This is a genomic window from Actinosynnema sp. CA-299493 (genome assembly GCF_050946825.1).
GTDB lineage: Bacteria > Actinomycetota > Actinomycetes > Mycobacteriales > Pseudonocardiaceae > Actinosynnema.
Genome location: NZ_CP191993.1, coordinates 112,490 through 168,472 on the forward strand (window position 1 = coordinate 112,490; position 55,983 = coordinate 168,472).

Annotated in this window: 56 protein-coding genes (2 of these 56 only partly in view); 27 read left to right on the forward strand and 29 right to left on the reverse strand. The window is 72.0% G+C overall.

Annotated elements, in window-relative coordinates:
• The 3 genes from ACQPYE_RS00570 to ACQPYE_RS00580 all read right to left on the reverse strand — a co-directional run.
• On the reverse strand, window positions 1–397 hold the 5' end (the start) of the coding sequence (locus ACQPYE_RS00570; RefSeq protein WP_498718537.1) for a DUF5691 domain-containing protein. 1,031 nt of this gene lie to the left of the window's left edge; only the first 397 of its 1,428 coding nucleotides appear in the window; the start codon lies at window positions 395–397; its stop codon lies off the left edge, out of view.
• A gap of 331 nt (window positions 398–728) precedes the next feature.
• Entirely contained in the window at window positions 729–2,027 is a 1,299-nt protein-coding gene (locus ACQPYE_RS00575) for an SWIM zinc finger family protein (protein WP_498718538.1), read from the reverse strand.
• 38 nt (window positions 2,028–2,065) lie between these two features.
• Window positions 2,066–3,244, reverse strand: a complete 1,179-nt coding sequence (locus tag ACQPYE_RS00580) for a homogentisate 1,2-dioxygenase (RefSeq protein WP_498718539.1) — start codon at window positions 3,242–3,244, stop codon at window positions 2,066–2,068.
• Window positions 3,245–3,313: 69 nt separating this feature from the next.
• Between ACQPYE_RS00580 and ACQPYE_RS00585 the strand changes: the two genes are divergently transcribed.
• From ACQPYE_RS00585 to ACQPYE_RS00595, 3 genes are read left to right on the forward strand one after another with little or no spacing between them, the layout of a single operon-like run.
• Complete coding sequence (locus ACQPYE_RS00585; protein ID WP_498718540.1) at window positions 3,314–4,180, forward strand: hypothetical protein; 867 nt, start codon at window positions 3,314–3,316, stop codon at window positions 4,178–4,180.
• Window positions 4,177–5,349, forward strand: coding sequence for a fumarylacetoacetate hydrolase family protein (locus tag ACQPYE_RS00590; RefSeq protein WP_498718541.1), 1,173 nt, complete (start codon window positions 4,177–4,179; stop codon window positions 5,347–5,349). Before ACQPYE_RS00585 ends, ACQPYE_RS00590 begins: the two co-directional genes overlap by 4 nt.
• A gap of 3 nt (window positions 5,350–5,352) precedes the next feature.
• Window positions 5,353–6,021 carry an IclR family transcriptional regulator gene (locus tag ACQPYE_RS00595; protein WP_123744731.1) on the forward strand — a complete coding sequence of 223 codons (669 nt, stop codon included), beginning with the start codon at window positions 5,353–5,355 and terminating at the stop codon, window positions 6,019–6,021.
• Window positions 6,022–6,137: 116 nt separating this feature from the next.
• On the opposite strand, the gene ACQPYE_RS00600 is transcribed toward ACQPYE_RS00595, so the two are convergent.
• A complete protein-coding gene (locus ACQPYE_RS00600; RefSeq protein ID WP_498718543.1) occupies window positions 6,138–6,737 on the reverse strand; it encodes a TMEM165/GDT1 family protein in 600 nt (199 codons plus the stop codon).
• Window positions 6,738–7,065: 328 nt separating this feature from the next.
• Between ACQPYE_RS00600 and ACQPYE_RS00605 the strand changes: the two genes are divergently transcribed.
• Genes ACQPYE_RS00605 through ACQPYE_RS00620 form a run of 4 tightly spaced genes read left to right on the forward strand, consistent with a single transcriptional unit; the run spans window position 7,066 to window position 13,803 of the window.
• On the forward strand, window positions 7,066–8,544 hold the full coding sequence (locus tag ACQPYE_RS00605; RefSeq protein ID WP_498718544.1) for a cytochrome ubiquinol oxidase subunit I: 1,479 nt from the start codon (window positions 7,066–7,068) through the stop codon (window positions 8,542–8,544).
• An 11-nt stretch (window positions 8,545–8,555) separates the two neighbouring features.
• Entirely contained in the window at window positions 8,556–9,557 is a 1,002-nt protein-coding gene (cydB, locus tag ACQPYE_RS00610; RefSeq protein WP_498718545.1) for a cytochrome d ubiquinol oxidase subunit II, read from the forward strand.
• On the forward strand, window positions 9,554–12,685 hold the full coding sequence (gene cydD, locus ACQPYE_RS00615; RefSeq protein WP_498718546.1) for a thiol reductant ABC exporter subunit CydD: 3,132 nt from the start codon (window positions 9,554–9,556) through the stop codon (window positions 12,683–12,685). Before cydB ends, cydD begins: the two co-directional genes overlap by 4 nt.
• Window positions 12,682–13,803 (forward strand): GAF domain-containing sensor histidine kinase, encoded by a 1,122-nt coding sequence (locus ACQPYE_RS00620; RefSeq protein ID WP_498718548.1) that lies wholly within the window; start codon window positions 12,682–12,684, stop codon window positions 13,801–13,803. The genes cydD and ACQPYE_RS00620 overlap by 4 nt, the downstream gene beginning before the upstream one ends.
• Here ACQPYE_RS00620 and ACQPYE_RS00625 read toward each other — a convergent pair.
• The 3 genes from ACQPYE_RS00625 to ACQPYE_RS00635 all read right to left on the reverse strand — a co-directional run bounded on the left by ACQPYE_RS00625 (window position 13,775) and on the right by ACQPYE_RS00635 (window position 16,601).
• The gene (locus tag ACQPYE_RS00625; RefSeq protein WP_498718549.1) at window positions 13,775–14,620 is read right to left on the reverse strand and encodes a tetratricopeptide repeat protein; all 846 of its coding nucleotides are present in this window, start codon (window positions 14,618–14,620) and stop codon (window positions 13,775–13,777) included. The two genes, ACQPYE_RS00620 and ACQPYE_RS00625, sit on opposite strands and share 29 nt — an antisense overlap.
• A 62-nt stretch (window positions 14,621–14,682) precedes the next feature.
• Complete coding sequence (locus ACQPYE_RS00630; RefSeq protein WP_498718550.1) at window positions 14,683–15,876, reverse strand: helix-turn-helix domain-containing protein; 1,194 nt, start codon at window positions 15,874–15,876, stop codon at window positions 14,683–14,685.
• A 95-nt stretch (window positions 15,877–15,971) separates the two neighbouring features.
• A complete protein-coding gene (locus ACQPYE_RS00635) occupies window positions 15,972–16,601 on the reverse strand; it encodes a response regulator (protein WP_498718551.1) in 630 nt (209 codons plus the stop codon).
• A 60-nt stretch (window positions 16,602–16,661) separates the two neighbouring features.
• On the opposite strand from ACQPYE_RS00635, the gene ACQPYE_RS00640 reads away from it, so the two are divergent.
• A complete protein-coding gene (locus ACQPYE_RS00640; RefSeq protein WP_498718552.1) occupies window positions 16,662–17,144 on the forward strand; it encodes a GNAT family N-acetyltransferase in 483 nt (160 codons plus the stop codon).
• Window positions 17,145–17,197: 53 nt separating this feature from the next.
• On the opposite strand, the gene ACQPYE_RS00645 is transcribed toward ACQPYE_RS00640, so the two are convergent.
• Complete coding sequence (locus ACQPYE_RS00645; RefSeq protein WP_498718553.1) at window positions 17,198–17,800, reverse strand: macro domain-containing protein; 603 nt, start codon at window positions 17,798–17,800, stop codon at window positions 17,198–17,200.
• A gap of 114 nt (window positions 17,801–17,914) precedes the next feature.
• Here ACQPYE_RS00645 and pheA point away from each other — a divergent pair, with 114 nt between their 5' ends.
• Together pheA and ACQPYE_RS00655 are read left to right on the forward strand one after the other, a co-directional pair.
• Complete coding sequence (pheA, locus tag ACQPYE_RS00650; RefSeq protein ID WP_498718554.1) at window positions 17,915–18,808, forward strand: prephenate dehydratase; 894 nt, start codon at window positions 17,915–17,917, stop codon at window positions 18,806–18,808.
• Window positions 18,805–19,470: a histidine phosphatase family protein gene (locus ACQPYE_RS00655; RefSeq protein ID WP_498718555.1), complete on the forward strand. Its 666-nt coding sequence runs from the start codon at window positions 18,805–18,807 to the stop codon at window positions 19,468–19,470. Before pheA ends, ACQPYE_RS00655 begins: the two co-directional genes overlap by 4 nt.
• A gap of 19 nt (window positions 19,471–19,489) precedes the next feature.
• Here the strand turns inward: ACQPYE_RS00655 and ACQPYE_RS00660 are convergent, their stop codons facing one another.
• Entirely contained in the window at window positions 19,490–19,840 is a 351-nt protein-coding gene (locus ACQPYE_RS00660) for a metallopeptidase family protein (RefSeq protein ID WP_498718556.1), read from the reverse strand.
• A gap of 4 nt (window positions 19,841–19,844) precedes the next feature.
• Window positions 19,845–20,912, reverse strand: coding sequence for a septum formation family protein (locus ACQPYE_RS00665; protein WP_498718557.1), 1,068 nt, complete (start codon window positions 20,910–20,912; stop codon window positions 19,845–19,847).
• Window positions 20,913–21,032: 120 nt separating this feature from the next.
• Between ACQPYE_RS00665 and ACQPYE_RS00670 the strand changes: the two genes are divergently transcribed.
• The 3 genes from ACQPYE_RS00670 to ACQPYE_RS00680 all read left to right on the forward strand — a co-directional run bounded on the left by ACQPYE_RS00670 (window position 21,033) and on the right by ACQPYE_RS00680 (window position 23,421).
• Entirely contained in the window at window positions 21,033–21,710 is a 678-nt protein-coding gene (locus ACQPYE_RS00670) for a hypothetical protein (protein ID WP_498718558.1), read from the forward strand.
• Window positions 21,711–22,874, forward strand: coding sequence for a glutathionylspermidine synthase family protein (locus tag ACQPYE_RS00675; RefSeq protein WP_498718559.1), 1,164 nt, complete (start codon window positions 21,711–21,713; stop codon window positions 22,872–22,874).
• A gap of 94 nt (window positions 22,875–22,968) precedes the next feature.
• Window positions 22,969–23,421 (forward strand): DUF350 domain-containing protein, encoded by a 453-nt coding sequence (locus ACQPYE_RS00680; RefSeq protein ID WP_498718561.1) that lies wholly within the window; start codon window positions 22,969–22,971, stop codon window positions 23,419–23,421.
• Between the two features lie 52 nt (window positions 23,422–23,473).
• Here ACQPYE_RS00680 and ACQPYE_RS00685 read toward each other — a convergent pair whose 3' ends face one another.
• A complete protein-coding gene (locus ACQPYE_RS00685) occupies window positions 23,474–24,091 on the reverse strand; it encodes a DUF6891 domain-containing protein (protein ID WP_498718562.1) in 618 nt (205 codons plus the stop codon).
• Between the two features lie 83 nt (window positions 24,092–24,174).
• On the opposite strand from ACQPYE_RS00685, the gene serS reads away from it, so the two are divergent.
• On the forward strand, window positions 24,175–25,425 hold the full coding sequence (serS, locus tag ACQPYE_RS00690) for a serine--tRNA ligase (protein WP_498718563.1): 1,251 nt from the start codon (window positions 24,175–24,177) through the stop codon (window positions 25,423–25,425).
• Here serS and ACQPYE_RS00695 read toward each other — a convergent pair.
• A complete protein-coding gene (locus tag ACQPYE_RS00695) occupies window positions 25,412–26,176 on the reverse strand; it encodes a hypothetical protein (RefSeq protein ID WP_498718564.1) in 765 nt (254 codons plus the stop codon). The genes serS and ACQPYE_RS00695 overlap by 14 nt on opposite strands.
• A 95-nt stretch (window positions 26,177–26,271) precedes the next feature.
• Here ACQPYE_RS00695 and ACQPYE_RS00700 point away from each other — a divergent pair, with 95 nt between their 5' ends.
• Window positions 26,272–27,117 (forward strand): DUF5753 domain-containing protein, encoded by an 846-nt coding sequence (locus ACQPYE_RS00700; RefSeq protein ID WP_498718565.1) that lies wholly within the window; start codon window positions 26,272–26,274, stop codon window positions 27,115–27,117.
• Window positions 27,114–27,308, forward strand: coding sequence for a DUF397 domain-containing protein (locus ACQPYE_RS00705; protein WP_498718566.1), 195 nt, complete (start codon window positions 27,114–27,116; stop codon window positions 27,306–27,308). Before ACQPYE_RS00700 ends, ACQPYE_RS00705 begins: the two co-directional genes overlap by 4 nt.
• Here ACQPYE_RS00705 and lhgO read toward each other — a convergent pair.
• Together lhgO and ACQPYE_RS00715 are read right to left on the reverse strand one after the other, a co-directional pair.
• Window positions 27,295–28,482, reverse strand: coding sequence for an L-2-hydroxyglutarate oxidase (gene lhgO, locus ACQPYE_RS00710; protein ID WP_498718567.1), 1,188 nt, complete (start codon window positions 28,480–28,482; stop codon window positions 27,295–27,297). The two genes, ACQPYE_RS00705 and lhgO, sit on opposite strands and share 14 nt — an antisense overlap.
• A gap of 11 nt (window positions 28,483–28,493) precedes the next feature.
• On the reverse strand, window positions 28,494–29,384 hold the full coding sequence (locus ACQPYE_RS00715) for an LLM class flavin-dependent oxidoreductase (RefSeq protein ID WP_498718568.1): 891 nt from the start codon (window positions 29,382–29,384) through the stop codon (window positions 28,494–28,496).
• A 66-nt stretch (window positions 29,385–29,450) separates the two neighbouring features.
• On the opposite strand from ACQPYE_RS00715, the gene ACQPYE_RS00720 reads away from it, so the two are divergent.
• Entirely contained in the window at window positions 29,451–30,269 is an 819-nt protein-coding gene (locus ACQPYE_RS00720; RefSeq protein ID WP_498718569.1) for an HAD family hydrolase, read from the forward strand.
• Window positions 30,270–30,311: 42 nt separating this feature from the next.
• Entirely contained in the window at window positions 30,312–31,247 is a 936-nt protein-coding gene (locus ACQPYE_RS00725) for an NAD-dependent epimerase/dehydratase family protein (protein WP_498718570.1), read from the forward strand.
• A gap of 79 nt (window positions 31,248–31,326) precedes the next feature.
• Here ACQPYE_RS00725 and ACQPYE_RS00730 read toward each other — a convergent pair whose 3' ends face one another.
• From ACQPYE_RS00730 to ACQPYE_RS00755, 6 genes are read right to left on the reverse strand one after another with little or no spacing between them, the layout of a single operon-like run.
• On the reverse strand, window positions 31,327–31,881 hold the full coding sequence (locus ACQPYE_RS00730; protein WP_498723095.1) for an acyltransferase: 555 nt from the start codon (window positions 31,879–31,881) through the stop codon (window positions 31,327–31,329).
• A gap of 5 nt (window positions 31,882–31,886) precedes the next feature.
• Window positions 31,887–33,002, reverse strand: a complete 1,116-nt coding sequence (locus ACQPYE_RS00735; RefSeq protein WP_498718571.1) for a DegT/DnrJ/EryC1/StrS family aminotransferase — start codon at window positions 33,000–33,002, stop codon at window positions 31,887–31,889.
• Window positions 33,003–33,006: 4 nt separating this feature from the next.
• On the reverse strand, window positions 33,007–33,714 hold the full coding sequence (locus ACQPYE_RS00740) for a NeuD/PglB/VioB family sugar acetyltransferase (protein ID WP_498718572.1): 708 nt from the start codon (window positions 33,712–33,714) through the stop codon (window positions 33,007–33,009).
• Window positions 33,711–34,844 carry a DegT/DnrJ/EryC1/StrS family aminotransferase gene (locus ACQPYE_RS00745; protein WP_498718573.1) on the reverse strand — a complete coding sequence of 378 codons (1,134 nt, stop codon included), beginning with the start codon at window positions 34,842–34,844 and terminating at the stop codon, window positions 33,711–33,713. Before ACQPYE_RS00745 ends, ACQPYE_RS00740 begins: the two co-directional genes overlap by 4 nt.
• A complete protein-coding gene (locus ACQPYE_RS00750; protein ID WP_498718574.1) occupies window positions 34,841–35,803 on the reverse strand; it encodes an SDR family NAD(P)-dependent oxidoreductase in 963 nt (320 codons plus the stop codon). Before ACQPYE_RS00750 ends, ACQPYE_RS00745 begins: the two co-directional genes overlap by 4 nt.
• Window positions 35,803–36,828 carry a Gfo/Idh/MocA family protein gene (locus ACQPYE_RS00755; RefSeq protein WP_498718576.1) on the reverse strand — a complete coding sequence of 342 codons (1,026 nt, stop codon included), beginning with the start codon at window positions 36,826–36,828 and terminating at the stop codon, window positions 35,803–35,805. The genes ACQPYE_RS00750 and ACQPYE_RS00755 overlap by 1 nt, the downstream gene beginning before the upstream one ends.
• A gap of 168 nt (window positions 36,829–36,996) precedes the next feature.
• Between ACQPYE_RS00755 and ppgS the strand changes: the two genes are divergently transcribed.
• The 3 genes from ppgS to ACQPYE_RS00770 are packed head-to-tail and all read left to right on the forward strand — an operon-like array spanning window position 36,997 to window position 38,932.
• A complete protein-coding gene (gene ppgS, locus ACQPYE_RS00760; RefSeq protein WP_498718577.1) occupies window positions 36,997–37,683 on the forward strand; it encodes a polyprenyl-phospho-N-acetylgalactosaminyl synthase PpgS in 687 nt (228 codons plus the stop codon).
• A gap of 2 nt (window positions 37,684–37,685) precedes the next feature.
• The gene (locus tag ACQPYE_RS00765; protein ID WP_498718578.1) at window positions 37,686–38,048 is read left to right on the forward strand and encodes a DUF2304 domain-containing protein; all 363 of its coding nucleotides are present in this window, start codon (window positions 37,686–37,688) and stop codon (window positions 38,046–38,048) included.
• The gene (locus tag ACQPYE_RS00770; RefSeq protein WP_498718579.1) at window positions 38,045–38,932 is read left to right on the forward strand and encodes a glycosyltransferase; all 888 of its coding nucleotides are present in this window, start codon (window positions 38,045–38,047) and stop codon (window positions 38,930–38,932) included. The genes ACQPYE_RS00765 and ACQPYE_RS00770 overlap by 4 nt, the downstream gene beginning before the upstream one ends.
• A 118-nt stretch (window positions 38,933–39,050) precedes the next feature.
• On the opposite strand, the gene ACQPYE_RS00775 is transcribed toward ACQPYE_RS00770, so the two are convergent.
• Together ACQPYE_RS00775 and ACQPYE_RS00780 are read right to left on the reverse strand one after the other, a co-directional pair.
• Entirely contained in the window at window positions 39,051–40,331 is a 1,281-nt protein-coding gene (locus ACQPYE_RS00775; RefSeq protein ID WP_498718580.1) for a lipopolysaccharide biosynthesis protein, read from the reverse strand.
• 82 nt (window positions 40,332–40,413) lie between these two features.
• Window positions 40,414–42,483, reverse strand: a complete 2,070-nt coding sequence (locus tag ACQPYE_RS00780) for a DUF6541 family protein (RefSeq protein WP_498718581.1) — start codon at window positions 42,481–42,483, stop codon at window positions 40,414–40,416.
• A 238-nt stretch (window positions 42,484–42,721) separates the two neighbouring features.
• On the opposite strand from ACQPYE_RS00780, the gene glf reads away from it, so the two are divergent.
• The 3 genes from glf (at window position 42,722) to ACQPYE_RS00795 (ending at window position 47,734) form a co-directional block, all read left to right on the forward strand.
• Window positions 42,722–43,909, forward strand: a complete 1,188-nt coding sequence (gene glf, locus ACQPYE_RS00785; protein ID WP_498718582.1) for a UDP-galactopyranose mutase — start codon at window positions 42,722–42,724, stop codon at window positions 43,907–43,909.
• A 7-nt stretch (window positions 43,910–43,916) separates the two neighbouring features.
• Window positions 43,917–45,788: a glycosyltransferase gene (locus ACQPYE_RS00790; RefSeq protein ID WP_498718583.1), complete on the forward strand. Its 1,872-nt coding sequence runs from the start codon at window positions 43,917–43,919 to the stop codon at window positions 45,786–45,788.
• Between the two features lie 89 nt (window positions 45,789–45,877).
• A complete protein-coding gene (locus ACQPYE_RS00795; RefSeq protein ID WP_498718585.1) occupies window positions 45,878–47,734 on the forward strand; it encodes a glycosyltransferase in 1,857 nt (618 codons plus the stop codon).
• A gap of 648 nt (window positions 47,735–48,382) precedes the next feature.
• Here ACQPYE_RS00795 and ACQPYE_RS00800 read toward each other — a convergent pair.
• The 6 genes from ACQPYE_RS00800 to ACQPYE_RS00825 form a co-directional block, all read right to left on the reverse strand.
• On the reverse strand, window positions 48,383–48,595 hold the full coding sequence (locus ACQPYE_RS00800) for a hypothetical protein (RefSeq protein WP_498718586.1): 213 nt from the start codon (window positions 48,593–48,595) through the stop codon (window positions 48,383–48,385).
• Between the two features lie 96 nt (window positions 48,596–48,691).
• Window positions 48,692–49,588 (reverse strand): galactofuranosyltransferase GlfT1, encoded by an 897-nt coding sequence (gene glfT1 / locus ACQPYE_RS00805; protein WP_498718587.1) that lies wholly within the window; start codon window positions 49,586–49,588, stop codon window positions 48,692–48,694.
• 9 nt (window positions 49,589–49,597) lie between these two features.
• Window positions 49,598–50,413 carry a galactan export ABC transporter ATP-binding subunit Wzt/RfbE gene (gene wzt, locus ACQPYE_RS00810; protein WP_498718588.1) on the reverse strand — a complete coding sequence of 272 codons (816 nt, stop codon included), beginning with the start codon at window positions 50,411–50,413 and terminating at the stop codon, window positions 49,598–49,600.
• Window positions 50,414–50,431: 18 nt separating this feature from the next.
• The gene (gene wzm / locus ACQPYE_RS00815; protein WP_498718589.1) at window positions 50,432–51,358 is read right to left on the reverse strand and encodes a galactan export ABC transporter permease subunit Wzm/RfbD; all 927 of its coding nucleotides are present in this window, start codon (window positions 51,356–51,358) and stop codon (window positions 50,432–50,434) included.
• A 59-nt stretch (window positions 51,359–51,417) separates the two neighbouring features.
• Window positions 51,418–52,269: a class I SAM-dependent methyltransferase gene (locus ACQPYE_RS00820; RefSeq protein WP_498718590.1), complete on the reverse strand. Its 852-nt coding sequence runs from the start codon at window positions 52,267–52,269 to the stop codon at window positions 51,418–51,420.
• Between the two features lie 93 nt (window positions 52,270–52,362).
• Window positions 52,363–52,914 (reverse strand): bacterial proteasome activator family protein, encoded by a 552-nt coding sequence (locus ACQPYE_RS00825; RefSeq protein WP_498718591.1) that lies wholly within the window; start codon window positions 52,912–52,914, stop codon window positions 52,363–52,365.
• 113 nt (window positions 52,915–53,027) lie between these two features.
• Between ACQPYE_RS00825 and ACQPYE_RS00830 the strand changes: the two genes are divergently transcribed.
• Complete coding sequence (locus ACQPYE_RS00830) at window positions 53,028–54,227, forward strand: cysteine desulfurase-like protein (RefSeq protein ID WP_498718593.1); 1,200 nt, start codon at window positions 53,028–53,030, stop codon at window positions 54,225–54,227.
• A gap of 30 nt (window positions 54,228–54,257) precedes the next feature.
• The gene (locus tag ACQPYE_RS00835) at window positions 54,258–54,899 is read left to right on the forward strand and encodes a class I SAM-dependent methyltransferase (protein WP_498718594.1); all 642 of its coding nucleotides are present in this window, start codon (window positions 54,258–54,260) and stop codon (window positions 54,897–54,899) included.
• A gap of 5 nt (window positions 54,900–54,904) precedes the next feature.
• Here ACQPYE_RS00835 and ACQPYE_RS00840 read toward each other — a convergent pair whose 3' ends face one another.
• Window positions 54,905–55,873, reverse strand: coding sequence for an NAD(P)H-quinone oxidoreductase (locus tag ACQPYE_RS00840; RefSeq protein ID WP_498718595.1), 969 nt, complete (start codon window positions 55,871–55,873; stop codon window positions 54,905–54,907).
• 56 nt (window positions 55,874–55,929) lie between these two features.
• Here ACQPYE_RS00840 and ACQPYE_RS00845 point away from each other — a divergent pair, with 56 nt between their 5' ends.
• Window positions 55,930–55,983 carry the 5' end (the start) of a GNAT family N-acetyltransferase gene (locus tag ACQPYE_RS00845; RefSeq protein ID WP_498718596.1) on the forward strand. It continues 594 nt past the right edge of the window, so the window shows 54 of its 648 coding nt (coding positions 1–54); its start codon is at window positions 55,930–55,932; its stop codon lies beyond the right edge, outside the window.

The window sequence follows — 55,983 nt, forward strand, 5'->3', positions numbered from 1 at the left end:
TCGCCAGCCACCGACCGCGGGCGCCGAGGACGGCGGACACGGCGGGGCGCAGGCCGGGGTGCGCGGTGCCCAGTCCCAGCAACGCGGGCAGCTCGCGGTGGTCGGCGACGACGCGTGCCGACTTGGCCATGCCACACCACTCCGTGAGCAGCACCTGGTCGTCCAGGGCCAGGATCTGGACCAGCACGGACCTGGCCGGCGGGTGGGCGCGTACGTCGTCGGACGCGGGGGCGGCGGGCAGTGGCGGGGTGTCGACGGGCGGCGGGAGTTGGGCGCCGTGCGCGGCTACGCCCAGGGCGGCGACGCGGTCCAGCAGGGCGGTCGGCGTCGTGCCCGCGCGGTGGGCGCCGATCAGGGCCGCTTGGACGGCCTCGTCCCATTCGGCTTGGAGGGTCATGGCCGGCCGCCCGTCGTGGGTGGTGCGGTCGAGGCGGTGGCCGGTCGGAGGGTGCCGAATCGGAGGGTGCCGAATCGGAGGGTGCTGGGTCGGAGGGGGCGGAGGGTGCTGGGTCGGAGGGGGCGGAGGGTGCTGGGTCGGAGGGGTCGGAAAGTGGTGGGTCGGAGGGGGCGGAGGGTGGTGGGTTGGAAGGGACGGTGGGCGGCGGGGTGGGGTTGGTGGGTCGCGGTTCCTCGTATGCAACCGAGGGGTGGTAACGGTGTTTCCGTACATTTTCGGGCGATGATCACCCGATCGTGTTGGGGGAGGTGCCGTGTTGCCTGCGTGATCATCATCCCACCACCTCCGGTGCTCCGCCTGGTGTGGCGACGGCGCCCAGGCGCAGTTCGCGGCCGTTCCACAGGCCCCACGCGTCGAAGTGGTCGCCGCCCGTCAGGGCCAACGCCTGGTCCAGCGCCAGGTCGTTCCGGACCTGGACACCGCGGCCCTCCGCGTCGACCAGTTGCCCGCTGTCCTCGGTGACCCGCACCGACGCGCACCCCAGCGGGTGGAGGCGTTGCCACGGGTCGGCTCTCAGGTGCTCTTCGAGGCCGGCCAGCGCGGCACGCCACGAGGCCGGCGCGGGCACCGGCTCCGGTGGCCGCTCCGCCAGCGGCTCACCCACCGCGACCCGGTGCGGCGGGACGCCGGGGTACGGGTGCAACACCCCTTGCACCTGCACCCCGTGCGTCAACGGCGGCGCGGGGCGGCCCCCGCCACCGACGTGCCGCACCGCCACCACCCAGCCGTGCGAACGCCCCCACGCCCACTGCCGCACGGTCCGCACCAGGCCGTCGTCGCTCTCCACCTTCAGCAACGGCGCCCACTGGTCCGACCAGCCCGGACCGGCGCGCACCTCCTCCTCGGTCACGGAGAACCCCAACCGGCGGCGGATCACTGGATCAGGTGATGACGACAGTCGCGCCAACAGGTGCAGCCCACCCAACCGGTCCGCCGCGTCGTGCGCCCACCGCGGCCCGCCCGCCGCCACGATCCCGCGCACCTCGTCCACCGCCGACGCCAGCCCCTTGGCCTGCGCGTCCACCATCCGCGCCTGGATCGAGTGCCACCACGCCGCGTCCCGCGCGGGCAGCCCCGCCAGGCCCGCGCCGGCCACGTCGCCCAGCCAGTCGACCAGGCCCGCGACCCCGGCGCGCACCGCGTCCTGCCTGGCCAGGGCCGTCTTCTCCTTGGCCTTGGCCCGCCGCTCGACCGCCTCGGGCGACGGCGACTGCGACGACGACGACCTCGAGTCGTCCGGAGCAGCGGCAGCGGAGGAGCGGCGACGGGCCAGCCACTCCGCCACCCAGTCCGGCGTCTCCGCCACGGGGAACGGCTCGCGCACGTCCCGCAGCTGCAACGCCAACGCGTGCTTGCACGGGAACTTGCGCGACGGGCACGAGCACTTCGTCGCCCGGTCACCCAGGTCGACGCACACCTGGTACGGGTTCTTGCCGCTGCCCTTGCACAGACCCCACAGGGCGGTGTCACCGCGACCCGTCCCCTGCCACCCGGAGGACCCCGCCAGCCGGGTGGCGCTGCTCGCCACCTGGCCGTCCGGGGCCTGCTCCAGAAGCGCTCGTGCGTCCATGCCGGCAGACGGTAGAGGTCGGCACCGACAAGGGTCGATCAACCCAGGTCAGGACCCCGGCGTGCCCACGACCAGGCGTACTTCGGGTCCTCGGTCGCCAGCGCGGCCTCGCCGAGGTCCAGCGGCCGGAAGGTGTCGACCATGACCGCGGTCTCGTCGAAGTGGTCCAGGCCGAGCGACGCCTCGACCGCGCCCGGCTGCGGCCCGTGCGTGCAGCCCGCCGGGTGCAGCGACAGCGACCCGATGCCGATCCCCGAGCCCTTGCGCGCCTCGTAGTTCCCGCCGACGTAGAACATCAGCTCGTCCGAGTCCACGTTGGCGTGGTTGTAGGGCACCGGGATGGCCAACGGGTGGTAGTCGACCTTGCGCGGCACGAACGAGCACACCACGAAGTTCGGCCCCTCGAACGTCTGGTGCACCGGCGGCGGCTGGTGCACGCGGCCCGTGATCGGCTCGAAGTCGCGGATGTTGAACACCCACGGGTACAGGCAGCCGTCCCAGCCGACGACGTCGAACGGGTGGTTGGCGTAGGTGAACCGGGTGAGGCCCGCGCGGTGCCGGACGAGCACCTCCACGTCCTCGCCGTCCACCAGCAACGGCTCCGCGGGCCCCCGGACGTCGCGCTCGCAGTACGGCGAGTGCTCCAGGAACTGGCCCTTGGCCGACAGGTACCGCTTCGGCGGTCCGATGTGTCCCGAGGCCTCCAGGACCAGGACGTCCATGGGTCCGGACGGCACCACGCGGTACGTGCACGACGTCGGCAGCACCACGTAATCGCCCTCGGCGACCGGCAACGCGCCGTAGATCGTCTCCACCACGCCCTCGCCCGACCGCACGTACAGCAGCTCGTCGCCGGCCGCGTTGCGGTACAGCGGACTGGGCGCGGTGGCGGTTACGAAACCGATGACCACGTCGGCGTTGCCGAACAGCGTGCGCCGGCCGGTGACCGCGTCGACGTCGGAGGAGTCCCAGGTCAACGCCGGTGTCTTGAAGTGCCGCGGCTTGAGCGGGAGGTTCGGCGTCAACGCGCCGCGCGCCTCTTCGACGGTGACCGCGTCGACGATCGCGGTCGGCAGGTGGCGGTGGTAGAGCAGCGCCGAATCGGCCGAGAAGCCCTCGACCCCCATGAGCTCTTCCGCGTACAGACCGCCCTCCGGTGTGCGGAACTGCGTGTGGCGCTTTCGGGGGATCTCACCCACCTGGCGGTAGTACGCCATGGTTCACTCCGGGCGTTCGATAGTCGGACATCTTTGTTCATTGACCGGTACGCCACTAGCGTGTCAGCCGTGTCAAGCGCCTTCGAACTCCGTGCGCCCGGTCCACGCGGCACTCCGCCCCTGCTCGCGAGGCTTGTCGACGACGCCGCACTGTTCCCGCCGGGCAGCGCATCAATGCCCGACGCGGTCCGCGGCCACCTCGACGCACGTGCCGGGGAATGGGCCGGTGCGGTCGGTCTCTTCCTGTGCCCCGCCTCGCGACTCGCCGAGCTCATCACCGAGCTGATCAAGGTCAAGCCGGTGAAGCCGGTGGCCCTGTCGCTGGTCATCGACACGGGTCTGGGAGGTGTGCCCAAGGCCGTGTCGATCGTCGAGTCCCGCAGTGAGCTCTTGGCGCTGCGGATGGTCGAGATGCCGGCCCCGTCCGATGTGGACGAGGTGTGGCTCGAACGCGTCTCGGAGTTCGTGCCCGAGGACGTCATCCGCGTCGTCGAGCCCCGCCGGGGCGGCGCCGAGTGGCTGGACGGCGTGCGCCGCGTCATCGAGCACGGCAGCTGGCCCAAGCTGCGCTGCGGCGGGGTCAGCAAGGAGAACTTCCCGAGCGTCGACGAGGTCGCCGACTTCCTGGCCGTGGTGAGCGGCGGCGGTGTGGCCTTCAAGGCGACCGCGGGCCTGCACCACGCCGTGCGGCGCACGGACGCCGATACCGGGTTCACCCACCACGGGTTCCTCAACCTGCTGGTGGCGACCGCGCGTTCGCTGTCCGGCGGTGACGTGCGCGAGGCGTTGGCCAGCACGGACGCGGTCGCGTTGGGCGAAGAGGCCAACGGGCTGTCCGACCAGGCCGCGCACGCGGTGCGCGGCGTGTTCGCCTCCTACGGGTCGTGCTCGCTGGACGAGCCGATCGCCGACCTGGAGGAGCTGGGTCTGCTGTGAGCTGGATCGAGGACCCCGCGTTCACCGCCGACGAGCCGTTCGGGCCGCAGACGCTGCCCTACGGCGTCGTGCCCGGCGGTGTCGCGGTGCGGGTGGGCGACCGGGCGTTGCCGCTGCGGGGACTGTCCCTGGGCGAGCGGCTGGAGCCCCTGGTGGCGACGGGCACGCTGGACGCCCTGCTGGCGGCCGGCCGGCCCACGTGGAGCGAGCTGCGGGCGCGGCTGGTCGAGATCGTCTCGGCCACGTCCGCGCCGCGCGGTGCGGAGCTGGTCGGGCTGGACGGCGCCGTGCTGCCGTTCACCGTGGCCGACTACGTGGACTTCTACTCCTCGCGCCACCACGCGGAGAACGTCGGCCGGATCTTCCGGCCCGACGGCGAGGCCCTGCTGCCGAACTGGACGCACCTGCCCGTCGGCTACCACGGCCGGGCCGGGACGGTGGTCGTGTCCGGCACGCCGGTCGTCCGGCCGCACGGGCAGCGGCGGTCGTCGGCCGGTCCGGTGTTCGGGCCGACGGGGCGGTTGGACATCGAGGCCGAGGTCGGGTTCGTCTGCGGCGGGCCGGTCGCGTCGCGGCTGACGCCCGACCAGGCGGTCGACCACGTCTTCGGCGTGGCGCTGGTCAACGACTGGTCCGCGCGGGACGTCCAGGCGTGGGAGTACCAGCCGCTGGGCCCGTTCCTGGGCAAGTCGTTCGCCACGTCGGTCTCGGCGTGGATCACGCCGCTGGAGGCGTTCGCGGTGGCCCGCGTGTCGCCGCCGCCGTTGGGCAACGACGTGCTGCCGTACCTGGTCGAGGACCGGGCGTGGGGCCTGGACATCGACCTGGAGGTCGAGTGGAACGGCACCGTGGTGTCCCGGCCGCCGTTCCGCGAGATGTCGTGGACGTTCGCGCAACAACTCGCGCACCTGTCGGTGAACGGCGCTACCGTTCGGCCGGGCGACCTGATCGCGTCGGGCACCGTGTCCGGCCCGGCCCGCGACGAGCGCGGCTCCTTCCTGGAGCTGAGCTGGGGCGGGACGGAGCCGGTGGTGCTCGACGACGGCGAGCGGACGTTCCTGGAGGACGGCGACACGGTGCGGATCACCGCGACGGCTCCGGGTGAGGGCGGCTCGGTCGTCGGGCTGGCCGAGGTGGTCGGCACGGTCGTGCCCGCCGACGAGAGGTAGAGCGTGGTCAGACCCGATCCCCGCGGCCGGCTCCCGGCGCCCGCGTCGAAGGAGAGCTCGCTGACCCTGGAGCGGGGTCTGGCCCTGCTCCAGGCGGTGGCCGACGCCGAGTCGGAGGCGCCGTCGATCAGCGAGCTGGCGGCGGCCATCGGCGCGTCGCGGGCGGCGGTGTACCGGCTGCTGGTGCCGTTGCAGTCGCGGGGGCTGGTGCGGCGCGAGGGGTCGAAGGTGCGGCTCGGGCTCGGCGTGCTGCGGCTGGCGTCGAACGTGCTGCCGCAGCTGCGCCTGGCCGCTCAGCCCGCGTTGCGGACGTTGGCGGAGACGGTGGGCGCGACGTCGCACCTGACGGTGGCCGACGGGAGCGAGGCGCAAGCGGTGGCCGTGGTCGAGCCGTCGTGGACGGCGTACCACGTGGCGTACCGGGTCGGGTCGCGCCACCCCGTGCACCGGGGCGCGGCGGGCAAGGCGATCGGGCTGTCGCCGGAGGGGCGGCAGTGGGTCAACTCGACGGGCGAGTTGCAGCCGGGCGCGTTCGGGGTGGCGGCGCCGGTGCGCGGCGTGCCCGGATTGCGGGCCAGCGTGGGCGTGGTGGCCCTGGAGAAGCTGGACGGTGACGTGGTGGGGCCCCACGTCGTGCGGGCGGCCCAGGAGGTCGCTGACGCGTTGCGCTGACCGTCATCGTTCAGCCGGACTGGCGGGGCGTCGAGTCGGATTCGGCCGGATGGACTTCGAGGTGGCCCTCCTCGGTGAGGACGATGCGGCGGCCATGGCTGGTCAGGGACCTGTGGTCAACCCGAGATCGCCTGCCACAGGGCGACCAGGGCGAACGCGGCGAACACGAAGCCGCTCACCCGCTGGATCAGGTGGGTCGGGATGCGGGTGGCGATCTTGCGGCCCAGCAGGACCGCGATGGCGGCGACGGTGACCAGGGCCAGGAACGCGCCCAGGCCGACGAACACCGGGCTGGCGTAGCGGGCGGACAGGGCGGCGGTGGCCAGTTGCGAGGCGTCGCCCCACTCGGCGGCGAACAGGACGCCGAACGACGTGAGCGCGGCGCGCCAGAACGTCACCTGGCCAGGGCCGTCGGCGGACGCGCCGCCCTCGTCGCCGTCCTTCGAGAAACCCTCTTTGAGCAGCAGGAACGACCCGACGCCGAACAGCACCGCGACCACGGCCGCGACCACCCGGTCGGGCAGCAGGGTGAGCACGCCGCCGAACGTCGCGGCCACCACGCACTGGATCGCGAACGCCGCCGTGACCCCGGCGAACACCGGCCACGCGCGGTACCGGGTGGTGAGGACCAGCGTGGCGACCATGGTCTTGTCCGGCAGCTCGGCCAGGAAGACGATGGCGAAAGCCGTCGCCAGCGCGATGAGTTCAGGTGCCACGGGAACCTCCGACGTCCGAAACGGTCCCGGACGGAGGCAGCACGACCCCGACCGGGCGTGGTGCACTGCCCGGCCGGAGGTCTCGTTCGCCCGTCCCCGGAAATCCGGAGCACGGGTGAGGGACCGGGTCCGCGCAAGGCGGACCAGTATGTCGATCCTCTCGCCCCGGTCGTGGTGACCCGGGGGAACTACTCCCCTCTGGCGTCCACATAGTACCCCGTGCGCCCGTCCGGGCCGGACGTGACGACGCACACCGGGACCTTGGTCCCGGGTCCTGGGGGACCGTCGTACCTGAGGCCGACCCCCGGTCCGGACCTACGGTCGATCCGTGGACGTCCTCGACCTGGCACGGTGGCAGTTCGGCATCACCACCGTCTACCACTTCCTGATGGTGCCGCTGACCATCGGGCTCTCGCTGCTGGTGGCGGTGATGCAGACCGCGTGGGTGCGCACGGGTGATCGCAAGTACCTGGCGATGACCAAGTTCTGGGGCAAGCTGCTGCTGATCAACTTCGCGATGGGCGTGGTCACCGGCATCGTGCAGGAGTTCCAGTTCGGCATGACGTGGAGCGCCTACTCGCGCTTCGTCGGGGACGTGTTCGGCGCGCCGCTGGCGATGGAGGGCCTGGTCGCGTTCTTCGTCGAGTCGACGTTCCTCGGGTTGTGGATCTTCGGCTGGGACCGCCTGCCGAAGAAGGTCCACCTGGCCTGCGTGTGGGCGTTCTCGCTGGCCACGATCGCGTCGGCGTACTTCATCCTGGCCGCGAACTCGTGGATGCAGCACCCGGTCGGCGTGGAGCTGGTCGACGGCCGGCCGCGGCTGACGTCGATCTGGGCCGTGCTGGGCAACAACACCACGCTGGCCGCGTTCCCGCACACGGTGTTCGGCGCGTTCGCCGTCGCCGGGACGTTCCTGGTGGGCGTCGCCGCGTGGCACCTGTGGCGGCGTGGTGACGACGGCCCGGTGTGGCGCGCGTCGGTCAAGTTCGGCACGTGGGTGGGCGTCGCCGCGTTCACCGGGCTCGCGATCACCGGTGACGTGCAGGGCAAGCTGATGTTCGAGCAGCAGCCGATGAAGATGGCGGCGGCCGAGGCGCTGTGCCACACCGAGCAGCCCGCCGCGTTCTCGGTGTTCGCGATCGGCGACGTGTCGCGGCCCGACTGCGAGAACGTCAAGAGCGTCACGGTGCCCGCGCTGCTGTCGTTCCTGGCGCACAACGACTTCACCACCGAGGTCAAGGGCATCGAGGAGCTGGTGCCGCTCTACCAGGAGAAGTACGGGACGAACTACCCGGTCGACCCGAAGCTGGGCGAGCTGTCGGGCAAGCCGATCGACTACGTGCCGAACCTGCCGGTCACCTACTGGGGCTTCCGGCTGATGATCGGGTTCGGCGGGATCGCGGTCGGGGCGGGGCTGCTGATCCTGTGGCTGACGCGCGGTGGTCGGACGCCGCGCGGCCGGTGGTTCGCGTGGCTGGCGCTGGGCAGCATCGCGACGCCGTTCCTGGCCAACAGCTTCGGCTGGATCTTCACCGAGATGGGCCGGCAGCCGTTCGTGGTGGTGCCGAACCCGAGCGGGGTGGACGGGGTGTGGATGTTCACCGCGCGCGCCGTGTCGTCGTCGACACCGGGGGAGGTGTTGACGTCGTTGGTCGCCTTGACGCTGGTCTACGGGGTGTTGGCCTGCGTCGAGGTGTTCCTGATCCGGCGGTACGTCCGCGCTGGGGTCGCGGGCGTGCTGCCGGCTCGAAAACCGGATGACGACGCCGAGTCGCGTGACGACGACGTCCTGACGTTCGCTTACTGAGAGGGGGAGCCGTGGAGACGTTCTGGTTCTGCGTGATCGCCCTGCTGTGGCTGGGCTACCTGTTCCTGGAGGGGTTCGACTTCGGCGTCGGCATGCTGCTGCCCGTGCTCGGGCGGTCGGACGCCGAACGGCGGGTGCTGGTCAACACCATCGGGCCGGTGTGGGACGGCAACGAGGTGTGGCTGCTGGTCGCGGTCGGCGCCACGTTCGCCGCGTTCCCCGCCTGGTACGCGGCGCTGCTCAGCTCGGTGTACCTGCCGCTGGTGCTGTTCCTGCTGGCGCTGATCGGGCGCGGGGTCGCGTTCGAGTACCGGGGGAAGGTGGACTCGGCGCGGTGGCGGCGGACGTGGGACGCGGTGATCGTGGCCGGGTCGTGGACGGCCGCGCTGGGCGTGGGGCTGCTGCTGTCGGCGACGGTGTTCGGGATGCCGCTGGACGCCGCCGGCGACCGCGTCGGCTCGCCGTTCGCCTCGATCCGGTGGGAGACGCTGCTCGGCGCGGTGGCGGTGGCCGGGTACGCGTTCGTGCACGGCGCGGTGTTCGTGTCGCTGAAGACCGAGGGAGAGGTGCGGGAACGGGCGCGCGCGCTGGCGTTGAAGGTCGCGCCGGTGGCGTTGCTGCCGTTGCTGGTGCTGCTGCTGACCGTGCAGCTGCGGTTCGGGTCGGCGTGGACGTGGGGCGCGTCGACGGTGGTGGCGCTGGCCGCGCTCGGCGCGTACGGGCGGCTGGTGCTGCGGCGCGAGGGGCAGGCGTTCGCGCTGATGGGTGTCGCGGTGGCGGCGACGGTGGCGGCGCTGTTCGGCGCGCTGTACCCGAACGTGCTGCCGTCCACCCTGGACCCGGCCTGGTCGCTGACGGTGGCGGGCGCGGCGTCGAGCCCGTACACGCTGACCGTGATGACGTGGGTGGCCGCGTTCGGCACGCCCGCGGTGCTCGTGTACCAGGGGTGGACGTACTGGGTGTTCCGCAAGCGGATCGGCACCCGGCACATCCCGCGGGTGCACGTGCCGTGAACTTCCCCGGAGCCCCTTCCGCCACGAAGCCGGGGAAAGGCCCGCTCGGCGCGCTGCCCGCGCTCTCGCGCTCGGCGCGCCGGGCGTTGGCCTGGTGCGCGGTGCTGGCCGCGCTGACGTCGGTCGCGCTGGTGTGGCAGGCGGTGGCGCTGGCGTCGGCGCTGGTGACCGGCGGGTCGTTGTGGGTGGTGGCGTGCGCGGTGGTGGCGCGGGCGGTGCTGGCGTGGGCGACCGAGTCGGTGGCGGCGCGTGCGGCGGCGGGCGCGAAGGAGGAGCTGCGGGCGGCGGTGCTGGACCGGGCGCTGGGGCTCGGGCCGTCGTGGATCGTGGCGCGGGGGCCGGCGTCGCTGGCGGTGCTGGCGACCAAGGGGCTGGACGCGCTGGACGCGTACTTCACCCGCTACCTGCCGGCGTTGGTGACGACGGCCGTGGTGCCGGTGGCGGTGGGCGGTTGGATCTTCCTCACCGACCCGACGTCGGCCGTGCTGATCGCGGTGACGCTGCCGCTGATCCCGGTGTTCGCGATCCTGATCGGCCGGTTCACCTCCGACCGGGTGGCCGCGGCGGCGTCGGCGCTGGAGCGGTTGTCGGGTCGGCTGGCGGAGCTGGTGCGGGCGCTGCCGGTGCTGACCGCGTTCGGGCGCGCGGCGGCCCAGGCGTCGGCCGTGCGGGAGGTGGGCGAGCGGTACCGGCGGGCGACCATGGGGACGTTGCGGGTGGCGTTCCTGTCGGCGCTGGTGCTGGAGGTCGTGGCGTCGCTGTCGGTGGCGCTGATCGCGGTGGGGATCGGGCTGCGGTTGGTGTCGGGGGAGATGGCGCTGGTCACGGGCCTGGTGGTGCTGATCCTCGCGCCGGAGTGCTACCTGCCGCTGCGGGCGGCGGGTGCGGCCCACCACGCTTCGGAGGACGGGGTGGAGGCCGTGCGGCGGGTCGCGGAGATCCCCGCGCCCGCGCCGCGGCCGGCCTCGGCGGACCCGGTCGAGGGCGTGGAGGTGCGTGACCTCCGCGTCCGGCGGCGGGGTCGGTTCGCGCCGGACGGGGTCGGGTTCCGGGTGCGGCCCGGTGAGGTCCACCGGCTCGACTCGCCCAGCGGGGCGGGCAAGTCGACGGTGTTCGGGGTGCTGCTGGGGTTCGTGGAGGCGGATGGCGGGTCGGTCGCGGTCGACCGGTCGGCCATCGCCTGGGTGCCGCAGCGGCCCGCGTTCGCCGGGCGGACGGTGGCCGACGAGCTGGAGCTGACCACGGGACAGGTCGATCACGACGTCCTGGCGTCGGTGGCGGCGGACCACCTGGTGGCGCGGCCCATCGCGGAGCTGTCGACCGGTGAGCGGCAGCGGGTCGCGGTGGCGCGCGCGCTGACGCGGGTGCGGGACGGCGCGAAGGTGCTGCTGCTGGACGAGCCCACCGCGCACCTCGACCCGGCGACGGCGACGAAGGTGATGGCCGCCGTGCACCGGGCCGCCGCCGACGGGGCGGCGGTCGTGCTGGCCACCCACCGGCTGGTGGGCGAGCAGGTCGAGGAGGTCGCGGCGGCTCGTGAGGTCGGTGTCGTGGCCGACCGGTCGACCGCCGCGCGGACGCCCCGGCCGACCCGGCGGCTGCTGGCGGGGGCGGCGCTGGGCGCGGCGGCTTCGTCGAGCGGTGTGGCGCTGACGGCGTTCGCGGCCTACCTGATCGCGAAGGCGGCCACCCAGCCGCCGATCCTGACGCTGTCGGTGCTGGTGGTGGGCGTGCGGACGTTCGCGCTGGCCAAGGGCGCGTTCCGGTACCTGGAGCGGCTGGTGTCGCACGACGCCGCGTTCCGGCACGCCGAGTCCTTGCGGGTCCGGTTGTGGCGCGGCCTCCGGCCCGGTCGGGCCGAGCTCACCCGACTGGTGGACGACGTCGACACGGTCCGCGACCTGGTGCCGCGCGTCCTCCAGCCGCCGCTGATCGCGGTGGGCGTGTCGGTCGCGGCGGTCACGTTGTTCGCGGTGATCGAGCCGGTGGCGGGCCTGGCGCTGGCGGTGGCGCTGGTCGTCGGCGGCACGCTGGCGCCGGTCGTCGCGGTGCTCACCGAACGCCGTGCCACGGCGGTGCTGGCCAGGGGGCGGCGGCACGTGTCGGAGCAGGTGCTGACCCTGCTCACCGCCGCGCCGGACCTGATCGCGTTCGGGGCCGACCGCGAGGTGCGCGCCGAACTGGCGCGGCAGGACGCCGAACTCGCCCGGCAGGCCCGTCGGCAGGCCCTCGGCGCGGGCGCGGCCATCGGGATCGTGCACCTGACGACCGGGCTGGCGTCGACGGTGTGCATCGGCCTGGCCGGTGGCGTCGACCCGCTGCTCGTGCCCGTCCTCGGCCTGGTGCCGCTGGCGTTGGCCGAGGTGTTGAGCGCGCTGCCCACCGCCGCGCAGCACCGCGGGGCGTTGCGCGAGTCGTACGGCCGGATCGTCGGTCAAGCGACCCCGACGCCCGCGCACGTCTCGCAGGGCTTGCAGGACTCACACGTTTCGCACATCTCGCAGGTCGAGCGGGTCGCGGTCGGCGGGGCGGTCGGGCTCGAAGGCGTCACGGTGACGTGGCCGGGCAGCGCGGAACCGGTGCTGGAGCGGGTGTCGTTCGACCTGCCGGCCGGCGCGAAGGTGGCCGTGGTGGGTCCGTCCGGCGCGGGCAAGTCGAGCCTGTTCGCGCTGCTGCTGAGGTTCGTCGAGCCCGAGCTCGGGCTGGTCTGGCGGCCCGACCGGGTGGCCTGGTGCCCGCAGGAGCCGATGCTGGTCTCGACCACGGTCCGCGAGAACCTGCGGCTGGGTGACCCCCGGGCGGATGACGAGCGGCTGCGGTGGGCACTGGACGTGGCGGGGGTCCGGCTCGACCTCGACACCGTGATCGGGCCGACGCTGCTGTCGGGCGGTGAGGCGCAGCGGGTCGCGCTGGCCCGCGCCCTGCTCCACGACGCCGACCTCGTGCTCCTGGACGAGCCGACCGCCCACCTGGACGAGCCGACCGCCGCCGCGCTGCTGGCGCGACTGGACGACGTGCTGCGGGACAAGACCGTCATCCACATCACCCACCGGCCGGGTGAAGCCGACCGCGCCGACCTGGTGCTGCACGTCGCCGAGGGGCGGCTGCGGTCCAAGGCCTACCGTTGACCACCGTGGACCCCGCCCGCGTGCTCGCCGCGTCGACCGAGATCACCTCGGCCGCCCTGGCCGGCGACGACCCGGACGCCGTGCTGCCGCTCGTGGTGCGCAGCGCCGTCGAGCTCGCCGGCGCGGACCTCGGGCTCGCCATGGTGACGGCCGACGACGGCACGCTGACCGTCGAGGCGTCCTCGGGCGACGACGACCCGGTGGGCGTCGTGCTGTCGAGCCGTTCGTCGGCGGCGCGGGCGGCGCGGACCGGCGTGCCCGTGGTCGCGGCCGACTTCACCACCGACCCGCGCACCGCGCCGTTCGTGCCCAAGGCGCTGCGCGGGTACGGGCCGTTCGCGGTCGCGCCGTTCGGCACCAAGGAGCGCAGGATCGGCGCGCTGGCGGTGTACCGGCGCAAGGGCGCGCAACCGTTCAGCCCGGACACCGTCGAGGTGCTGGCCGCGTTCGCCGCGCAGGCCGGGCTGGCGGTCGTGCTGGCCGAGGGGTCGACCGCGCGCCAGCGGATAGCGGTCTACCAGGAGCGCGAGCGCATCGCCCGCGACCTGCACGACGTGATCATCCAGCGGCTGTACGCGACCGGCGTGCAGCTCGACCTGCTCGACCGGCGGCTCAAGCTCGAAGGGCGGGAGGCGCGGCGGCTGGCCGACTGCGTGGACCAGCTCGACCAGACCATGGCGGAGGTCCGCGCCACCGTGCGGGCGTTGCGCAGCGCGGACCCCGGCCAGCCCGCCGACGTCGACCTGAAGGGCTCGGTGCTGGCGGAGGCCCGCACGGCGGGCGAGCTGCTGGGGTTCGAGCCGGAGGTGCGCGTCGAGGGGGAAGTCGCGGACGTGCCCGCCGACCTCGCCGACCACGCCCGCGCGGCGCTGCGCGAGGCGCTGTCGAACGTGGTGCGGCACTCGGGGGCCCGGCACGTCGGCATCGCACTGCGCCGCACCCCCGACCGGCTGGACCTGGAGGTCGCCGACGACGGCTGCGGCATCCCGCGCGGCGTCGCCAAGCGCGGCCTGCGGCACCTGGAGGAACGCGCCCTGGCCGCCGGCGGCGGCTGCGAGATCACCTCGTCCCCCCGCACCGGCACCACGATCACCTGGCACGTCCCACTGGGTGGCTGACCGGCGAGGTCTCCACGGGCTTCCAGGCCGGGACGCCGAATTCGCCGACCACCAGCACCACGGGTTCCGGCAGTTCCCCGCCGGCCCGGACCGCGTCGAGCAGCAACCGCGCCTCTGCCGCCGCGTCACCGGTCAGGAAAGCCACCGCCCGGTCGAGCCACTGCCGCGCCGAATCGTCCTCGCCTCGGGCGATCAGCACCCGCGCCAGCAACACGTGGCATTCGGCCCGCTCTTCGGCGATCGACGGTTCATCGGCGTCTTCGCCGTAGATCTCGTCGGCCCGGGTGAGCTTCGCGACGGCGTTGTCCAAGTCTCCGGACAAGAACGCCAACGCGCCCAATTCGCGCAGTGCCCAGGCCACACCGACCGAATTCCCGAAATTGAAGTGCCACTCGATCAGTTCCACCAGGCACCCACCGATCGCGCCGGTCATCCCTCGTGCCCGGAATACGCCCGCGAGCGTGTCGAGCGCGTGGAGGTGCCCTTTCAGGGCCTCGGCGGTCGCATCGGCCTGACACCGCGCACGCCAGACCCCGACCATTCGCGTCGCCATCACGGTCGCGGTGTGGAAGTCTTCCGCCTGCGCATGGGCGAACGTCGCGTGGTAGAGGACCGAGGACACCGACTCCGACAACGGGAAGCGGTCAGCCAGTTCCAAGGTCACGCTGTGCAAGCCGAAGATTTGTTCGGGACGGCCGTCCACCGGCAGCGTGGACCACAAGTGGACGAGCGTCTGAGCCGCTTCATCCACCTCCCCTTGTGTCATCAAGAACCGAACGGTCGACAGGGTGTTGTCGGGAGAGGTCGAAGTGCTCATGGCAATTGACGCTAGTGCCCTTTCAGGCACTTGTTTCACAAGCTGTTAAGCACGGGCCTGGTTCACCCGGTCGGGGCCACACCCATTCGCCAGGCCAAGCCTCGGAGTTCACGGCCGCCCGCCTCACGTCGTGACCGGCGGAGGAGGTCGGCCACCGATTCCCGGACGAACGCGTTGTTGCGCACCTTCTGCGGAGCCAACGTCTCGGCGTGCAGCAGGGCGGCCAGTCCACGTTCACGGTGCTTGCGATCGGTCAGCAAGCCGCGCCCGTAGTCGATCCAGAACGCCGCCTGCCTGGACCGAGATACTCCCGCTGGGCGCAGGTCGGCCGCGATCTCGGCGACTTTCGCTCCTTGTCCCAACTCCAGCCCGATCGACACCCGCCAGATCTTGACGTTGGTACGGCCGAAGTTGGTCTGCATCCAGGGACTCACGTCGTCTTCGATCCGGTCGGCCAAGGCGGCGGCCTCGGCCAGGTGATCTTGAGCGGTGTCCTGGTGGCCCTGCGCCGCCGACGACAGTGCGGCCGTCAGGTGAGCGAGCCCTCGAACCTCCACGCGTGATCCGGGCATGTCGGCGACCGAGACCGCGAGGTCATACTGCCGGGGGCGGTTCGTGCCGCTCATGAGCTGGGACCGCTGGTACGCGGCGTACGCCACCCACGTCGGGTCTTCCAGGTCCTCTGCCGTCCTGTGCATCCGCTCGACGGCGAGCGTCGAGAGCCCCGGCACTCCCAGGTCGTGCGCGAGGTAGGCAACCGCCTTGTACGCGGCCAGCAGACCGACCAACGCGTCGGAGCGGTGCCGAAGATCGCTTGCCGCGACGAGCAGGTCGCGGATCAACGTCGGCAGCAGCGACGCCTGCGCGGCGTAGTCCGCGTTGGGGCGAAGCTCGCGGTTCAACCGGTCCAGATCGACCTGAACCGCTTCCCACGGACGAGGAGGTCCGTCAGGACGCTCGCCGGGCCGCCAGCCGATCAGCGCATCCTCGACCGCGCGAGTGTGGGCGTGTGCTTCGCGGGACTCGGCGTCCGATGGCACGTAGGGCTTGCCGGTCAGCTCGGCGGGCGACACGCGGAGCGCGCCGGCCAGCGCTTCCAGCGTGGCGCGGGTCCGGACCGGCCGCTTCCCGGTCTCGATCATGCTCAGGTAGCCGGCCGTCATCCCGGCGAGCCCCGCCACGGCGTCTTGCTTCATCCCCCGCCAGGCGCGGATCTCGCGAGCACGCCTGCCGATGTGGGTGTCGTCGAAGTCCATCTGCACCGTCCCAGTCGTCACGGAGGCCGAACTCGAGGCAGGACCCCGAGGCTATCGGCACCGTCCCGGATCACGATCGACCACGCGTCCGGGGATCAGCGCGAGCGGCGGGCTACCCAGGCGGCGGCTTGGGTGCGGCGTTCCATGCCCAGTTTCGACAGCACGGCGGTGACGTAGTTCTTGACCGTCTTCTCGGCCAGGAACAGGCGTTCGGCGATCTGGCGGTTGGTCAGGCCCTCCCCGATCAGGTCGAGCACCCGCCGTTCCTGCTCGGTCAGCGCGTCCAGCACGTCCACCTCGACCGGGCGGCGCATGCGGGCCAGGACGCGGGCGGTGGTCTGCGGGTCCAGCAGCGAGCGGCCGGCGGCCACCTCGCGCACGGCGGTCACCAGGTCCTGGCCGCGCACCTGCTTGAGCAGGTAGCCCGACGCGCCCGCCATGATCGCTCCGACCAGCGCCTCCTCGTCGTCGAACGCGGTCAGCACCAGGCACCTCGGCCCGCCCTCCGCCGCGCGCAGCCGACGGCACAGCTCCACGCCGCCGCCGTCGGGCAGCCGGACGTCCACCACGGCCACGTCGGGCCGGGTCGCCGAAGCCCGGACCAGGGCCTCGTCCACCCCGCCCGCCTCGGCGACCACCGAGATGTCGTCCTCGTCCTCCAGCAACTCGCGCAGACCCCTGCGCACCACCTCGTGGTCGTCTACGAGCAACACTCGCACCGGCACGAACCAACCATAGGTCGAATGCCGGTACCCACCGCGCCCGCCCGCCAAGACAGTGCAGGGATGCTCGTACGCGCGATCGAGGAAGCCGACCGGATCGTCGTCGGCAGGCTGGTGCTTGAGCTGTGGGGCGCGCACACCGCGGTCGCCCACGGCCAGGTGTTCTTCCCGGCGAGCCTGCCCGGGTTCCTGGTCGAACAGCAGGACACCGTCGTCGGGTTGCTCACCTACGCCGCCACCGACGGCCACTTGGAGATCGTCACCATCGACGCGCTGCGAAGAGGCAGGGGTGTCGGCAGCTCGCTGGTCGACGCCGCCGTGCACCGGGCGCGCCAGCTCGGCTGCTCACGGGTCCGGATCACCACGACCAACGACAACCTCGACGCCCTGCGCTTCTACCAGCGCCGCGGCTTCCGGCTCGCGGCGCTGCGCCCCGACGCGGTGCGCGAAGCCCGTCGCCTCAAGCCGGAGATCCGCAGCGTCGGCGACTACGGCATCCCCATCACCGACGAGCTGGACCTGGAGCGCTGGGTCGCGCCACGCTAGTTGTCCACAGGTTCCGGGCCGGTTGTCCACAGGTTGTGCACAGCCAGGCCGCGTCACCTGCTGGGCAGTGGGCTGAACACCTCGTCCCACGCGGCCGCGACCTGCCGCGCGCAGGTGGCGGGCGCGACGCCGCCGACGCCCGTGCCGAGACCGGGCATGGCGATCGTGCGCACGACCGCGCGCAACGGGCGGCCGTCGTCCAACCGGCCGCCCAGCCACAGCCGCAGCACGGCGCGCGCGGCCAGGTACGGGTGCACGGTGTCCTCGGGCAGCAGCTCACCGGGCTGCCGCATGGTCGGCGCGCTGATCAGCCACTCGGGCTCGGGCTCGCCGGTCGGCACGACCAGCGCCTCGCCCACCGGCAGCTCGCCGCCATGCAAGCCGAGCACGGCACTGCGCACGTTGCCCTCCACCAGCGGGAACGCACGCGCGTAGACCGCGTCGATGCCTCCGCGCATCCAGCCGGAGGAGTTGGCCGGGCTCACCACGGCCTCGGCGACGATGTCGAGCACCGAGCCCCGGTGCACCTCGACGCCACTGCGGCCCCGGGCCACCGCGAGCCAGGCGCGGGCCAGCGGTTCGTCGACGGCGCACAACACCAGACGGGGAACTGCTACCGGAGCGTTGATCTCACCCTCCGTATCGGCGGCGGACACATCACCAGCATTCCAGGACAACCCGTTGCTGCGGAACGGGGGCGGGCACCCACCAGGCAGGTGATCCTCGCCTCAACAACAGCTACTGGACGTGGTCCTCGTATCGTTGCGGCCGTGCTCGCCTACTTCGGACCGCAGGGAACCTTCACCGAGCAGGCCGCACGCGGCTTCGCCTCTCCGCAGCAGGAGCTGGTGCCGTTCGAGACGGTGCCCGCCGCCCTGGCCGCCACCCGGCGCGGGGAAACCCGGTCGGCGTGCGTGCCGGTGGAGAACTCCGTCGAGGGCGCGGTGCCCGCGACGATGGACGCGCTGACCGAGGGCGAGCCGCTGGTCGCGGTCGCCGAGGCGGTGCTGCCGGTGCGGTTCAGCGTGCTGGTGCGGCCCGGCGGCGAGCCCGTGCGCACGGTCGCCAGCCACCCGCACGCGCTGGCCCAGGTCCGGCACTGGCTCGCCGAGCACCTGCCGGGCGCCCAGGCGGTCGCCACGACGTCCACCGCCGCCGCGGCGCGCGCCGTGCTCAACCGCGAGTTCGACGCCGCCGTGAGCGCCCCGGTGGCCGTGCGGCACTACCCGCTGGAGGTGCTGGCCACCGACGTGGCCGACGTGCGGGACGCGAAGACCCGGTTCCTGCTCCTCCGCCCGCCCGGCGAGCTGCCGGAGCCGACCGGCCACGACCGCACGTCGGTCGTCTGCACGGCGGCGGACCGGATCGGCGCGCTGTCGGAGCTGCTGGCCGAGCTGGCGCTGCGCGGCATCAACCTGACCCGCATCGAGTCCCGGCCGACCAAGGGCCGGCTGGGCGAGTACCGGTTCTACATCGACTTCGACGGCCACGTGGCCGAGCCGAGGGTGGGCGACGCGCTGGCCGCGCTGCACCGGCACTGCCCGAGCACCCGGTTCCTCGGCTCGTACCCGAAGGCCGAGCCGGGCGGCGCGGTGGCGGGCAACGAGGAGTTCGTGGCGGCGGCCGACTGGGTCGACGCGGTCCGGAGGGGGCAGGGCGCGTGAGGTTGATCCTGGTCAGGCACGGCGAGACGGCGTCGAACGTGAAGATGGCGCTGGACTCGCTGCCACCCGGTCCGCCGCTGACCGAGGCGGGACGGGCCCAGGCCGCCGCGTTGGCCGAGCAGTTGGCCGCCGAGCCCGTGACGGCCGTGTACGCGAGCACGGCGGTGCGCGCGCAGGAGACCGCGGCGCCCGTGGCGGCGGCGTTCGGCCTGGACGTCGAGGTCGTGGACGGCGTGCAGGAGATCTTCTGCGGCGACCTCGAAGGGCGGCACGACCGCGAGGCGTTCGAGACGTTCATCGCCACGGTGAAGCAGTGGGCCGAGGGCGACCTGGACGTGCCGCTGCCCGGCGGCGAGAGCGGTCGCCAGGCCATCGACCGCTACCTGGCCGCGGTGGACGGGATCACCGCCAAGCACCGCGACGACGACACGGTGGTGCTGGTCAGCCACGGCGCGGTGCTGCGGATGGGCGTGCTCGCGCTGGCCCGCAACGTGGGCCCCGCGCTGGTCGAGGCGGGCCTGCTGCCCAACACCGGCCGGGTCGTGCTGGAACGCGACCACGACGGCGACGGCTGGCGCTGCACGTCGTGGACCGGCGTGGACGTGGACGAGGACCGGCCGGTCGAGGGCCGGCCGGTCGAGGGCCGACCCGCTGAGAGCTGACCGGCCGAGAGCCCTCGGATCAGCCCCAGCCCAGCTCGTGCAGCTTGGCGTCGTCGATGCCGAAGTGGTGCGCGATCTCGTGGACCACGGTGACGACGACCTGTTCCACCACGTCGTCCTCGGTGCGGCAGATGTCCAGGATCGCCTCGCGGTAGATGTAGATCCGGTCGGGCAGGACGCCGCCGTAGTCGCTGGTCCGCCTGGTCAGCGCGATGCCGTGGTAGAGCCCGAGCAGGCTCGGCACGTCCGGGCTGCGGTCCTCGACCAGCACCACGACGTTGTTCATCGCCGCCGCGAAGTCCGGCGGGATGAGGTCGAGGGCTTCACCGACTAACTCCTCGAACCGCTGACGGGTCATCTCCACCGGCATGTCGTCACCTCGACGTCGTAGTGGTCGTGGCTGTCGCGCTCGTCTCGTCCGACTTCGGCGGCTTGGAACCCGACGAGGGCGGCGCGGCGGAGCTGGAGTTGGACTGGGAGTGCAGCGGCGCGCCGGTCGGCTCGTCCTGCTGCACGGCGGTCGTCTGCGGCGGGTTGGACGTGGTCAGCGGCGGTGCGTCCGGGTTGCGGACGCTGCCCTCCCACGCGATCAGGGCGTTGTCCGCGGGCGTCGCGCCGACCTTGCAGTTCACCAGCCGGGAACCGGCCGCCCAGCTCTCCGGCCGCCGGTTGTCCCAGGTGACGATCAGACCGCGGGCCTTGAGGTCGGCGCCCCCGGTGTACTCGGCGGTGAGCTCGTTGCACTTGCCGAACAGCAGGTCGTCCTGCTGTCCGGGCGGCGGGAACTCGCCGGGCGGCATGGTCACCACACCGGTGATCTCGAACGTGTGCGGCTTCGCGCAGTCGATCGGGTCGGCGACGGACCCGGTCTCGGTGATGCCCAGGCAGACACCCGGGTCGTAGACGTCGGACTGGTCCTGGGCGCGCGCCGTGCCGTAGGACGGGAGCAGCCCGCCCGCCGGACCGGCCACCTGGAGGCCGCAGCGCAGCGTCCGCTGCCCCTCGGCCCACAGCCGCTCGCCGGGGTTGAGGGGGCCGACCGTGTACTTGCCGAACGGGTCGAACTTGCCGCCGAGGTAGTCCAGCGACGTCTTCGCGCACTGCTCCTGGCTGATCTGCTGCCACTGCGCGTCGTCCGGGAACACCGCCTGCGGCCCGTGAGCGGCGGAGATGTCCGCCACACCGGTAACCTCGAACAGGTGCTGGGCGGCGCAGTCGACCTTCTCGACGTCGGACAGGTCCTGCTTGGTCCAGTTCAGGCAGTCACCAGCCTGAGCTGCCATGACGGGGTTCACCTTGGTCGTGGTCGGGCTGCCGGGCCCGTCCGCGCCCACGGGCCACCCGGTCAGCGTGCTCGACGCCAGCAGCACGAACGCGCCCGCCGACGCGCCGAGCATGACCAAGTGGTCACCTCGACGAAACCAGCGCGTGGTGGCGGACATCTACTCCATGATGCCTGTGTAGGCCGTGCAACCGTTCGGGCGGGTGGGGAGTGTTGCTTTTGGGACACTCGTCACCCATTCGGCGGCCGATCTCTGTACCGTCCCCGCCGGGAGTGGCTGATGACTGAGAACGAGAACACCGGTAGCGCCGCGACGCCCGGCCAGGGTGGGCCGAGCGGAGCGGACCGACCGAGCGGACCGGCGACGCCGGGGCCGGGTAGCGGTGGCGCGTCGCCGCCGCCCTACGTGCCCCCGACGCCGCAAGGACCGCCGCAGGGTGGCCGCGGCCAGATCCGCAGCCAGGAGGCGGGCCAGACCAAGCCACGGCCGCCGACACTGGCCGAGCAGCGCGCCCGCGCCGCGGCGATCGAGCAGCAGCGTGAGCAGCAGCTCGCCGTCGAGGCCGAGGGCGCGCGCCGCAAGAAGCTGCGCAAGCGCCTGCTCATCGGCGGCGGCGTGGCCGTCGGCGTGGCCGGCGTGGTGGCGATCTGGTACGCCGCGTCCAGCCCCGACGACGTGGTCGCCCAGTGCGTCAAGGACGACGTGGTGGTCGAGGACCAGTACTGCGACGAGAGCTACGCCACGTCCCACGGCGGCTACTACAGCGGTGGGTTCATCTACATCGGCGGCAGCTCGTACCGCTACAACTACGGCGCCCCGAGCGCCCCCGTCGGTCAGAAGATCAGCGGCGGCAGCTACACCATGCCCAAGGGCGCGAACATCTCCACCAAGTCGGGCACGGTCGTGCAGCGCGGTGGGTTCGGCGTGTCCGGCGGCAGCAAGAGCGGGGGCAGCTGAGTGCGTCGGGAGTCCTCCACCCCCCGGCCGAACTGGCAGCGGACCGTCTCCGAGCAGGGGCTGGTGTTCGGCGCGCCGGCGCGGGCCGCGGACGGCAGCCCGCGCCCGTACTGGGACGAGTCGGCGCACTACGTCTTCGACATGAGCGACGTGCTGTCGCTCGAAGCCGACGTCGAGCTGCTGCACAACATGTGCCTGGAAGCCGTCGACAACGTGGTGCTCACCGAGCGCTACCGGGACTTCGGCATCAACGAGTGGCTGTGGCCCGCCATCGCCGAGTCGTGGAAGCGCCGCGACCCGCACGTGTACGGGCGGTTCGACCTGCGCTACGACGGCGGCGGGCCGGCCAAGCTGCTGGAGTACAACGCCGACACGCCCACGTCGCTGCTGGAGGCGTCGGTCGTCCAGTGGAACTGGAAGACCGACGTCTACCCCGAGGACGACCAGTGGAACTCCCTGCACGAGAAGCTGGTCGAGCGCTGGGCCGAGATCGGCAGCCGGCTGCCGTCCAACGAGCTGCACTTCACCTGGTCGGGCGCGGACCCCTCGGGTGAGGACCACGTCACCGTGGCCTACCTCCAGGAGACCGCCGCCGAGGCGGGCATGGACACCGTCGGGCTCGCGATCGAGGAGATCGGCTGGGACGCGCTGCTCAAGCGGTTCGTCGACCTCGAGGACGCGCCGATGGGCACGGTCGTGAAGCTCTACCCGTGGGAGTGGGTGGTCGACGAGCAGTTCGGCCGCTACGCGGTGGAGAGCCTGCCCGGCACCCTGTGGGTCGAGCCGCTGTGGAAGATGCTGCTGTCCAACAAGGCGCTGCTGGCCGTGCTGTGGGAGATGTACCCGGGCCACCCGAACCTGCTGCCCGCGTTCCTGGACGACCCCGGCCTGCTCACCGAGTACGTGCGCAAGCCGCGGCTGGGCCGCGAGGGGCAGAACATCCAGATCGTCGCCCCCGGCTACGAGACCCAGACCGGCGGGGTCTACGGCAAGGAGGGCTTCGTCTACCAGCTGTTCGACCCGCTGCCCGAGTTCGACGGCTACCGGCCGGCGCTCGGCGCGTGGGTCGTCGGCGACGCGGCGGCGGGCCTGGGCATCCGGGAGACCGTCGGCCTGGTCACCGACGACGGTGCGGCGTTCGTGCCGCACAGGATCGTCGAATGAGCCGCTCCCCCGTCCCCGGAAACGCACCACACCCGTCGTCACCGGCTCCTTCGCCGACGGCACAACCGATCAACCTGCACACCACGGAGGGTCAGTGATCTCCCAACTCGCGTTGGACCCCGGCTTCGGGTCCAGCATCGGCACCGGTGTCGGTGCGATCGCGCTCTACGCGATCGTCGGCCTGGTGCTGATGGTCGTCGGCTTCTACGCCATCGACTGGACCACCCCCGGCAAGCTGAGCGCCCTGGTGCGCAACGGCGCCCCGAACGCGGTGATCGTCACCTCCGCCGGCCTGGTGAGCATGGCGCTGATCGTGGTCGTCGCGATCTACAGCGCGGCGGGCAAGCTGGACGAGGGGCTGCTGTCGGCCCTGATCTTCGGCTTCGTCGGCATCGTCGTCCAGGTCCTCGCGGTCCGGCTGCTGGAGTGGGTGACCAGGCTCGACATCGGCTCGCTGATCGAGTCCGACCGCTTCGCGCCGGCCAGCGTCGTGGTCGCGGCGGCGCACGTCGCCCTCGGCCTCGTGGTCGCCGTCGCGATCTCGTAGCACCGGCCCGCGAGGGGGGCGCGCCCGGTCGGGCACGCCCCCTTCGTGCCGCTCAGGCCACCGGCAGCCGCTTCTGCCAGGGCATCGGCCCGACCTGGATCCGGGTGCGCGCCGATCCGTTCCACTCCACGGGCAGGCCGCTCGCGGTGAGCGCGGCGACCACCTCCCGGCCCACCGCCTCGTCGGCCGCCGCGTGGTCGACGGGTTCGAGGCCGGCCGGGTCGCCGAACGAGCCGTAGGCGAGCCACACGCCGCCGCCCGCCACGGCGCTCTCGGTGTCCTGCCGGTGGAAGAACACGTACCCGCGCGCGCCCTCGCCCGCCTCGTCGCCGATCTCGGCGTGCCCGCACGTCTGGCAGCACGTGAAGTCGGCGCGGGCCACGATCCCGCCCCGGTCGAGCGCGTCGAACGCCGCGAACAGCCGGTCCACGCCGGTGCTCTCCGGCCACCCCTCCTGCTCGGCGGCCCGCTCCCGCCACACCCGCTCCACCAGCGCCCGCGCGGCCACCGGGGTGAGCGGGTGCTCTTCCCCCTCGAAGTGCTCGGCCACGTCCTCGACCGCGTCGTCCAGCGACGTGAAGCCGCCGTGCACCACACCTCGCGCGTACTCCTCGACCTCCGCCACCACGTCCGCGGGCAGGTCGGGCTCGTCGTTCGTTCGTTCCACCACGCGGGCATCCTGCCCGAGGGGTCCGACACTTCCGGCGCGGTGGCGATCGAAAGGACTTCCACCCGGGTACTACCCTTCCCGGTGTGATTGACCTGAAGGCACTGCGCGAGAACCCGGAAGCCGTCCGCGCGTCGCAACGCGCGCGTGGCGAGGACGAGACCGTGGTCGACGCGCTGCTGTCCGCCGACGAGCGCCGCCGGGCCGCCATCGCCCGCGCCGACGCGCTGCGCGGCGAGCAGAAGACGTTCGGCAAGCAGGTCGGCCGGGCCAGGGGCGAGGAGCGCGACGCGCTGCTGGCCAAGGGCAAGGAGCTGGCCGCCGAGGTCAAGGCCGCCGAGGCGGAGCAGTCCGCCACCGAGGCGGAGCTGACCGAGCTGCACCGCGCCGTGCCGAACGTGGTCCACCCCGACGCGCCCGAGGGCGGCGAGGACGACTACGTCGTGCTCAGGCACGTCGGCGAGAAGCGCGAGTTCGACTTCGACCCGGTCGACCACCTCGACCTCGGCGTGCGGCTCGGCGCGATCGACATGGAACGCGGCGCGAAGGTGTCCGGCTCGCGCTTCTACTTCCTGACGGGCGTGGGCGCGCAGCTGGAGCTGGCGCTGCTGAACATGGCCGTCGCCCAGGCCACCGCGGCCGGGTTCAAGCTGATGATCACGCCGACGCTGGTGCGCCCGGAGATCATGGCCGGCACCGGGTTCCTCGGCGCGCACGCGAGCGAGATCTACCGCCTCGAAGCCGACGACCTGTACCTCGTCGGCACGTCGGAGGTGCCGCTCGCGGGGTACCACGCGGACGAGATCCTGGACGGCCCGAAGCGGTACGCGGGCTGGTCGTCGTGCTACCGGCGCGAAGCCGGTTCGTACGGCAAGGACACCCGCGGCATCATCCGCGTGCACCAGTTCAACAAGGTCGAGATGTTCTCCTACGTCAAGCCGGAGGACGCCGAGGCCGAGCACGCCAGGCTGCTGGCGTGGGAGGAGGAGATGCTGGCGAAGATCGAGGTCCCGTACCGGGTCATCGACACGGCCGCCGGCGACCTCGGCACGTCGGCCGCGCGCAAGTTCGACTGCGAGGCGTGGATCCCGACCCAGCAGGCGTACCGGGAGCTGACCTCGACCTCGAACTGCACCACGTTCCAGGCCCGGCGGCTCAACGTGCGCTACCGGGACGAGAACGGCAAGCCGCAGATCGCCGCCACGCTCAACGGCACGCTGGCCACCACGCGGTGGATCGTCGCGATCCTGGAGAACCACCAGCAGGCGGATGGCTCGGTCGTCGTGCCGCAGGCGCTGCGCCCGTTCCTGGGTCTGGACGTGCTCACGCCCAGCTGAGCTGCCCGAACTCGCCACCCACGGGCACCGACTCCGGCACATCGCCGCCGGAGTCGAGTGCCTCCAGCAGGCGCAGCACCTCCAGCGCCGCGTCGTCGTCACCGAACTCGCCCAGCGCGGCCTCCAACAGCGCTCGGGCCTCGGTAGGACGGCCCTCGGCCCACCGGACGCACGCCAGCAGCACCCAGCACCCCCCGCGCGCGAGCCGGACGGCCTGGTCGCCTGCCTGGTCGCGGTACAGCGCCACCGCGCGGGTCAACCGCGCGCCGGCCCGGTCGAGGTCACCGGCCTCGATCGCGAGCACGGCCAGCTCCCGCAACGCCCACGCCACCCCCGCCCGGTCGCCGTGGTCGTACTGCCACTCCACCACCTCGGCCAGGCAGGCGGTGACGCCGTCCTCCTCGCCGAGCGCCCGCTGGACGCTCGCCAACACGTCCAACGCGCCCACGTGCGCCGTCAGCGACTCGGCGCTCGGGTCCGCCTGGCACCGCGCCCGCCGCACGCCGACCTCCCGCTTGGCCAACTCCTCGGCGGCGGGCAGCCGGCCGCGCTCCGCGCTGGTCACGGCCGCGCAGCGCAGCACCTCGGCCGCCGAGTCGGCCAGCGGGAACCGGTCCGCGAACTCCAGCGTCGTCTCCCGCAACCGCGCCAGGTCCGGCGTCTCCGACCACAGGTGCAGCAACAACGTCGCCGCGTTCTCCACCGCGCCCCTCGCCATGCACGACCGCACGCCCTTCATCACCCTGTCCATCGCCACACAGTACCGTTTGCGCGACGCGAAACTGCGTTTACCAATTGGGTGAACCCGAACTAGGTTCGACTACGGAGAGTCGCTAAGGTGATCGAATGGCGGTAGGCACCACGCGCGGCAAGCGGAAGCTCGGCGCCCTCATGGAGGGCTACCTCGCGCAATCCGGGATCAAGGCCGACAAGGTCATCAAAGAGGTGCGCACCTCGCGTTCGACCTGGAACCGCATGATCGCCGGGGAGGCGCGGCCGAGATGGGCGACCTTCATCGCCATCCTCGCGGTCATGAAGGTCGGCGACGAGGACCGCGAGCGCGCCGTAGCGCTGTGGGAGGTGGCCGACGACGAGGCCGCTCCGATCGAGCACGCGGCCTTGCTGCCCAAGAGCTACCTGCGGTTTCGCCGCGACGAGACCGAGGCCGTGACCGAGCGGTCCGTGGACGTCGTGCTGATCCCCGGGATGCTCCAGACCGCCGAGTACGCGGGGGCCTTGGCGATGGGGAACCAGGTCCTGCTACCCGGTGAGAACTGGGAGGAGCGGGCCGCGCCGGAACGCCGCAACCGGCAGGAGTTGCTGCGCAGGGAGCCCCACCCGCTCGTCCTGCACGCGCTGATCGACGAAGCCGCGCTGCGTCGGGAGATCGGTGGCCCCGAGGTCATGCGCGCCCAGTGGGACCACCTGCTCTCCACCGCCCGGTTGCCGAACGTGACGATCCAGGTCATCCGGAACGGTGCCGGCGCGTACGGCGCGCTCTCCGGCAACATGATCATCCTCGATTTCGCCGACGACCTCGGGTCGGTCTACGTGGAGAACCTCATCGGGGGCAACTCGGTGGAAGATGAGGACGGGGTCGCCAAACTGCGGGCGGTGTGGGATGACACCGCTGCCCGCGCGCTGTCGACCGATGAGTCGATCGAGTTCGTCCGAGCGATGAGGGGATCATGAAGAAGCGAGTGACCCGTGATGGGCGGGTGTTCGTCACTTCGAGCGCCAGCAACACCGCCAACGCGTGCGTCGGGGTGTCGGTGGAGGCGGCCCGCGCCGGGGTCCTGGACACCAAGAACCCCGGCGGCGATGTGCTGGAGTTCAGCCGGGCCGCGTTCACGTCGTTCCTGAGCGCGCTCAGGACCAGCTGAGCTCGACCTGGCCGGCGACGTGCCCGCCGATCTCCAAGGCCGACGTCGCGGCGGGTGAGGGTGCGTTGAGCACGTGCACCTGCCGCGGCGCGGTGTCGATGAGGAAGTCGTCCACCAACGACCCGTCGGCCCGCATCGCCTGCGCCCGCACGCCCGCCGACGAGCGCACCAGGTCGTCCTCGCCGATCGCGGGCACCAGGCGGGCCAGGCTGCGGGCGAAGCGCTTGCGCGACAACGACCGCAGGACCTCTTCCACGCCGGTCCGGGCGAAGGTGCGCGCCAGCCGCCAGGTGCCGGGGAACCGGGCGACGTCGAGCAGGTCGGAGGGGGAGATGTCGCGCCAGCGGTAGCCCTCGCGGCGCAGGGCGAGGACGGCGTTCGGGCCCGCGTGGACGCTGCCGTCCAGCATCCGGGTCAGGTGCACGCCCAGGAACGGCAGGGCCGGGTCCGGCACCGGGTAGATCAGGCCGCGCACCAGGTGCCGGCGGTCGTGCCGCAGCTCGTAGTACTCGCCCCGGAACGGGACGATGGCGGCCGAGGGCGTCACGCCCGCCAGCTTGGCCACCCGGTCGCTGTGCAGGCCGGCGCAGTTCACCAGGGCGTCCGCCCGGATCACCCCGCGCGTCGTGGCCACCTCGACGCCACCGCCGCTGAGCGCCCGGCGGATGGCCAGGGCAGGGGTGTGCAGGCGCAGGTCCTGGCCGTTCAGCTCGCGGACCATGGCCTCGCACACGGCGGGGAAGTCGATGATGCCCGTGCTCTCCACCCGCAGCGCGGCCACGGTCGCGACCTCGGGCTCATACTCGCGGGCCTCGTCGACGCCGATGCGCTTGGCGGGCACGCCGTTGGCCTCGGCCCGGGCCGCCAGCGCCTCCAGGCGGGGGATCTCGTCCGCCGAGGTGGCGACGACGAGCTTGCCGCACACCTCCACCGGCACGCCGTGCTCACGCGCGTAGGCGACGATCGAGGCGTTGCCCGCCACCGACATCCGCGCCTTCAACGACCCCGGCTTGTAGTACAGGCCCGCGTGCACCACGTTGCTGTTGTGCCCGGTCTGGTGCGCCGCCCACCGCGGCTCCTTCTCCAGCACCACCACGTCGTGCCCGCGCCGGACCAACTCCCGCGCGGTCGCGAGGCCTACGATTCCGCCACCGATCACCACAACTCGTCGCACGGGCCGGAACGCTAGCCGACCAGTTCGGGCAGCACGTCGGCGGCGACCCGTTCCAGCACGGCCTCGCTGCCCGCGTACACGCCGTCGGCCCGGGGCCAGTGCACGACCAGGTCGGTGAACCCCAGCTCACGCGCCCGCCCGGCCACCTCGCGGAAGTGCTCCACGCTGGTCAGCGAGTACACCGGGCAGGAGTCGGCGTTGAGGTGGAAGTCGATCGACTCCTTGGCCCGCCCGATCCCGGCCAGCACCTCGCGGAACCGCGCCGCCATCGCGGTGACGCCGTCCCACCAGGCCGTCTCGTCGTCGGTCTCCGGACCGGTGGTGACCCAGCCCGTCCCGTACTGCGCGGCGACCGCCATCGCCTTCGGCCCGTTGGCCGCGACCACGAACGGCAGCCTCGGCCGCTGCACGCAGCCCGGCGCGCCGCGGGCGTCGCGGATCTCGTAGTAGTCACCGCTGAACGTGGTCCGCTCCTGCGCCAGGAGCAGGTCCAGCGCGGCCACGAACTCCTCGAACCGGCCCTGCCTGCTGCGCCCGCCCCGCTTGGCGTCCAGCGCCGTGTCGCCCATCACCTCGGTGTCGTACCCCGCGCCACCGGCGCCGACGCCGAGCGTGAAGCGGCCGTCGGAGAGGTCGTCGAGGGCGAGCAGGTCCCGGGCGAACGGCACCGGGTGGCGGAAGTTGGGGGACGCGACCAGCGTGCCGAGCCGGATCGTGGACGTGGCCGCTGCCGCCGCCGCCAGCGTCGGAACGGCGCCGAACCACGGCCCGTCCACCAGCGAGCGCCAGCCCATGTGGTCGTAGGTCCAGGCGTGGTGGAACCCGTACTCCTCGGCGGCCTTCCACTTGTGTTCGGCCATCCACCAGCGGTGTTCGGGCAGGATCACAATCCCAGTGCGCACCGGTCGACGGTATCCGAGTCCGCTTCCCTGGAGTGCACCCTGTCGCGGGGAGGGCACCATGTGGGGGTGCAGAGACCTTCCCTTGTGGCATCCGACGTCGACGGCACCCTGCTCACGCCCCTGGGCCGGGTCAGCCCGCGCACGGCGGGCATGGTCGGCCGGGTGCTGGCGGCCGACGTCCCGTTCGTGCTGGCCACCGGCCGCCCGCCCCGCTGGGTGCCGGACGTGGCCGCGGCGGCGGGCCTGTCCGGTTACGCCGTGTGCTCCAACGGCGCGGTGCTCTACGACATCGGCGCGGACCGCGTCGTCACGGCCGAGCTGCTCACGCCCCGGCAGCTGACCGACCTGGCCGCCGTGCTGGACGAGGCGCTGCCCGGCTGCGCCCTGGCCTCGGAACGGGTCGGCGAGTCCGCCCGCGGCTCCGCCGACCCCGAGTTCATCGCCGACGAGCACTACCTGCACCCGTGGGACGAGGGCGGGCAGCCGCTGCCCGGTCACCAGCGGGCGCAACTGCTCGGCAAGCCGGCGGTGAAACTGCTGGTCAGGCACTCCACGATGGCCTCGGACGAGATGGCGCGGGCGGCCGGGCCGCTGGTCGGCGACTCGGTGGCGATGACCTGGTCGACCAATGAGGGCCTGCTGGAGTTCGCCGCGCCCGGCGTGACGAAGGCGTCCGGGTTGGCCGCCGTCGCCGAACGGCTCGGCGTGGCCGCGAGCGGCGTGCTGGCGTTCGGCGACATGCCCAACGACGTGCCCATGCTCACGTGGGCGGGCCACGGCGTGGCCATGGCCAACGCGCACCAGGACGCCCTGGACGCCGCTGACGAGGTCACTGCGGCCAACTCCGAGGACGGGGTGGCGCTGGTGCTGGAGAGGTGGTTCTAGGCTGCCCGTGAGACTCCCCGAACCCACCCTGGAGAGACACCCGTGCGCGCACTCGTGACCGGCGGTGCCGGCTTCATCGGTTCTACCCTGGTCGACAGGCTCCTGAGGGACGGGCACGAGGTGCACGTCGTCGACGACCTGAGCCGGGGCAAGCGCACCGCGCCCGTCGACCCGGCCCACGCCGACCGGTACTCGTTCTCGCGGGTCGACATCACCTCGCCGGAGCTCGCCGACGTGGTGGCCTCGTTCGGCCCCGAGGTGGTCTACCACCTGGCCGCGCAGATCGACGTGCGCGTGTCCGTGGCCGACCCGCTGCTCGACGCGAACAAGAACGTGCTCGGCACGGTGAACCTGGCCGAGGCGGCCCGCCGCGCGGGCGTGCGCAAGGTGCTGTTCGCCTCGTCCGGCGGTTCGATCTACGGCACGCCCGACGTGCTGCCGGTCGCCGAGTCGACCCCGATCAACCCCAAGTCGCCCTACGCGGCGTCCAAGGTGTCCGGCGAGGTGTACCTGAACACCTACCGCCAGCTGTACGGCCTGGAGTGCACGCACCTGGCGCTGGCCAACGTCTACGGGCCCCGGCAGGACCCGCACGGCGAGGCGGGCGTGGTGGCCATCTTCGCGTCCGCGCTGCTCGCGGGCCGTCCGACGAAGGTGTTCGGCGACGGCGGCAACACCCGCGACTACGTGTTCGTGGAGGACGTCGTGTCGGCGTTCGTCGCGGCCTCCGGCGAGGCGGGCGGCGGTCGTCGGTACAACATCGGCACCGCGCACCAGGTGTCCGACCGGGAGCTGCACACCCTCGTCGCGCGGGCGGCGGGGGTGGCCGACGAGCCCGAGTTCGCGCCGGCCCGGCTCGGCGACCTGCGCGCGTCGGCCATCGACCCGTCGCTCGCGCGGGCGGAGCTGGGCTGGAAGCCCGAGGTGGACATCGCCACCGGCGTGCGGCTGACCGTGGACTACTTCCGCGACGCCTGACGCGGAGAGCGGCCGGCCGGTGACGAGGAGTTCCCCGTCACCGGCCGGCCGTCGTCGTTCCCGACTACCGCTCCACCCACTACCGCTTCGCCACGAGCCCGTCGCCGTCCGGCACGTGCTCCGTCCCGCACGAGGGGCAGCGCAGGTCGTCGTCGAGCCGGGTCGCGCACCGGCACACCCAGCCCTTCCGCCTGGCCGGGTTGCCCACCACGAACGCGTGCGCCGGCACGTCGCGGGCCACCACCGAGCCCGCGCCGACGAACGCGTTGCGCCCGATCGTCGTGCCGCACACCACGACCACGCCCGCGCCCAGGGTGGCGCCCTCGCGCACCAGGGTGGGCAGCAGCTGGTCGCCGCCGAGCTTCTGGTGCGCCCGCGGGCGCATGTCGTTGGTGAACACCGCGTTCGGCCCGAGGAAGACGTTGTCCTCGCAGGTCACGCCGTTGTAGACGAGCACGTTGTTCTTGACCGTGACGTTGTCGCCGAGCACCGCTTCGTTCTCGACGAACGCGCCGTCGCAGATGTTGCAGTCCTTGCCGACCTTCGCGCCCTTGAGCACGTGCGCGAAGGCCCACACGCGGGTGCCCGCGCCGACGGTGTCGCTCTCGCACAGGCCCATCGGGTGGACGAACACCCCGGTCAACGGACTGCTCCGGCCAGGACCTCGACCACCCGCTCCTGCTGCGCGCGGGTGAGGCCGGGGTACATCGGCAGGCTCAGGATCTCGTCCGCGACCCGCTCCGCGTGGGGGAACGAGCCGACGCCGTGCGCGTCGGAGGCGAACGGCGCGGCCAGGTGGATGGGCGTCGGGTAGTGGATCGCGGCGCCCACCCCGTCGTCCTGGAGGTGCTTGAGCACCCGGTCCCGCTCGGCGACCCGGACCACGTACAGGTGCCACACGTGGTCGTTGCCGTCCAGCGTCTTCGGCGGCACCACGCCCGGCACGCCCGCCAGCAGCTCGCCGTAGTACTCGGCGGCGGCGACCCGCAGCGCGTTCCACGCCTCCAGCCGGCGCAGCTTGGCGTGCAGCACCACGGCCTGGAGCGTGTCCAGCCGGCTGTTGAAGCCCAGCGTGCTGTGCACGTACTTCTGCTGCGAGCCGTGCTGGCTCAGCAGCCGGACCCGGTTGGCCAGCTCCTCGTCCTGCGTGGTCACCGCGCCCGCGTCGCCGTAGGCGCCGAGGTTCTTGCCCGGGTAGAAGCTGGTGCCGGCCAGGTGGCCGAGCGAGCCGGACACCGCGCCGTTGCGCCGCGCGCCCTGCGACTGGGCCGCGTCCTCGACCAGGAACACGCCCTGCTCGTCGCACGCCGCCTTCAGCTCCTCGACCGGCGCCATCTGGCCGTAGAGGTGGACCGGCAGCACCGCCTTGGTGCGCTCGGTGAACGCCGACAGGGCCGCCTTGGTGTCGATCAGGTAGGTGTCCGGGTCGCAGTCCACGAACACCGGCGTCGCGCCCGTGCGGGCCACGGCCTCGGCGGTCGCGATGAACGAGTTCGTCGGCACGACGCACTCGTCGCCGACACCCACGCCGACGGCGCGCAGCGCCAGCTCCAGCGCGTCGGTGCCGTTCGCCACGCCGACGCAGTGCGCGACCTGGCTGTACTCGGCGTACGCCCGCTCGAACTCGCCGACGGCGGGACCGCCGACGAACGCCGTCCTGGCCAGCACCGCGGCCCAGCCCTCGGCGACCTCCTCGGCCACCTCGGCGTGCTGGAACTTCAGGTCGACGGGGGGGATCGGGGCCGGGATCGTCATCTGCTCATCCTCGTGAGATCGCTTCACCAGCAGCGTTGGTCCTGCTGGGCTTGGTCTGGTCGAGCGCGCGCAGGCGCCGGGCGGGTGTGCCCGCCCACACTTCGAAGGGCGGCACGTCGGAGAGCACCACCGCGCCCATGCCGACGAGGGCGCTGGCGCCGATGGAGAGACCTTCCCGGACCAGCGCGCCGCTGCCCAGGTAGGCCGCCTCGCCCACGGTCACGGCGCCGGCCAGGGCGACCCGGGCGGCGAACGTGACGTGGTCGGCGATCGCGTCGTCGTGGGTGATGGTGACGTGCGGCATGACCACCACGTGCGCCCCGATCACCTGCGGCGCGGTCACCGCGACGAACGCGAGCAGCACCGAGCCGGCGCCGATCTCGACGCCCGGCGCGACGCTCGCCCACGGGTGCACCACGGTGGCGTAGCGCTCGGCGGGCAGGTCGAGCCGCGCGGCGATCTGCCGGCGGCTCGCCTGGTTGCGGGTGCTGGCCGTGCAGATCAGGACGTGGGCGTCGGGGTGGTCGGCGACGGCCGCCGACGGGCCGAGCACGGGCACGCCGTCGATCACCTCGCCGTGCCGCGCCGCGTTGTCGTCCAGCAGGCCGAGCACGGACCAGCGCGGCTCGACGGCGTTGACCGCGGCGATCGCGGCCAACGCCTCCCGGGCCAGTCCGCCCGCGCCGACGAGCAGCAGCGGAGCAGCGGTCACTTCGCCCCTCGGAGCACCGCGTCGAGCGCGCCGACGACGGTGTCCTGCTCGGCCTCGGTCATCTGGTGGAACAGCGGCAGGATCACCGAACGCCTGGTCAGGTGCTCGGTGACGGGCAGCTCGACGTCCCGCTGGTCGGCGTAGGCCGGTTCCAGGTGCGAGGCCATGATGCCCCGCCGGGCCGACACGCCCCGCTCGGCCAGGCCCGCCAGCACGTCCACCGAGGTGCCCTCGAACGCGTCCGGCAGCACCACCCAGAACGACTGGTAGTTGGTGGTGCCGTACGCCGGGTCGCCGACGCAGCGCAGGCCGTCCAGCTCGCCGAGCAGCTTGTGGTAGCGCCCGGCCAGCTCGCGCCGCTTGGCGATCACGTCGGGCAGCTTGCGCAGCTGGATCAGGCCCACCGCGGCCTGCATGTCGGTCATCCGGAAGTTGAAGCCGACCTCTTCGTACTGCTCCAGCTTCACGCCGCCGGCCGCGTGGCGGTCCGCGGCGGACATGCTCATGCCGTGCTCGCGCAGCTTGCGCAGCCGGGCCGCCCACTCGGCGTTCTCGGTGGTGACCATGCCGCCCTCACCGGTGGTGAGCAGCTTGCGCGGGTGGAACGACCAGGCGGCGAGCCCGGCGCCGGAGCTGACCGGCTTGCCGCGGTAGGTGGAGCCCGCCGCGCACGCCGAGTCGTGCACCAGCGCGATGCCGCGCTCGTCGCACAGCGCCTGCACCGAGTCGACGTCGAACGGCACGCCGCCCTGGTGCACCGCGATCACGGCGACCGTGCGCGGCGTGACCACCGCGTCCACGGTCGCCGCGGTGACGTTGCCGGTCTCCGCGTCGACGTCGGCGAAGACCGGGGTCGCGCCCACGTACTTCACCGCGTTCGCGGTCGCGATGAACGAGAACGACGGCACGACGACCTCGTCGCCGGGGCCGACGCCGAGCAGGTGCATCGACAGGTGCAGGCCGGTGGTGCAGTTCGACACCGCCACGCCGTGCCCGGCGCCCGCCGACTCGGCGAACGCCTGCTCGAACGCGGCGACCCGCGGTCCCTGGGCCACCCAGCCGGAGCGGACGACCTCGGCCGCGGCCAGGGCCTCCTCCTCGCCGAGGAACGGCCTGATCACCGGGATCATCGCTGCGCCTTCCACCAGGTCACCAGGTCCGCCAGGCCCTCGTCCAGCGAGATGGTCGGCTTCCAGCCGAGCTCGCGCTCGGCCGCGCCGATGTCGGCCAGCCGGCGGGTGACCGAGTTCACCGAGCGGGCCGGGCCGAACTCCAGCGGCACCGTGGACCCCATCACCCGCTGGAGGGCCTCGGCCAGCTCCAGCAGCGAGGTCTCGGTCGCGGACGCGATGTTGTAGACGGTGTCGGTGACCTCCGCCTGCGCGGCCAGGATGTTGGCGCGGGCGATGTCGCGCACGTCCACGAAGTCCATCGTCGCCAGGCCGTCGCCCAGGATCAGCGGCGGCTCACCGGCCTCGATCTTCTCCATCCACCGGATCAGCACCTCGGTGTACTTGCCGTGCGCGTCCATGCGCGGGCCGTACACGTTGAAGTAGCGCAGCGCCACGTAGTCGAGGTCGCTCATCGCCTTGAAGCTGCGCAGCATGCCCTCGTTGAACGCCTTGGCGGCGCCGTAGAACGTGTCGTTGTTGTACGGGTGGTGACGCTCCGTGGTCGGGAACTCCTCGGCCAGCCCGTACACCGACGCCGTGGACGACGCGATGACCTTCTTCACACCCGCCTCGACGGAGGCCTCGATGATGTTGAAGGTGCCGTCGACCAGCACCTCCAGCGCCACTCGGGGCTCGGCGGCGCAGCGGGTGATGCGCAGCGCGGCGAGGTGGAACACCAGGTCCGCGCCCGCGATCGTCTGCTTGACGAGGGGGATGTCGCGGATGTCGCCCTCGACGAGCTTGACCTTGTCCGGCGCCGCGGCCAGGGCGTCGGCCAGGTTCTCCACCCGGCCTCGGCTCAGGTCGTCGATCACCACGACCTCGCGCGCGCCCGCGGCCAACAACTGGTCGACGACGTGCGAGCCGATCGTGCCCGCGCCACCCGTCACCACGGCCCGCTGGTCGGTCAAATCCATCAGAGAGATCCTCCGTTCACGTCCGTCAGCGGCACGAACGTGCCACCGGCGGCAAGGCTGGCCGACGCGGCCTCCAACTGGGCCAGCACCCGCAGGCCCGAGCGCCCGTCGGTCAGCGGCGCCCGCTTCTCGATGATCGACGCGGCGAACTCCGCCATTACTCCGCGCAGCGCCTCGCCGCCCGGCAGGGCCGGCGCGACCATGTCGCCGATGCGGTAGGAGACGCGCACGCTCTCGTCGTCGGGCCGCTCGATGCCGCGGTCGTAGACGGCCAGCGGCTGCGTCGGGTCGAGGTCGTTCCACACGGCCGTGCGGTTGGAGCCGCCGACGATCATCGAGCGGATCTTGGTGGGGGACAGCCAGTTCACGTGCGCGTGCGCGATGGAGCCGTTGGACAGCCGCACCGACATGTACGCCACGCAGGCGCGACCGACGCCCGCCGGGTCCGACCCGTGCGCCGCGACGGCCACCGGGTGCACGTCGTCGGGCAGGATCGAGTCGAGGATCGACAGGTCGTGGGGCGCGAGGTCCCACAGCACGTCGATGTCGGGCTGCACCAGGCCCAGGTTGATGCGCACCGAGTCGATGTACTGGATGTCGCCCAGCTCACCACCGCGCACCAGCTCGCGCAGCCTGCGCACCACCGGCGTGTAGCAGAACGTGTGGTCGAGCATGAGGGTCAGGCCGCGCTCCTCGGCGGCCGTGACCAGCTTCAACCCGTCCGCGTAGGACGAGGCCAGCGGCTTCTCGACCAGCACGTGCTTGCCGGCCTCCAGCGCGGCGAGCGCGACCGGCAGGTGGGTGGCCGCCGGGGTGGCCACCGCCACCGCCTCGACCTCCGGGTCGGCGAGCACCTCGTCGAGGGATGACGTCACCCGCACGGTGCTGTACCGGCCCAGGACGTTGCGCGCGCGCTCGACGTCGAGGTCGCACAAGGTCACGAGCCGCAGTTCAGGGGTCGCCTGGACGTTGCGCACCAGGTTCGGCCCCCAGTAACCGGCACCGATGACGGCCACACCAACCATCGAAATCCTCTCCGAGTTCTGGGAAGCACCAGCACGGCCGCGAGCGGCGTCGACTCCGGACGCTTGTCGTGCGGCTGCTGGGCGTACCCGAGGCAGTGTAGATGTCCGGGGTTGCAGTACTCTTCGTGCCACCTTCGTCCATCTTGCAGTGGTATCTGGAGACCTCTTGTGACCGACTGGTCGGAAGTGTGGCTCGTCGTCCCGGTCTACAACGAGGGACAGGTCATCGAGGACGTCGTGCGGCACGCACGGGAGACGTTCCCGAACGTGGTGTGCGTGGACGACGGCAGCCGTGACAACTCCGCCGACGGCGTTCGCGCAGGTGGGGCCCACCTGGTCCAGCACCCGGTGAACCTGGGTCAGGGCGCGGCGATCCAGACCGGCATCGAGTACGCGCGCAAGCAGCCGGGCGCCGAGTACTTCGTCACCTTCGACGCCGACGGCCAGCACCGCGTCGAGGACGTGCTGTCGATGCTGGAGCGGCTGCGCGCCGAGCCGCTGGACATCGTCGTCGGCACCCGGTTCCACGGTGACACCGCGCACATCCCGTGGATCAAGCGGGTGGTGCTCAAGACGGTCGTGATGCTCAGCCGCCGCACGCGCAAGCTCGGCCTGACCGACGCGCACAACGGGCTGCGGGTGTTCAACCGCGCCGTCGCCGAGCGGATCAACATCACGCTGAACGGCATGGGTCACGCGTCGGAGATCGTGGAGATGATCGACCACCACAAGTGGCGCGTGGCCGAGGAGCCGGTGACGATCCTCTACACCGAGTACTCCATGGCCAAGGGCCAGTCGCTCATCAACGGTGTCAACATCCTGTTCGACACCATGCTCAAGAGCAAGGCGCACTGATCATGCTGATCCAGTACATCCTGGTCCTGTTCTCGTTCGCGGTGCTGCTGCTGTTCCTGCGCAAGCGCGGGACGACGAAGTCGGCGGCGAGCGTGAAGCTCGCGTTCATGCTGTTCGTGGTGTTCGGCATCTACGCCGTGCTCCGGCCGGGCGACGTGACCGTGGTGGCCGGGTGGCTCGGTGTCGGCCGCGGTACCGACCTGCTGCTGTACGCGCTGGTCGTGGTGTTCACCTTCACCACCCTGAACGCCTACCTGAGGTTCAAGGAGCTGGAGCTGCGCTACGCGCGGCTGGCGCGGGCCATCGCGCTGCGCCAGGCCGAGCCCCCGGTCCCCGCCGGCCAGGGTCCCGCGGAGCGGTCATGAGCATCCACTTCATCGTCCCCTACTACCTGGACCCGCGCTTCCTGATCGAGCTGGTCGACAGCGTCCGCAAGCAGACCAGCGACCAGTGGCGGCTGACCATCGTCGACGACCGGTACCCGGACACGACGGCGGAGGAGCACGTCCTCGCGCTGGGCGACCCGCGCATCGAGTACGTGCGCAACACGCGCAACCTCGGCGCCACCGCCAACGTGAGCCGGTGCATGACCCTGGGCAAGGAGGAGTACCTCGTCGTCATGGGCGCCGACGACGCGTTGGAGCCCAGGTACGTGGAGGTCGTCCTCGACGCGTTCAAGCGGTACCCGAACGCCGTCATGGTGCACCCCGGCGTGATCGTGGTCGACGGCGAGAGCCGGCCGACCGACAGCCTGGCCGACAAGATCAAGCGGGTGGCCGCCCGGTCGGCGTGGAAGGAGCGCGAGCTGGACGGCCCGGCCGCCGCGCAGAGCCTGATGAACGGCAACTGGCTGTACGTGCCGGCCATGGCGTTCCGCAACGACGCCGTGCCCAGGATCAAGCGGCTCGGCGAGTTCGGCTCGATCGCCGACCTGGCGTGGTCCATCGACATGCTCATCGGCGGCGGCACCCTGGCGCTGGACCCGACACCGGTGTTCCGCTACCGCAGGCACGCGGCCAGCCACTCCTCGATCGGCGCGCACAGCGTGCGGCGGTTCGAGGAGGAGCAGCGCTACTACGCCGCGGCGGCTGAGCAGCTCAACGCGGCCGGCTGGCACAAGGCGGCGCGCGCCGCACGGCTGCACCTGCTCTGCCGCGGCCACATCACCAAGTCGGCGCTCGACGCCGCGCTGGCGCGTGACCTGAAGCTGGCCAAGTCGCTCGCGGGCCGGGCGATCCGCCGGGTGTGATCCCGTCGGCCGGGCTTGCCCGGCCGACGCACCGGGCCACAGCGCCCGGCCGCTGTCCCCGGTCCGTCTCCGGTCCGGCCGGGCGTCGGCTGCCGGGCGTCGGCTGCCGGGCGTCGGCTCAGGAAGGCTCGCTGGTTCCGCTCGCCGCGCCGGCCGTCGACGCCCGGCGGAGCGCGGCCCTCAGCCCCAGCAGCATCACCAGCAGGGTCAGCAGGGGCCCGACGGTCTGCGCCAACGCCGCGACGAACGGCGGGTCACCCGGCAGGGTGACCATCACCAGCGTGGCCACCGACCCGACCGCCCAACCGAGCGTGATGATGTTGTCGCGCCCCAGCGCGACCAGCGCGGGCTGCGCCACGAACGCCCCGATGAGGATGACCGTGCTGATCGCGAGCAGCATGGTGACCGCGGTGGCCGGGTCGACCTTGGTGCCCATGAACGTGCGCAGCAACCACGGCCCCACCAGCGTGAACACCGCGGCGTACACCAGGCCGAGCCCGCAGAGCACGGCCAGCGCGAGCTTGATCCGGCGCGCGACGAACGCGTGGTCGCCCTTCGAGGCCGCCGCGGTCAGGCTCGGCAGCAGCATCGTCTGGATCGGGTACAGCAGCAGCAGCGGGATGCGGGCGACCACCACGGCCTGGCCGAACGCCAGCGCGACCACGCTGTCCAGCGGCAACCGGGAGTTGACCGCGAGCGGCGCCAGGTTGGGCAGCAGCTGGGAGAGCAGCGTGGCCGCCGCCAGCGCGGCGAGCGCCTTGCCCACCGGCGGCACCGAGACCGCGGGCGACGTCGGCGCGGAGGTGGACCGCCCCTTCGGCAGCCAGAGCAGCCCGGCCAGCGTGGCGAGCACCGACCCGCCCAGGTACGCGAGCCCGAACAGCCACGCCTCGGACGCCTGGAGCACGACCAGCAGCCCGCACAGCCCGAGCCGCACGCCGCCCTCGACGGTCAGCGTCACCGCGTAACCGCTGAACCTCTGCAAGCCGGCCAGCAGGCCGCGCACCACGCTCAGCGCCGCGATGAGCGCCGGCGTCGCCAGCACCTCGGCGAACAGCAGCCAGTCGCCGCCGAGCGTGCGGTCGACCGCGAACGGCGCGAGCAGCAGGAGCACGGCGACGACCACCGCCGCCAGGCTCCCGCCCGACGCGCACACCCGGCGCACCACCGCCCGCACCGGCTGCCCGGAGGCGACGGCACGGCTGGTCACCTGCTCCAGGGCGGCGAAGATGCCCGGCCCGATCACGTTGACCACGAAGTAGAGGGTCACCGCCAGGTTGGCCTGGTCGGTGCTCAGCGTGTGACCCGTCAGCGCCACGAACAGGTAGCCGGCCAGCCCGAACACGCCGAGGCCCACGGCCATCTGGACGGACGGGCTGAAGAATCGCCGAAGGGTCATCGAGGTCGACACCTGCCACACGGTAGGGGTGCGGGCCACGCCGCCGGCCGACCGGGTCCACCCGCGGTCCGCGGCGCGGTGCTCAGCGTGACGCCACCGGGTTCCCGGCGTCGCACGCGGACAACCGGTACAGCTTCACGGTGCCCTTCTGGGCCAGCAGCTCGAAGCCCGGGTCCGAGGTCGAGACCCGCAACCCCGGGTAGTCCTTGTTGCGCGCGTCGTGGGGCCAGAACGTCCGGTTCGCCATGAGCAGGTAGCGCACGCCCAACCGCTCGGCCGCCCGGCACACCTCCGGGTCGCGGCCCGCGTCGTCCAGGTTGGCCGCCAGGTACTCCTGCTCGGCGCTCCACGGGATGTTGGCGTGCGGGAACAGCGCCCGGCGGCTCACCTCGGCGAGCATCACCGTGCTGCCGTCCCACGGGTTGTTGGCGACCAGGGCGTCCTCGGGCAGCTCCGCCTCCAGCTCGGGCAGGAACTCCAGCTCGGTCCGGTCGACCAGCGTGGACCTCTGCGGCACGTCCTCGACCGCGTACGTCCCCGCCACGATGCCCGTGTTGGTCCCGACGTAGAAGAACTTGGTCAACGGCGCCAGCGCGAGCAGCACCACCAGGCTCAGCACGGTCGGCGTGCGCAGCAGGGACCGACGTCCGGCGGTGACCTGGCCCTCGGCGGCGCCCGCGGGCACCATCCCCGCCGACACCGTCCCGGGCGGCACGGTCGCCGCCGGCGCGGGCGCCTTGGCGAGCAGCGCGCCCAGGTGGTCGGCCAGCCTCGTGATGCCCAGCACGGCGAGCGGCACGGCGGTGAGCGGCAGCATCGCGGCGAGCCGGAAGGAGTCGTTGTACCAGTAGCCGGTGATGAACTGGGTGCTCGGCCGGTTGATCGAGGCCGTCACCACGTAGAGGAACGCGGTGCCGGCGAACGCCGCCACCAGCCACCGGCTGGTCCGCAGCCGCCACGCCACCACCGCGCCGATGACCGCCACCAGGGACAGCGCCCACAGCGCGGGCTTGCCGTTCGGCGCGCTGAGCAGGGCCTCGCCGACCGCGCGGGCGGGCGTCTCGAACGGCGGCCAGACGTGGCTGCGCACCTCGGCGAACATCGGCGCGCGCGCCACGTAGGCCCACGCGCCGAGGAAGAGGAGCGCCGCGACCGACACGCCGGTCACCGCGCGGCCGGTGCGACCGGCGCGGCGCAGCCGCAGCGCCCACCGCAGGACGCTGGTGGCGATCGGGAACAGGCACACCACGATCAGGCTGAACACCGTGTTGGGGTGGGCGAAGGCGCAGGCCACGACCACCAGGGGGGCCAGCGCCATCGCGCGGCGCCTGCCGATGACGTCCTCCCTGGCCAACGACGTGGCGGCGAGCACCATGGCGACGCCGGCGGGCGCCAGGGCGAGGCCGAGCAGGTTCGGCCACAGCACGCCGAAGCCGAGCAGCCCCCAGGGGAACGCGGTGAACGCGACGCTCACCGCGCCGGTCACCGCCATGGCGGCGGTCGAGCGGCCGACGAGCTGGCGCACCAGCAGCATGCAGCTCAGCGGCCAGACGAGCATCGAGATGGCGCCCGCGACGAGGTTCGCGGCCGTCGCGATCGGCACGCCCGTGCTCAGCACGACCAGCGTGGTGAGGCCGTGCCAGCCCGCCGGGTAGAACGTGCTCGGGGTCGCGACGTTGCCCAGCGTGCCCATGGCCATGGACGAGGCGTTGCCCGAGTCGAGGATGTGCGCGAGCGCGCTGTAGTGGAAGATCGCGTCGTAGGTCTGGGACAGCTGGTCCGGCTGCCCCACGCCCTGGACCAGCACGTACCAGCCGATCCCGATCGCGGGCAGCAGGCCGAGGGCGGCGGCGGCCAGCACCCGGCGCGGGTCCGTCGCGCGTGGTGGCGCGACCCGCCACAGCAGCAGCGACACGACCGCGGCCAGCGCGACGACCACGGCGGTGGCGCCCAGCACGACGAACGGCGACCACCGCAGGCCGACCTTGTCCGCCAGCACGGCGGTGAGCGGCACGATGAGCATGCTCAGCGTCGGCGCCATGCCCCAGGCCGACAGCCCGCGCAGGCCGATCGCGTACGAGAGCGCCGCGCCGGGACCGACCAGCCACGCCGCGGTGACGAGCGCGACCGGCACAACGTCCAACCAGCTCATGTCCCTGCTACCCCGCCGTCGTAGAGATGCGTGAGGCACCCCACCGGTGGCGTGAGCGGACACCGGACAGCGTGACCGTGCCAGGCGCACGGTGCTGTGACATCGTGGTACGGCCTCGCGGCGGAGTGTACCGACGGGGACTCGCCGATCACCCTCCAGGCCGGTCGGCCGGTGCGCGGCCCGGCTCCGGGTGGGTACCCGCCGACCCGATCGCCCGGCGCGACTATCCTCGGGCCCCGTGAGCTTCGCTGGATTTGACCTGATCGTCGTCGGTTCCGGGTTCTTCGGCCTCACGGTCGCCGAACGGACCGCATCACAGCTCGGCAAGCGCGTGCTCGTGGTGGAACGCCGCGCGCACATCGGCGGCAACGCCTACTCCGAGCCCGAGCCGGAGACAGGCATCGAGGTGCACCGGTACGGCGCGCACCTGTTCCACACCTCCAACAAGCGGGTGTGGGACTACGTCAACCAGTTCACCGAGTTCACCGGGTACCAGCACCGGGTGTTCGCGATGCACGCCGGGCAGGCCTACCAGTTCCCCATGGGCCTGGGCCTCATCTCGCAGTTCGTCGGCCGCTACCTGAGCCCGGAGGAAGCCCGCGCCTGGGTGACCGAGCACGCCGCCGAGATCGACTCCAAGGACGCGAAGAACCTGGAGGAGAAGGCGATCTCGCTCATCGGCCGCCCGCTGTACGAGGCGTTCGTGCGCGACTACACCGCCAAGCAGTGGCAGACCGACCCGAAGGAGCTGCCCGCGGCGGTCATCAGCCGCCTGCCGGTGCGCTACACCTTCGACAACCGCTACTTCAACGACACCTACGAGGGCCTGCCCGTCGACGGGTACACCGCGTGGCTGGAGCGGATGGCCGACCACCCGAACATCGAGGTGCGGCTCGACACCGACTACTTCGACGTCCGCGACGAGATCCCGGCCGGCACGCCCGTCGTCTACACCGGACCGCTCGACCGCTACTTCGACTACAGCGAGGGCTGGCTCGGCTGGCGCACGCTGGACTTCGAGCAGGAGGTCCTGCCGGTCGGCGACTTCCAGGGCACGCCGGTCATGAACTACAACGACGCCGAGGTGCCGTACACCCGGATCCACGAGTTCCGGCACTTCCACCCCGAGCGCGAGTACCCGTCGGACAAGACGGTCATCGTGCGCGAGTTCTCCCGCGCGGCCGAGAAGGACGACGAGCCGTACTACCCCATCAACACCGCCGAGGACCGGGCCAAGCTGGAGCGCTACCGCGAGCTCGCGCGCGAGGAAGCCGCCCAGCGTAACGTCGTCTTCGGTGGTCGACTGGGCACCTACAAGTACCTGGACATGCACATGGCGATCGGTTCCGCGCTGAGCGTGTTCGACAACAAGATCGCCCCGCACCTGACCTCCGGTCGGGCGCTGGACGGTTCGCTGGAGGACTGAGTCAGTTATGTCGGGCAACTCCACCCTCGTCGAGCACGAGGCACCGGAGAAACTGCTGGCGCAGCGTGGCCTCTTCGCCGGGCCGTCGCAGATCGTCTCGGAGGACCTCTACGCCGAGATCTCCCAGGGCATCGCCGACCGCGAGCGGCACCGCATGGTCGTCCACCCGCACGCCACGGTGTCGCTGAACACCTACTTCGGCCGGTTCCCGGCCACGTACTGGCAGCGGTGGTGCGTCAGCCCCGAGGTGGAGCTGAGCCTGACCCTGACCGGTTCCGGCACCGTCTCCGTCGTGGCCTCCGACGCGGAGGGCGAGTCCCGGATCGTCGTCGCCGAGCAGGTGACCGACGCGGCGGGCCAGGTCGTCACGCTGACGGCCAGGATCGACAAGTTCACCGACGGCGGCGCGCTCTGGTTCGACGTCGTCACCGGTGAGCACGAGCTGGTCGTCGAGCACGCCCGGTGGACCGTCGCGCCGCCCGAGCGGGTCCGCCCGACCGCGATCGTGATCTGCACGTTCAACCGGGTCGAGGACTGCCTCAACACCATGGCGGCCCTCGCGTCCGACCCCGAGCCGCTGGGCCTGGTCGACGCCGTCTACGTGGTGGACCAGGGCAGCGACCCGGTCGAGTCGCGGTCCCGGTTCGCCGAGGTCGCCGCCGCGCTCGGGGACAAGCTGCGCTACATCCGCCAGCCCAACCTCGGCGGCGCCGGCGGCTTCACCCGCGGCCTGTACCAGGTCATGGAGGTCGACCACGCCGAGAACGCCAACGTGCTGTTCATGGACGACGACGTGCTGTGCGAGCCGGAGATCGTGGTCCGCACGACCGCGTTCGCGAACCGCACCGCGCAGCCGGTCATCGTCGGCGGCCAGATGCTGTACCTGCTGCACCCGAACCACCTGCACGTGGGCGCGGAGTACGCCAACCTCGACACGCTGGCCCCCGGCCAGGTCGTGGAGGGCGCGCTGCACGACGCCGACCTCACCGGGTACGACGAGGAGACCGGCAAGCGCAACGTGCAGGACCGCCGGGTCGACGCGGGCTACAACGGCTGGTGGTCGTGCCTGATCCCGTCGGAGATCGTCAAGGCGGTCGGCTACCCGCTGCCGCTGTTCTTCCAGTGGGACGACATCGAGTACGGCTACCGCGCGCGGGCCCACGGGTTCGCCACGGTCACGCTGCCCGGCGCGGGCGTGTGGCACGCCGACTTCCACTGGAAGGACTGGGACGACTGGCACCGGTACTTCAACCTGCGCAACGCCCTGATCACCTCGGCGCTGCACAGCCAGTTCGACCCGAAGCGGATCTGCCGGTCCATGGCGGCCCAGCTCGCCACCTACCTGGTCGGCATGCAGTACGGCCTGGCGGCGACCCAGCTCAAGGCCATCGAGGACTTCCTCAAGGGTCCCGACATGCTGCGTGACGGCGGGGTCCAGGCGGCGGCGGACATCCGCAAGCTGCGCGCCGAGTACCCCGAGACGGTCAAGCACCCGGCGTCGGAGGTGCCCGGCATCTCCTCCGGCGACCTGCCGCTGATCTCGGCGCCGCCCGCGCCGCGGCTGTTCGCGCCGGTGCTGGCCAAGCGCGTGGTCAACCAGCTGCTCGGCCGCAGCGTGCACGACGTCGGTGCGGTGGCCGCGGGCGACTCGGCGTGGTGGCACGTGTCGCTGTTCAACACCGCCGTGGTCACCGACGCGTCCCAGGAGGGCGTGCGGGTCCGGCGGCGCGACCGCGAGCTGGCCATCCGGCTCGGCAGGCAGGGCACCAAGCTGCTCAAGGAGCTGTACCAGCGCGCGCCCGAGATGCAGCGGGCCTACCGCGACTCGATGGACGAGCTGACCAGCCGCGAGAACTGGCGGCGCTTGTACGACCTGTGACCGGTGAGCGGGGCGGCCCTGAGCGGGTCGCCCCGCTGCCGTTCACCCCTCTTCTTCTCCCTCCCGCGCTTCTCACCTGGGGACCTTCAGTGGACGCAGTGCACCGGATCATCCTGCCGAGGGACGACGACCCGCTCGACGTCCGGCCGATGTACCTGGACGAGCCGGAGAACGTGCACTGCCAGGTCGACTCCCGGCGCGGGCTGACCGTGCCCGAGCACGCCAAGGTGTCGTTCGCGACGTACTTCAACGCGTTCCCGGCCAGCTACTGGAAGCGCTGGACGGTCGTCGACGAGGTCGTGCTGCGGATGCGCGTGCGCGGCTCCGGCCGGATCGACGTGTACCGGTCCAAGCCGAGCGGCGACGTCGTGCACCTGGAGGGCTCGTTCGTCCGGGACGCGGCCGACTGGACGTCGCTGGAGTTCCCGGTGTCGCTGCGGCCGTTCGAGGACGGCGGGCTGATCTGGTTCGACGCGTTCACGCACGAGACCGCGCTGGAGATCCAGGACGCCGAGTGGGCCGTGCGCTCGCCGTTGCCGGTGCAGAAGGTCGCGGTCAGCATCACCACCATGCGCCCGCACGACGCGGTGGAGGCGTTGCGGGCGCTGGGCAGCGACCCGGCCGTGCTCGACGTCGTGAGCAACGTCTTCGTGGCCGACCAGGGCGCGGTGAAGGTGCGCTCGGTGGCGGGCTTCGCGGAGGCGGAGGCCGGGCTGGGCGGCCGGCTGGAGGTCATCGAGCAGGACAACCTGGGTGGCGCCGGCGGGTTCACCCGGGGCATGTTCGAAGCGGTCGAGCACACCGACGCCGACCAGATCATGCTCATGGACGACGACATCCGGCTGGAGCCGGAGGCCGTGCTGCGGTCCAACGCCTTCGCGCGGGCGGCGGCGTCACCGGTCATCGTCGGCAGCCACATGCTGAACCTCCAGGCCAGGACCAGGCTCCACAGCACGGCGGAGATCGTCGACCTGGGCACGTGCTTCTGGCGGGCCGCGCCGGGCGCGGTGACCGACCACGACTTCGCCGTGTCGTCGCTGCGCGAGACGCCCGAGCTGCACCCCAGGGTCGACGCCACCTACAACGGCTGGTGGATGTGCCTGTTCCCGCGCGAGGTCGTCGAGCGGACCGGCTACCCGCTGCCGCTGTTCATCAAGTGGGACGACGCCGAGTACTCGTTGCGGGCGCTGGAGCACGGCTACCCGACGGTGTCGCTGCCGGGTTCGGCGGTGTGGCACATGCCGTGGACGGACAAGAACGACTCGACCGACTGGCAGGCCTACTTCCACACCCGCAACCGCCTCGTGCTGGCCGCGCTGCACAGCCCGTACGACGTGCGCAACGGGATCGTGAAGCACGGGTTGAAGCTGTCGCTGCGGCACCTGCTGTCGATGGAGTACTCCACGGTGGCGTTGCAGCAGAAGGCGATCGAGGACTTCCTGGACGGTCCCGCCGGCCTGTTCGACTCGCTGCGCACGGCGCTGCCGATGGTGCGCGCGCTGCGTGAGGAGTACAGCGACGCCCAGCGCCTGGACTCGGCCCGCGAGTTCCCGCCGCCCACGTTCGACATGGTGCGGGCGGAGGCCCTGCTCCGGCCCTCCAAGGGCAAGGCGACGATCGCCGTGCGCGCGGCCAAGTCCGTCCTGCACAACCTGCGCCCACCCCAGGCCTCCGCCGGCGACCGCCCGCAGCTCAACGTGCCCGCCCTGAACGCCCGCTGGTTCCTGCTCGGCAACCTGGACAGCGCCACGGTCTCCACCGCCGACGGCACCGGCGTCGCCTTCTACAAGCGCGACCCCGACCAGTTCCGCTCCCTGATGGCACGTGCCGTGCGCAACTACCGCAGGCTCGGCAAGGAATGGCCCCGCCTGCGCCGGCAGTACCGCTCCGCCCTGCCCGACCTCACCTCCGCCGAGCAGTGGCGAAAAGCCTTCGAGAATCGCTGAAAAGTCCGAAAGGCTCAAGGGCTCAAGGGCTCAAAAGATTAAAGCATGTCCTCGCCGGACGGGCAGATCAGCAGGATGACTCCTCGTCGGGTGGTTGTGCTGCGGGTCCGTTGTGGGTCCGGTGTCCGTGTCATCCCACCGACCTCCACAAGGGCTACCACGCGTATCAAGGGGGCGGTTCCAGCGGAAAGGTTCCTGGTGGCAGGGGATGTGCCCCCTTGACACGCGCGGTAGGGCTGCGCCAGGTCGGCGGGATGACACGAACCCCTCCTTTGGGAGGAAGGGCCTGTCAGTGGACCGGTGGAGGGCGGGCCGGGGTCATCCCGCGTGGGCCGGGTGCCGGACCCGCTGCCACTGCCGGCACTGGTTGTTGCAAATAGAGGGGTTCGTGTCATCCCGCCGACCTGGCTTTGCCCTGCCGCGCGTGTCAAGGGGGCGTGGTGAAGGCTTGCCTGCGGCGTCGACTGGGGGCGCCCCCTTGATGCGTGTGGTAGCCCGGAGGGAGGTCGGTGGGATGGCACGTACCCCGGACCCACGACGGACCCGGCGCTTGATCGCCTGGTCGGGGTCATCCTGCTGATCTGCCCGTCCGGCGAGGACATGCTTTTAAGCTTTTAATCTCTCGACATCTCTCGACATTTCTCGGCATCACTCGAAATGAGCCGCCACGACGTGGCTGAAGTTCACCACGAACTCGGCGCCGTCGATGGTCTGGATGGACTGGGTGTGGCCATTCCGCACGACCTGGATCAACCGGGAGCCGAGGTCGTCGGCGACCTCCGGCGACACTCTGATCGTGATCGGGTTGGAGTTCGCGGCCAGGTGCAGCACCAGGGCGCTCTTACGCGCTTCAGAAGTCATGCCGCACAGCCCACCAGTCCTGCCCCGAACAAGCAACACCGGTTCACCGTCAGCGATTCCGCGTCGAGCTGAACCCGGCACCGACGCGGCCTCGCGTCACTTCCGGAAAAAACGTTCCCGCTGTCCCAGTCGCACGAGCTTCAACCACTCCAGGAACGCCTTCGGGTCGCGCCGCACCCCGATGAAGTACAGCCCGAACCGGAACGCCTCCAGCAGGCCCAGCTTCCGCATCCCCGGCTGCGACAGCAGGTAACCGCGGTTCCGGTAGGTGTAGTAGCGCTTGATCGCGTTCTCGGGGTCCTGCGCGTGGAACCGGCCGCCGAGCATCGGCTTGAACTCGTCCGACCCGTCCGGGTGCAGGTAGGCGACCTTCAGCGAGGTGCCGAACGGCAGACCGGTGCGCACCAGCCGCCGGTGGATCTCCACCTCGTCACCGCGGAAGAACAACCGGTAGTCCGGCACGCCGATGACGTCGACCGTGGACGCCTTGAACAGCGCCCCGTTGAACAGCGACGCGATGCCCGGCAGGAAGTCGGTGCCCAGCTCGGCCGCGTTCCGCTTCCAGGTCAACCCGCGCCGCAACGGGAACGCGAGCTTCTCCGGCCGCTCGATGTTCGTCACCACCGGCGAGATCGCGGCCAGCTTGCGCCGCGTCGCCTCCTCCAGCAGCACGGCGAGCACGGTCTCGTCGGCCGGCCGGCCGTCGTCGTCGGCCAGCCACAGCCAGTCCGCGCCCAGCGACAGCGCGTGCAGCATCCCCAGCGCGAACCCGCCCGCGCCGCCGAGGTTGCGGTGCGAGGCCAGGTAGGTGGTGGGGATCGGGCACTGCGCGACCAGGTCGTCCACCGGCTGGTCGGGCCCGTTGTCGACGACCACCAGGTGGTCGAGCGGCCGGGTCTGCGACGCCAGCACCTTCAACGAGTCGGCCAGCAGCTCCCGCCGGTGCCGGGTCACCACGACACCGACGACGGAGCCCTGCGGCAGTGCGCCCACGACGCTCACCTACTCGCCACCGTTCCCGCTCAGCACCCGCGGCTGACCGATCCGCTCCAGCGTCTCCGGGGCCATGTTCTCGAACGGGTCACGCCCCTTGTAGGAGGTGAGCACCTCCCGGAGCGAGCCCTGCATCTTGACCTTGCCCTCGTCCATCCAGATCGCGGTGGAGCAGAACTCGGCGAGGAAGTCGTCGGAGTGGTTCGCGAACACCAGGATGCCGGACCGCTTGACCAGGTCGTTCATCCGGTCCCGCGCCTTGGCCATGAACGCCGCGTCGACCGCGCCGATGCCCTCGTCGAGGATCAGGATCTCCGGGTCGATCGACGTCACGATGCCCAGCGCCAGCCGCACGCGCATACCCGTCGAGTAGGTGCGCAGCGGCATCTGCAGGTAGTCGCCGAGCTCGGTGAACTCGGTGATGTCGTCGACCCGCTTCTCCATCTCCTTGCGGCTCATGCCGAGGAACAGACCGCGGATCATGATGTTCTCGTACCCGGAGATCTCCGGGTCCATGCCGACACCGAGGTCGAACACGGGCGCGACCTTGCCGACGACGCGCGAGCTGCCCCGCGTGGGCTCGTAGATGCCCGCGAGCAGCCGCAGCAGCGTCGACTTGCCGGCGCCGTTGTGGCCGACGAGGCCCACCCGGTCACCGTGCCGCAGCGAGATGTTGATGTCGTGCAGGGCTTCGATGATCGGGACCCGGCCCTCGGAGCCGATCTTGCCGCCGACCTTGCCCAGCGCGAGCTTCTTCAGCGACCTCGACTTGGCGTCGAAGATCGGGAAGTCGACCGAGGCGTTCCAGACGTCGATGCTGACCATGATGTGTTGCGGCCTCACTCAGACCCAGTAGGAGACGCGGGCACGGTAGTTCCGCATCGCGATCAACGCCAGTCCCCACCCCACGACGGTGAACGCGCCGACGACCACCCAGTGGTGCCAGTCCTGCGCGTGCCCGAGCATGGGCGCCCGGACGATCTCCACGTAGTGGTAGATGGGGTTCAGCTCGGCGATCAGCATGCGCCAGTCGCCGTCGCCACCGCTGCCGTCGCCGCCGGTGACCTTGTTGAGCACGCCGACGTGCCACACGATCGGCGTCATGAAGAAGATCAGGTTGATGAAGCTGCTGATGACCGGCGGGATGTCGCGGAACCGGGTGCTGATGATGCCGAACAGCAGCGCCACCCACACCGCGTTGACCACGATGAGCGCGAGCGCCGGGATGGCCAGCAGCACCGTCCACGACAGGCCGGGTTGGACGATCTTGTCGCCCTCCATCTGGTAGCTCTCGCTCAGCGTCGGGAAGAAGATCACGAGGACGACCAGGTAGACGACCATGTTGTGCATGAGGAACAGCGTCTGCCGCCACACCATGCGCAGCACGTGCACCGTTATGGGCGCGGGCAGGTGCTTGATCAGGCCTTCGTTGGCGATGAAGACCTCGGTGCCCTCGGTCACCACGCCGAGGACGAAGTGCCAGATGATGAACCCCGCCGTCACGTACGGCAGGAAGGTGCCCAGCTCCTGGTTGAACAGCTGGGAGTAGAGCAGGCCGAGCGCGAGCGCGGTCGTGCCCATGGAGATGGTGATCCACAGCGGGCCGATGACCGACCGGCGGTAGCGCTGCTTGATGTCCTGCCACCCCAGGTGGCCCCACAGCTCCCGCTGCCGCCAGGCGTCGCGCACGTCGCCGAACGCGCGCGCGAAGGTGCGCGAGTTGGGTGCCAGGGGAGCGGGTGGTCGCTCGACCGTACTCGTGGGTTGCACGAGTAAGGAGACTACCGGCGACGGGGTGGTGGTCCTGTCGCCGGGCTGTCACGGTGCGGTCACCGCTGCTGCGGGGCCTCCGGCACACCGGTTACCTTCATGATCACCTGTTCGTGGTCGTACGTGTACCCGCAGTAGTCGAACTCGATCCCGGTGAGGTCGACGTACTCGGACCACGCCTTGTGCTCGTGGTCCTGCCACCCCGGGTAGTTGAAGTACTCGTCGAAGACGATCACGCTGCCGGGCACCAGCCGGGGGCCCACCAGCTCCAGCACGGTCTTGGTCGACGAGTACAGGTCGCAGTCGACGTGCAGGAACGACACCGGGCCGGTGTGCTCCTCCAGGAAACCGGGCAGGGTGTCGTCGAACCAGCCGACGACCAGCTCCGCGCCGTCCACGTCGGGCAGGCCGTCCATGCCGAACAGGCCGGCCGGGAAGCCGTTGCGCCAGTCCTCGGGCAGGCCCTCGAACGAGTCGAAGCCGTACACGTCGCGGCCCTCGTACGCGGTGGCGATCAGCTTGAGCGTGCCGCCGGTGTAGACGCCGAACTCCAGCGCCATGCCCTCGGCCGAGACCAGGCCGAGGGCGTGCTCCAGCGTGGCGTGCGGGTGGCCGAAGTGCGGCGCGGTCGGCAGGTGCCTGCGGATGAACCGGGCGCTCTCCTTGGCCGCCTCCTGCTCGCCCGCGAACACCAGGTCGCGCCGGGCGCGGATCTCGTGCTGGACCGTCGCGTCGACCGCCCGGTCCGCCTGTCTGCGCAGCTCCTGGAGCTCCTGCTGGAGCAGGGCGATCCGCTCGGCCTGCTCGCGGTGGTAGGGGCGCACCGCTTCGTCGATGACCCGCAGGATCTTGCCGCGCACGCGCTTGCGGACCTCGTCGACGATCGGGCTGTGCCGGACTTTGTCGAGCACCTGTCGGCTCCTCTCGCGGGTGTGGCGGTGAACACGGTCGGGCAGCGCGGTGCCCGTTGTCCAGCCCCGCGACCTCAACGCCGCACCGGAACGTTACAAGTACTGACCAGTGCCCCGGATGTGCGGACCACCCTCGACGTCGGCGTGGCCGGATCCGGCGGGCAGGGCGCGACCGCGCATCTGCTCCAACTGGACGCGCGCGGCCATCTGCTGGGCGAACAGGGCCGTCTGGATGCCGTGGAACAGGCCCTCCAGCCAGCCCACGAGCTGGGCCTGGGCGATCCGCAGCTCCGCGTCGGACGGCGTGCCCTCCTCGGTGAACGGCAGGGAGAGCCGTTCCAGCTCGTCGCGCAGCTCCGGCGCCAGGCCGTCCTCGAGCTCGTCGATGGACCGCTTGTGGATCTCCTTGAGGCGGTTGCGGCTGGCCTCGTCGAGCGGCGCCGCGCGCACCTCCTCCAGCAACTGCTTGATCATCGTGCCGATGCGCATGACCTTCGCCGGCTGCTCGACCAGGTCGGTCACGTCCTGACCGCCCGCTCCGTCGCCGCCCGGCACCCGTGCGGTTCCCACCGGCGTGCCGTCCGGGCCGACCACGACCACGTGCCGCTCGTTCTCCAGCTGATCATCTCGGGGTGCCTCGCTCATGCCTCCCATCCTGGCCCGATCGGGTGGCGAACGCCGAACCGGGTCACAGATCGGGTGGCAAACCTGCGGCCCCTGCTGTCGCTCCCGCCGACGTCCTCCGTACGGTGTGCGGCATGGCGTTCGACGTCGCCCGGGTCCGTGGGCTGTTCCCCGCGCTCGGCGACGGCTGGGTTCACCTGGACGCTCCGGCGGGGATGCAAGTACCCGAACAGGTGGCCACGGCCGTCTCCACCGCGCTGCGCGCACCCGTCTCCGGGCCGGGTGGCATCTTCCCCGCCTCGCAACGCGCCGAGGCGATCGTCGACGCGGCCAGGCGCGCGGTGGCCGACCTCGTGGGCGCCGACCCGGCCGGCGTCGTGCTCGGCCCGAGTTCGGCCGTGCTGCTGCAACGGCTGGCCGACGCGCTGTCCGAGGGCTGGTTCCTGGGCGACGAGGTCGTGGTGTCGCGGCTGGACCACCCGGGCAACATCGCGCCGTGGCAGCGGGCCGCGCAGCGCACCGGCAGCGTGGTGCGGTGGGCCGAGGTCGACATCGAGACGTGCGAGCTGCCCGCCTGGCAGTACGACGACCTGGTCACGCCCAAGTGCAAGCTGGTCGCGGTGACGGCCGCGTCCGGCTCCGTGGGCACCCGGCCGGACCTGCGCAAGATCGCCGAGGCCGCCCGCCGCACGGACGCGCTGGTGGTGGTGGACGCCTCCTCGGCCGCGCCGTTCGTGCCGCTCGACATCACGTCCATGGACGCCGACGTGGTGGCGGTGTCGGCGAACAACTGGGGCGGGCCGCCGGTCGGCGCGCTGGTGTTCCGCGACCCGTCGATGCTCGACCTGCTGCCGTCGGTCGCCGTCGAGCCGGGCGCGCGGGGTCCCGAACGCCTGGAACTGGGCCCGCACGCCTACCCGCTGCTGGCCGGTCTGGTCGCATCCGTCGAGTACCTGGCCGGTCTGGACGACGCCGCGGTGGGCCCGCGACGCGAGCGCGTGCTCACCTCGCTGGGCTCGGTGAAGGCCTACCAGGCCGGACTTCTGGCTAACCTCATCAACGAACTGCGATCGCTCCGTCACGTCATGGTGATCGGCGACGCCATGCGGCGGGTGCCCGCCCTGGCGTTCACGGTGGCCGGCGTGAAGGCGACCGACGGCGTCGGGCACCTCTCCGAGCGCGGCGTGTGCGCGTTCGCCGACTCGGGGCAGCACGGCGTGTTCTCGGTGCTGGGCGTCGGCGAGGTCGGCGGGGCCATCCGCGTCGGCCTGGCGCACTACACGAACGCGGTGGAAGTGGACGAGCTCGTGCGGGCGGTCGCCGAGCTCGGCTGAGGTCGGGTCGCGCGGAGACCGGGGGGCTGGGTGGACGACCTGCTGTCGCGGGAGCTCGCCGACCTCGCCGCACGGCACCGGCTGGCGCCCCTGATGACGGAGTACCTGCCCGACACGGCGCACGAGCTGCGCCCCGCCGCGCTCGCGGCCGTGGTGGACGAGGTGCTGCTCGGGTCGCGGACCGTGCTGGTGGAGTGCGGGTGCGGCGCGTCGTCGGTGGTGCTGGCCCGGCTGCTCGCGCGGCGCGGGTTCGGCCACCTGCTGTCGGTCGAGCACGACGAGCGCACGGCGGCGTTCGTGGCCAGCCAGCTGCGCCGCGAGGGCCTGGGCCACGTGGCCCGCGTCGTGCACGCGCCCCTCACACCCCACCCGGCGGCGCTCGGCGACGCCCGGTGGTACCACCCGCAGCTCGTGCACGACGAGGTGTCGGCGTACGTGGAGCGCCACGGCCTGGTCGACCTGCTGCTCGTGGACGGCCCGCTGCCGGGCGACGCGCGGTACCCGGCGCTGCCGGTGCTGCGGGGCGTGCTCGCGCCGGGCGCGGCGGTCCTGGTGGACGACGCCGAACGCCCAGGCGAGCAGACCGTGCTGGTGCGGTGGGCCGAGGAGTTCGCCCTGCGCTTCCGCACCACCCCGCGCACCTCCCTCGCCACCTCCACCGCCCTGGAGTGACCGGGTCAGACCGCCAGCACCAGCTTGCCGAACACGTCGCCGCCCTCCAGCGCGCGGTGGGCGTCGGCGGCGCGGTCGATCGGCAGGACGTCGTGCACGACGGGCTCGACCTGCCCGGACGCGATCAGCGGCCACAGGTGCTCGCGCACCTCGGCCACGACGCGGCCCTTGCCGTTCGGCCCGTCCACCGGCCGGAACCGCAGTCCCGTCGCCGTCACGCTCGCGCGCTTGGCCAGCAGCTTGCCGAGGTTCAGCTCCGCCTTCACCCCGCCCTGCATCCCGATGACGACCAGCCGCCCGTCCGGCGCGAGGACGTCCAGGTTGCGGTCCAGGTAGGCGGCGCCCATGTTGTCCAGCACCACGTCCGCCTGCCCGACCTCGGCCACGAAGTCCTGCTCGCGGTAGTCCACCAGGACGTCCGCGCCCAGCTCGGCGCACCGCCGCAACCGCTCCGCCGAGCCCGCCGTGACGGCGACGCGCGCGCCGAGCGCCTTGGCGACCTGGATGGCGTGCGTGCCGATACCGCCCGCGCCGCCGTGCACGAGGAACGTCTCCCCGCTCCGGAGACCGGCGACCATCACCACGTTCGACCACACCGTGCACGCGACCTCGGGCAGCGACGCCGCCGTCACCAGGTCGACGCCCGCCGGCAGCGGCAGGAGCTGGGCGGCCGGGACGACCACCCGTTCCGCGTACCCGCCGCCGGCCAGCAGCGCGCACACCTCGTCACCGACCCGCCACCCCGTGACGCCGTCGCCGAGCGCCGCGACCGTGCCCGAGCACTCCAGGCCCAGCACGTCCGACGTGCCCTTCGGCGGCGGGTAGTGGCCCTGGCGCTGGAGCAGGTCGGCGCGGTTCACGGCGGTCGCGGCCACGTCCAGCAGCACCTCGCCGGGGCCCGGTTCGGGATCCCGAACCTCCGTCCAGGCCAGCACGTCCGGTCCGCCGGGTTCCCTGATGGTGATCGCGCGCATGCTCCGAACGGTAATCCGGTCGCACACCCGACGCCCGGTCGTCACCATCGACGGGCATGGACCACTGGCCCTTCCACCACCTGGTGCTGCGCACACCGCGCCTCGAACTG

What these genes read in the sequence shown, in the direction of transcription:
- ACQPYE_RS00825 (WP_498718591.1), bottom strand. Translation starts at nt 52,914, where the DNA reads ATGAGCGAGGCACCCCGAGATGATCAGCTGGAGAACGAGCGGCACGTG.
- ACQPYE_RS00665 (WP_498718557.1), bottom strand. Translation starts at nt 20,912, where the DNA reads ATGTCCGCCACCACGCGCTGGTTTCGTCGAGGTGACCACTTGGTCATG.
- ACQPYE_RS00705 (WP_498718566.1), top strand. Translation starts at nt 27,114, where the DNA reads ATGAAGAAGCGAGTGACCCGTGATGGGCGGGTGTTCGTCACTTCGAGC.
- ACQPYE_RS00765 (WP_498718578.1), top strand. Translation starts at nt 37,686, where the DNA reads ATGCTGATCCAGTACATCCTGGTCCTGTTCTCGTTCGCGGTGCTGCTG.
- ACQPYE_RS00755 (WP_498718576.1), bottom strand. Translation starts at nt 36,828, where the DNA reads ATGGTTGGTGTGGCCGTCATCGGTGCCGGTTACTGGGGGCCGAACCTG.
- ACQPYE_RS00780 (WP_498718581.1), bottom strand. Translation starts at nt 42,483, where the DNA reads ATGAGCTGGTTGGACGTTGTGCCGGTCGCGCTCGTCACCGCGGCGTGG.
- ACQPYE_RS00790 (WP_498718583.1), top strand. Translation starts at nt 43,917, where the DNA reads ATGTCGGGCAACTCCACCCTCGTCGAGCACGAGGCACCGGAGAAACTG.
- ACQPYE_RS00745 (WP_498718573.1), bottom strand. Translation starts at nt 34,844, where the DNA reads ATGATCCCGGTGATCAGGCCGTTCCTCGGCGAGGAGGAGGCCCTGGCC.
- ACQPYE_RS00735 (WP_498718571.1), bottom strand. Translation starts at nt 33,002, where the DNA reads ATGACGATCCCGGCCCCGATCCCCCCCGTCGACCTGAAGTTCCAGCAC.
- ACQPYE_RS00660 (WP_498718556.1), bottom strand. Translation starts at nt 19,840, where the DNA reads ATGCCGGTGGAGATGACCCGTCAGCGGTTCGAGGAGTTAGTCGGTGAA.
- ACQPYE_RS00775 (WP_498718580.1), bottom strand. Translation starts at nt 40,331, where the DNA reads ATGACCCTTCGGCGATTCTTCAGCCCGTCCGTCCAGATGGCCGTGGGC.
- ACQPYE_RS00580 (WP_498718539.1), bottom strand. Translation starts at nt 3,244, where the DNA reads ATGGCGTACTACCGCCAGGTGGGTGAGATCCCCCGAAAGCGCCACACG.
- ACQPYE_RS00830 (WP_498718593.1), top strand. Translation starts at nt 53,028, where the DNA reads ATGGCGTTCGACGTCGCCCGGGTCCGTGGGCTGTTCCCCGCGCTCGGC.
- ACQPYE_RS00695 (WP_498718564.1), bottom strand. Translation starts at nt 26,176, where the DNA reads ATGGACAGGGTGATGAAGGGCGTGCGGTCGTGCATGGCGAGGGGCGCG.
- ACQPYE_RS00575 (WP_498718538.1), bottom strand. Translation starts at nt 2,027, where the DNA reads ATGGACGCACGAGCGCTTCTGGAGCAGGCCCCGGACGGCCAGGTGGCG.
- ACQPYE_RS00640 (WP_498718552.1), top strand. Translation starts at nt 16,662, where the DNA reads ATGCTCGTACGCGCGATCGAGGAAGCCGACCGGATCGTCGTCGGCAGG.
- ACQPYE_RS00800 (WP_498718586.1), bottom strand. Translation starts at nt 48,595, where the DNA reads ATGACTTCTGAAGCGCGTAAGAGCGCCCTGGTGCTGCACCTGGCCGCG.
- ACQPYE_RS00770 (WP_498718579.1), top strand. Translation starts at nt 38,045, where the DNA reads ATGAGCATCCACTTCATCGTCCCCTACTACCTGGACCCGCGCTTCCTG.
- ACQPYE_RS00670 (WP_498718558.1), top strand. Translation starts at nt 21,033, where the DNA reads ATGACTGAGAACGAGAACACCGGTAGCGCCGCGACGCCCGGCCAGGGT.
- ACQPYE_RS00700 (WP_498718565.1), top strand. Translation starts at nt 26,272, where the DNA reads ATGGCGGTAGGCACCACGCGCGGCAAGCGGAAGCTCGGCGCCCTCATG.
- ACQPYE_RS00625 (WP_498718549.1), bottom strand. Translation starts at nt 14,620, where the DNA reads ATGAGCACTTCGACCTCTCCCGACAACACCCTGTCGACCGTTCGGTTC.
- ACQPYE_RS00840 (WP_498718595.1), bottom strand. Translation starts at nt 55,873, where the DNA reads ATGCGCGCGATCACCATCAGGGAACCCGGCGGACCGGACGTGCTGGCC.
- wzt (WP_498718588.1), bottom strand. Translation starts at nt 50,413, where the DNA reads ATGGTCAGCATCGACGTCTGGAACGCCTCGGTCGACTTCCCGATCTTC.
- ACQPYE_RS00750 (WP_498718574.1), bottom strand. Translation starts at nt 35,803, where the DNA reads ATGGATTTGACCGACCAGCGGGCCGTGGTGACGGGTGGCGCGGGCACG.
- ACQPYE_RS00630 (WP_498718550.1), bottom strand. Translation starts at nt 15,876, where the DNA reads ATGGACTTCGACGACACCCACATCGGCAGGCGTGCTCGCGAGATCCGC.